This window comes from Bifidobacterium xylocopae (genome assembly GCF_003315615.1).
GTDB lineage: Bacteria > Actinomycetota > Actinomycetes > Actinomycetales > Bifidobacteriaceae > Bombiscardovia > Bombiscardovia xylocopae.
The window spans coordinates 57414-114205 of record NZ_PDCH01000002.1; the positions used below are offsets into that span (position 1 = coordinate 57414).

The 56792-nt window shown below is 64.6% G+C and carries 51 protein-coding genes, 4 tRNA genes and 2 pseudogenes (2 of these 57 cut by a window edge); 34 read left to right on the forward strand and 23 right to left on the reverse strand.

Going from position 1 to position 56792, the window contains the following annotated elements; all coding sequences use genetic code 11:
• On the reverse strand, positions 1-1118 hold the 5' portion of the coding sequence (gene pgm / locus CRD59_RS01585) for a phosphoglucomutase (alpha-D-glucose-1,6-bisphosphate-dependent) (RefSeq protein ID WP_113852855.1). The gene continues 559 nt to the left of window position 1, outside the view; only the first 1118 of its 1677 coding nucleotides appear in the window; the start codon lies at positions 1116-1118; the stop codon falls past the left edge of the window.
• Positions 1119-1227: 109 nt separating this feature from the next.
• Positions 1228-2313 carry a diacylglycerol/lipid kinase family protein gene (locus CRD59_RS01590; RefSeq protein WP_113852856.1) on the reverse strand — a complete coding sequence of 362 codons (1086 nt, stop codon included), beginning with the start codon at positions 2311-2313 and terminating at the stop codon, positions 1228-1230.
• 331 nt (positions 2314-2644) lie between these two features.
• Here CRD59_RS01590 and sdaAB point away from each other — a divergent pair, with 331 nt between their 5' ends.
• From sdaAB to CRD59_RS01645, 11 genes are all read left to right on the forward strand, one after another.
• A complete protein-coding gene (gene sdaAB / locus CRD59_RS01595; protein ID WP_113852857.1) occupies positions 2645-3325 on the forward strand; it encodes an L-serine ammonia-lyase, iron-sulfur-dependent subunit beta in 681 nt (226 codons plus the stop codon).
• A gap of 13 nt (positions 3326-3338) precedes the next feature.
• Positions 3339-4214: an L-serine ammonia-lyase, iron-sulfur-dependent, subunit alpha gene (gene sdaAA / locus CRD59_RS01600; RefSeq protein WP_113852858.1), complete on the forward strand. Its 876-nt coding sequence runs from the start codon at positions 3339-3341 to the stop codon at positions 4212-4214.
• A gap of 95 nt (positions 4215-4309) precedes the next feature.
• Positions 4310-5635 carry an aromatic amino acid transport family protein gene (locus tag CRD59_RS01605; protein ID WP_113852859.1) on the forward strand — a complete coding sequence of 442 codons (1326 nt, stop codon included), beginning with the start codon at positions 4310-4312 and terminating at the stop codon, positions 5633-5635.
• 209 nt (positions 5636-5844) lie between these two features.
• Positions 5845-7131, forward strand: coding sequence for a serine--tRNA ligase (serS, locus tag CRD59_RS01610; protein ID WP_113852860.1), 1287 nt, complete (start codon positions 5845-5847; stop codon positions 7129-7131).
• A gap of 247 nt (positions 7132-7378) precedes the next feature.
• The gene (locus CRD59_RS01615; protein ID WP_113852861.1) at positions 7379-8002 is read left to right on the forward strand and encodes an MptD family putative ECF transporter S component; all 624 of its coding nucleotides are present in this window, start codon (positions 7379-7381) and stop codon (positions 8000-8002) included.
• On the forward strand, positions 7999-8682 hold the full coding sequence (locus tag CRD59_RS01620) for an energy-coupling factor transporter transmembrane component T (RefSeq protein WP_113852862.1): 684 nt from the start codon (positions 7999-8001) through the stop codon (positions 8680-8682). The genes CRD59_RS01615 and CRD59_RS01620 overlap by 4 nt, the downstream gene beginning before the upstream one ends.
• Entirely contained in the window at positions 8675-10192 is a 1518-nt protein-coding gene (locus CRD59_RS01625; RefSeq protein ID WP_113852863.1) for an ABC transporter ATP-binding protein, read from the forward strand. Before CRD59_RS01620 ends, CRD59_RS01625 begins: the two co-directional genes overlap by 8 nt.
• 56 nt (positions 10193-10248) lie before the next feature.
• A tRNA-Ser gene (locus CRD59_RS01630) sits at positions 10249-10331 on the forward strand.
• 119 nt (positions 10332-10450) lie between these two features.
• Complete coding sequence (locus CRD59_RS01635) at positions 10451-12652, forward strand: hypothetical protein (protein ID WP_113852864.1); 2202 nt, start codon at positions 10451-10453, stop codon at positions 12650-12652.
• Positions 12653-12806: 154 nt separating this feature from the next.
• Positions 12807-13319, forward strand: coding sequence for a Panacea domain-containing protein (locus tag CRD59_RS01640; protein WP_161522249.1), 513 nt, complete (start codon positions 12807-12809; stop codon positions 13317-13319).
• Positions 13312-13800 carry a type II toxin-antitoxin system death-on-curing family toxin gene (locus CRD59_RS01645; protein ID WP_113852866.1) on the forward strand — a complete coding sequence of 163 codons (489 nt, stop codon included), beginning with the start codon at positions 13312-13314 and terminating at the stop codon, positions 13798-13800. Before CRD59_RS01640 ends, CRD59_RS01645 begins: the two co-directional genes overlap by 8 nt.
• A gap of 52 nt (positions 13801-13852) precedes the next feature.
• Here CRD59_RS01645 and CRD59_RS01650 read toward each other — a convergent pair whose 3' ends face one another.
• Both CRD59_RS01650 and CRD59_RS01655 read right to left on the reverse strand, forming a co-directional pair.
• Positions 13853-14671 (reverse strand): aldo/keto reductase, encoded by an 819-nt coding sequence (locus tag CRD59_RS01650; protein ID WP_113852984.1) that lies wholly within the window; start codon positions 14669-14671, stop codon positions 13853-13855.
• Positions 14672-14685: 14 nt separating this feature from the next.
• Positions 14686-15771, reverse strand: a complete 1086-nt coding sequence (locus CRD59_RS01655) for a glycerol dehydrogenase (RefSeq protein WP_113852867.1) — start codon at positions 15769-15771, stop codon at positions 14686-14688.
• 207 nt (positions 15772-15978) lie between these two features.
• Between CRD59_RS01655 and CRD59_RS01660 the strand changes: the two genes are divergently transcribed.
• Positions 15979-16617 (forward strand): HAD family hydrolase, encoded by a 639-nt coding sequence (locus CRD59_RS01660; RefSeq protein ID WP_113852868.1) that lies wholly within the window; start codon positions 15979-15981, stop codon positions 16615-16617.
• Positions 16618-16692: 75 nt separating this feature from the next.
• Here the strand turns inward: CRD59_RS01660 and CRD59_RS01665 are convergent, their stop codons facing one another.
• Both CRD59_RS01665 and CRD59_RS01670 read right to left on the reverse strand, forming a co-directional pair.
• On the reverse strand, positions 16693-17424 hold the full coding sequence (locus CRD59_RS01665; RefSeq protein ID WP_113852869.1) for a LuxR C-terminal-related transcriptional regulator: 732 nt from the start codon (positions 17422-17424) through the stop codon (positions 16693-16695).
• Positions 17425-17426: 2 nt separating this feature from the next.
• Entirely contained in the window at positions 17427-18743 is a 1317-nt protein-coding gene (locus tag CRD59_RS01670; RefSeq protein WP_113852985.1) for an ATP-binding protein, read from the reverse strand.
• Between the two features lie 344 nt (positions 18744-19087).
• Here CRD59_RS01670 and CRD59_RS01675 point away from each other — a divergent pair, with 344 nt between their 5' ends.
• Together CRD59_RS01675 and CRD59_RS01680 are read left to right on the forward strand one after the other, a co-directional pair.
• Positions 19088-21025, forward strand: a complete 1938-nt coding sequence (locus CRD59_RS01675; protein WP_113852870.1) for a PspC domain-containing protein — start codon at positions 19088-19090, stop codon at positions 21023-21025.
• Positions 21015-21680, forward strand: a complete 666-nt coding sequence (locus CRD59_RS01680; RefSeq protein ID WP_113852871.1) for a hypothetical protein — start codon at positions 21015-21017, stop codon at positions 21678-21680. The genes CRD59_RS01675 and CRD59_RS01680 overlap by 11 nt, the downstream gene beginning before the upstream one ends.
• Before the next feature lie 79 nt (positions 21681-21759).
• Here CRD59_RS01680 and CRD59_RS01685 read toward each other — a convergent pair whose 3' ends face one another.
• From CRD59_RS01685 to CRD59_RS01700, 4 genes are all read right to left on the reverse strand, one after another.
• Positions 21760-23403, reverse strand: a complete 1644-nt coding sequence (locus CRD59_RS01685) for an alpha/beta hydrolase family protein (protein ID WP_113852872.1) — start codon at positions 23401-23403, stop codon at positions 21760-21762.
• 75 nt (positions 23404-23478) lie between these two features.
• A complete protein-coding gene (locus CRD59_RS01690; protein WP_113852986.1) occupies positions 23479-24135 on the reverse strand; it encodes a DUF4125 family protein in 657 nt (218 codons plus the stop codon).
• A gap of 77 nt (positions 24136-24212) precedes the next feature.
• A complete protein-coding gene (locus CRD59_RS01695) occupies positions 24213-26261 on the reverse strand; it encodes a DUF4037 domain-containing protein (RefSeq protein ID WP_113852873.1) in 2049 nt (682 codons plus the stop codon).
• A gap of 14 nt (positions 26262-26275) precedes the next feature.
• Positions 26276-27463, reverse strand: a complete 1188-nt coding sequence (locus tag CRD59_RS01700) for an MFS transporter (RefSeq protein ID WP_113852874.1) — start codon at positions 27461-27463, stop codon at positions 26276-26278.
• Between the two features lie 450 nt (positions 27464-27913).
• On the opposite strand from CRD59_RS01700, the gene CRD59_RS01705 reads away from it, so the two are divergent.
• Entirely contained in the window at positions 27914-28741 is an 828-nt protein-coding gene (locus tag CRD59_RS01705; RefSeq protein ID WP_236632662.1) for a DUF3152 domain-containing protein, read from the forward strand.
• A gap of 54 nt (positions 28742-28795) precedes the next feature.
• On the opposite strand, the gene CRD59_RS01710 is transcribed toward CRD59_RS01705, so the two are convergent.
• The 5 genes and pseudogenes from CRD59_RS01710 to CRD59_RS01730 all read right to left on the reverse strand — a co-directional run bounded on the left by CRD59_RS01710 (position 28796) and on the right by CRD59_RS01730 (position 33044).
• The gene (locus CRD59_RS01710; protein ID WP_113852876.1) at positions 28796-29542 is read right to left on the reverse strand and encodes an SDR family oxidoreductase; all 747 of its coding nucleotides are present in this window, start codon (positions 29540-29542) and stop codon (positions 28796-28798) included.
• A gap of 337 nt (positions 29543-29879) precedes the next feature.
• A complete protein-coding gene (locus tag CRD59_RS01715; protein WP_113852877.1) occupies positions 29880-30995 on the reverse strand; it encodes a zinc-binding dehydrogenase in 1116 nt (371 codons plus the stop codon).
• A gap of 648 nt (positions 30996-31643) precedes the next feature.
• Positions 31644-32171: a VOC family protein gene (locus CRD59_RS01720; protein ID WP_113852878.1), complete on the reverse strand. Its 528-nt coding sequence runs from the start codon at positions 32169-32171 to the stop codon at positions 31644-31646.
• A gap of 60 nt (positions 32172-32231) precedes the next feature.
• Positions 32232-32543: pseudogene (locus CRD59_RS01725) on the reverse strand (TipAS antibiotic-recognition domain-containing protein); the annotation flags it as partial.
• Between the two features lie 18 nt (positions 32544-32561).
• A complete protein-coding gene (locus CRD59_RS01730) occupies positions 32562-33044 on the reverse strand; it encodes a MerR family transcriptional regulator (RefSeq protein WP_113852880.1) in 483 nt (160 codons plus the stop codon).
• A gap of 294 nt (positions 33045-33338) precedes the next feature.
• Here CRD59_RS01730 and CRD59_RS01735 point away from each other — a divergent pair, with 294 nt between their 5' ends.
• A complete protein-coding gene (locus tag CRD59_RS01735) occupies positions 33339-34079 on the forward strand; it encodes a DUF4391 domain-containing protein (RefSeq protein ID WP_113852881.1) in 741 nt (246 codons plus the stop codon).
• A 178-nt stretch (positions 34080-34257) separates the two neighbouring features.
• A complete protein-coding gene (locus CRD59_RS01740) occupies positions 34258-34947 on the forward strand; it encodes a hypothetical protein (protein ID WP_113852882.1) in 690 nt (229 codons plus the stop codon).
• 131 nt (positions 34948-35078) lie between these two features.
• On the opposite strand, the gene CRD59_RS01745 is transcribed toward CRD59_RS01740, so the two are convergent.
• Positions 35079-35152 (reverse strand) — tRNA-Pro (locus CRD59_RS01745).
• A 125-nt stretch (positions 35153-35277) separates the two neighbouring features.
• Between CRD59_RS01745 and lysS the strand changes: the two genes are divergently transcribed.
• From lysS to CRD59_RS01760, 3 genes are all read left to right on the forward strand, one after another.
• Positions 35278-36936 carry a lysine--tRNA ligase gene (gene lysS, locus CRD59_RS01750; protein ID WP_113852883.1) on the forward strand — a complete coding sequence of 553 codons (1659 nt, stop codon included), beginning with the start codon at positions 35278-35280 and terminating at the stop codon, positions 36934-36936.
• 135 nt (positions 36937-37071) lie between these two features.
• On the forward strand, positions 37072-38070 hold the full coding sequence (gene menA, locus CRD59_RS01755; RefSeq protein WP_113852884.1) for a 1,4-dihydroxy-2-naphthoate octaprenyltransferase: 999 nt from the start codon (positions 37072-37074) through the stop codon (positions 38068-38070).
• Between the two features lie 66 nt (positions 38071-38136).
• Positions 38137-38877, forward strand: coding sequence for a phosphoglyceromutase (locus CRD59_RS01760; RefSeq protein ID WP_113852885.1), 741 nt, complete (start codon positions 38137-38139; stop codon positions 38875-38877).
• A gap of 104 nt (positions 38878-38981) precedes the next feature.
• On the opposite strand, the gene phoU is transcribed toward CRD59_RS01760, so the two are convergent.
• Complete coding sequence (gene phoU / locus CRD59_RS01765) at positions 38982-39656, reverse strand: phosphate signaling complex protein PhoU (protein ID WP_113852886.1); 675 nt, start codon at positions 39654-39656, stop codon at positions 38982-38984.
• A 118-nt stretch (positions 39657-39774) separates the two neighbouring features.
• Between phoU and CRD59_RS01770 the strand changes: the two genes are divergently transcribed.
• Entirely contained in the window at positions 39775-41004 is a 1230-nt protein-coding gene (locus tag CRD59_RS01770) for a sensor histidine kinase (protein ID WP_113852887.1), read from the forward strand.
• A gap of 126 nt (positions 41005-41130) precedes the next feature.
• On the opposite strand, the gene CRD59_RS01775 is transcribed toward CRD59_RS01770, so the two are convergent.
• Positions 41131-41385: a DUF2530 domain-containing protein gene (locus tag CRD59_RS01775; RefSeq protein WP_113852888.1), complete on the reverse strand. Its 255-nt coding sequence runs from the start codon at positions 41383-41385 to the stop codon at positions 41131-41133.
• Between the two features lie 102 nt (positions 41386-41487).
• Here CRD59_RS01775 and manA point away from each other — a divergent pair, with 102 nt between their 5' ends.
• The 4 genes from manA (at position 41488) to CRD59_RS01795 (ending at position 46235) form a co-directional block, all read left to right on the forward strand.
• A complete protein-coding gene (gene manA / locus CRD59_RS01780) occupies positions 41488-42912 on the forward strand; it encodes a mannose-6-phosphate isomerase, class I (RefSeq protein ID WP_113852889.1) in 1425 nt (474 codons plus the stop codon).
• Between the two features lie 286 nt (positions 42913-43198).
• Positions 43199-44164 (forward strand): CHAP domain-containing protein, encoded by a 966-nt coding sequence (locus CRD59_RS01785; RefSeq protein WP_113852890.1) that lies wholly within the window; start codon positions 43199-43201, stop codon positions 44162-44164.
• A 60-nt stretch (positions 44165-44224) separates the two neighbouring features.
• On the forward strand, positions 44225-44974 hold the full coding sequence (locus tag CRD59_RS01790; protein WP_113852891.1) for a C40 family peptidase: 750 nt from the start codon (positions 44225-44227) through the stop codon (positions 44972-44974).
• Between the two features lie 205 nt (positions 44975-45179).
• Positions 45180-46235 (forward strand): universal stress protein, encoded by a 1056-nt coding sequence (locus CRD59_RS01795; protein ID WP_113852892.1) that lies wholly within the window; start codon positions 45180-45182, stop codon positions 46233-46235.
• Positions 46236-46325: 90 nt separating this feature from the next.
• On the opposite strand, the gene CRD59_RS01800 is transcribed toward CRD59_RS01795, so the two are convergent.
• Entirely contained in the window at positions 46326-46739 is a 414-nt protein-coding gene (locus CRD59_RS01800; protein ID WP_113852893.1) for an OsmC family protein, read from the reverse strand.
• A gap of 182 nt (positions 46740-46921) precedes the next feature.
• On the opposite strand from CRD59_RS01800, the gene CRD59_RS01805 reads away from it, so the two are divergent.
• Genes CRD59_RS01805 through CRD59_RS01815 form a run of 3 tightly spaced genes read left to right on the forward strand, consistent with a single transcriptional unit; the run spans position 46922 to position 49054 of the window.
• Positions 46922-47797 (forward strand): thymidylate synthase, encoded by an 876-nt coding sequence (locus CRD59_RS01805; protein WP_113852894.1) that lies wholly within the window; start codon positions 46922-46924, stop codon positions 47795-47797.
• A gap of 53 nt (positions 47798-47850) precedes the next feature.
• On the forward strand, positions 47851-48519 hold the full coding sequence (locus tag CRD59_RS01810; protein ID WP_113852895.1) for a dihydrofolate reductase: 669 nt from the start codon (positions 47851-47853) through the stop codon (positions 48517-48519).
• A gap of 16 nt (positions 48520-48535) precedes the next feature.
• Positions 48536-49054, forward strand: coding sequence for a low molecular weight protein-tyrosine-phosphatase (locus CRD59_RS01815; protein WP_113852896.1), 519 nt, complete (start codon positions 48536-48538; stop codon positions 49052-49054).
• Positions 49055-49193: 139 nt separating this feature from the next.
• Here CRD59_RS01815 and CRD59_RS01820 read toward each other — a convergent pair.
• The 4 genes from CRD59_RS01820 to galE all read right to left on the reverse strand — a co-directional run bounded on the left by CRD59_RS01820 (position 49194) and on the right by galE (position 51080).
• Positions 49194-49269, reverse strand: a tRNA-Phe gene (locus tag CRD59_RS01820).
• Positions 49270-49317: 48 nt separating this feature from the next.
• Positions 49318-49391: transfer RNA gene (locus CRD59_RS01825), tRNA-Asp, on the reverse strand.
• 99 nt (positions 49392-49490) lie between these two features.
• Positions 49491-49979 (reverse strand): DUF4190 domain-containing protein, encoded by a 489-nt coding sequence (locus CRD59_RS01830; protein ID WP_113852897.1) that lies wholly within the window; start codon positions 49977-49979, stop codon positions 49491-49493.
• A 90-nt stretch (positions 49980-50069) separates the two neighbouring features.
• Positions 50070-51080, reverse strand: a complete 1011-nt coding sequence (gene galE, locus CRD59_RS01835) for a UDP-glucose 4-epimerase GalE (RefSeq protein WP_113852898.1) — start codon at positions 51078-51080, stop codon at positions 50070-50072.
• Positions 51081-51228: 148 nt separating this feature from the next.
• Here galE and trmB point away from each other — a divergent pair, with 148 nt between their 5' ends.
• The 6 genes and pseudogenes from trmB to CRD59_RS01865 form a co-directional block, all read left to right on the forward strand.
• Positions 51229-52095 carry a tRNA (guanine(46)-N(7))-methyltransferase TrmB gene (gene trmB / locus CRD59_RS01840; protein ID WP_236632663.1) on the forward strand — a complete coding sequence of 289 codons (867 nt, stop codon included), beginning with the start codon at positions 51229-51231 and terminating at the stop codon, positions 52093-52095.
• Between the two features lie 89 nt (positions 52096-52184).
• Entirely contained in the window at positions 52185-53114 is a 930-nt protein-coding gene (locus tag CRD59_RS01845; protein ID WP_201736515.1) for a prenyltransferase, read from the forward strand.
• A gap of 131 nt (positions 53115-53245) precedes the next feature.
• Positions 53246-53899, forward strand: a complete 654-nt coding sequence (lepB, locus tag CRD59_RS01850) for a signal peptidase I (RefSeq protein WP_113852901.1) — start codon at positions 53246-53248, stop codon at positions 53897-53899.
• A pseudogene (locus CRD59_RS01855) lies at positions 53896-55877 on the forward strand (GTP-binding protein). The gene lepB and the pseudogene CRD59_RS01855 overlap by 4 nt, the downstream one beginning before the upstream one ends.
• 207 nt (positions 55878-56084) lie before the next feature.
• Positions 56085-56456: a MarR family winged helix-turn-helix transcriptional regulator gene (locus CRD59_RS01860; protein WP_161522250.1), complete on the forward strand. Its 372-nt coding sequence runs from the start codon at positions 56085-56087 to the stop codon at positions 56454-56456.
• Positions 56453-56792, forward strand: the 5' portion of a protein-coding gene (locus CRD59_RS01865) for a rhodanese-like domain-containing protein (RefSeq protein WP_201736516.1). It continues 38 nt past the right edge of the window; the window shows 340 of its 378 coding nt (coding positions 1-340); the start codon lies at positions 56453-56455; the stop codon falls past the right edge of the window. Before CRD59_RS01860 ends, CRD59_RS01865 begins: the two co-directional genes overlap by 4 nt.

Here is a 56792-nt window from a genome sequence, read left to right on the forward strand (position 1 = left end):
GCGGCCACGCGGTCGATCAGGGATGAGGAGACCAGGGTCTTGCCCACACCGGCGCCCGCTGGCCAGCCGGGACGGTGACCGGAGAAGAGGTATTCCACGCATACCGCGATGTAGTGGTTGGGGTTCATCACGCCCGAGCCGGGGCAGACGATCCCGTGGCGGTCGGCGTCCGGATCGGTGCCGCCCACCAGGTCGTAGGAATCCCATGCGCCGGCGTTCAGCCGGTCCACCAGACCTTTCATCGCGTAGGGCGATGACGGGTCCATGCGGATCCTGCCGTCGTGGTCGACGGTCATGAAGGGCCAGGCAGGGTCCACTGTCTCGTTCAGGACCCCGATGTCCAGGCCATACTTCTCGTTGATCAGCGGCCAGTAGTTGACCGAGGCGCCCCCCAGGGGGTCGATGCCCAGGCGCACTCCGGATGAGCGGATCGCCGCGAAGTCGATGACCTGGTCCAGGTCGTCCACGTAGTGCCCGCGGTAGTCGAAACGCTCGACCAGCTCGGACCTGATCGCCTGCTCGAAGGGAATGCGCTTGACCAGACGGAAGCCCCCCAGCAGCTCGTTGGCACGGTCCGCGATGGCCCTGGTGGTTGATTCGGGCGCGGGACCGCCGGTGGGCGGGTCGTACTTAAAGCCGCCATCGGAGGGAGGGTTGTGGGATGGGGTGACTACGATGCCGTCGGCCAGATCGTCGCCTGAAAAGCGCTGGGAACCGTCGTCGGCCCTATTGTGGGTCAGGATGGCCTGCGAGACGGTGGGGGTGGGCGTGTAGTCGTCGCGCGAGTCGATCCGCACGCGCACGCCGTTGGCGATCAGCACTTCGATGGCGGTCTTCCAGGCGGGCAGGGAGAGGGCGTGGGTGTCGCGGCCCAGATACAGGGGGCCGGTCACGCCCTCCTTGGCCCGCTGCTCGGCTATCGCCTGGGTGATGGCGACGATGTGGGCCTCGTTGAAGGAGGTCTTCAGGGAGGAACCCCGGTGGCCGGAAGTGCCGAAGGAGACTCGCTGTGCGGTCTCGGCCGGGTCCGGTACCAGGTCGTAGTATTTGCCGACGACTTCGTCGACATCGATCAGATCGGCTTGTGTGGCGGGCATTCCCGCATTGTTGGCAACCATGCCTCCATTATCGCATGCGCGGGAGGCCATATACGCACAAAAAGCAACGAATTCGAACAAGAATGCACAAATAAGTGACTGAGACTCCGGCGCAGCCCGCTGCCGCTCCTCAGGCGACCGGCACCCGTACGCACAGGGCCTGATGGTCCACGGTCAGCTCGATGTGCCGGGTCTCTCCAAGTATGTCGCCGTCCACCTGGGCCAATGCCGGCTTGCGCAGCCTGATCTCGGCGCTGGCCCCCTGCACCTGCACGATCGAGGAATTGGTGGATAAGGGGCTTTGGCTGGCCTTCCGGGTGATGGTCTGGTGCATCACGTCGCCGAACAGGTTGGCCCATCCGATCAGTCCACCGGAGGTGTCTATCAGCTCGAAGTCCAGGATGCCGTCGTCGAAGGAGGCGTCGGGCATCAGCGAGAAACCTGGAATTTCACCGCAGTTGCCGGCCATGAAGGTGCGGAACTCCACATTCATGTTGGTCTGCGAGCGGCCGTCCTGCTGCCGAATCGTCATGTCACCCCGGTACTTGTCCGCAAACAGGTGTTTGGCGCCGGAGATGAAATAGGCCAGCCAGGAGAGGTTCCTTTTCAGGTTGGGGTCGGTGTCGTCGATCATCAAGGCGTCGAAGCCGATGCCGGCGATGATCAGAAAAGCGTGTCGGGCATCCGGGTCCGGGGAGTCGAGGATCCGCATCCTGCCCACGTCGACCAGCCGGGAGCCGTGGGAGGTGGCCACGGCCAGCGCCGCCTCGGGGTCGCCCACCGGAATGCCCAGGTTGCGGGCGAAGAGGTTGCCGGTGCCGATGGGGATGATGCCCAGGGTGTGCCCGCTGCCGGCGACCGCGCTCGCGACCGTACGCACCGTGCCGTCGCCGCCGACCGCCACCACGACGTCGGCGCCCTCCTTCAGGGCCTGTCGGGCGCAGGCCTTGCCGTCCTTGTCCAGCTGGGTGTCGTAGAAGCGGGCCCCTTGCAGGCCGTTTGCGGTGCATTGCTCCTTGATGAGGGAGCGTATATGATCGGCCTGCGGCTTGGAGGGGTTGATGATGAAGGCATAGGATACCTGGTCTGCGTGCCTGGCACGCAGACGGGCCTCCAGCCGCCGTCGGGCGCGGGCTCGGAGCCAGAACGCGAGGCTAGCCAGGGCAATGATGACGCAGAGGGCCCCTGCGAGGAGGATCACCGCTGATGATGGCATGGCCCCTATTCTCCCGCGGCTGCGGCCCCGGTGGATGCCGGTGGTCGCGGATATCGACGATTCCTGCACGCGACACGCCGTCACGACGCTCCGTCGCGTCGAAGAAACGCCGACGGTTACGCTCAGAGTGTGGCGTAGGTCTCATGATAGTGTGATAACCGTCACGGTCTCCGATGGCGTAGGCCGATGGAAGCGGAGTGGCGGGTGGCACCGCCACTCAGCGTGCGATGTTCGGTTTTCGCCCTTCGGGGGAGGGAGCTGCGTGTGGGGGCATGCAAACGGTGTGTGTGGTAAACGATGTGGATGTGACGAGACATTGAAAGGACGTACGATGTCGCAGAACTACAAAAGTGTGTTCGACATCATCGGCCCGGTGATGATAGGGCCTTCGAGCTCGCATACCGCGGGCGCGGTGGCGATTGGCAGGGCCGCCAACAGCATCGTCGGGGGAGCGCCGGATGCGGCGGTGATCAGATACTATGATTCGTTCGCCCAGACCCACAAGGGCCACGGCACCGACTATGCGATCGTGAGCGGTCTGCTCGGCTTCGAACCGGACGACAGCCGGGTGCCCGAAGCGGTCAGCATCGCCCGGGAGCAGGGTATCGGCATCGAATTCGTCGAGGAGGAGGGCGACAGTCCCATCGGCCATCCGAACACGGCCATTCTTGAAATGGACAAGGACGGGCGCAAAATCACGGTCTCCGGTTGTTCGATCGGCGGTGGCACCATCGAGGTCCGCCGCATCCAGATGGATGGGTATGACATCAGGCCCGGCGGCCTGCTGCCCATCCTGCTGGTGGAGGAGCCGGGGCAGGGCCAGGTGTGTGAGGACGAGGTCAAGCCGATAGCCGACATGCTTGAGCAGGCGGGCGTGCTCGGCGGTCGGAACGAGAGTCGTAATGAGCAGAAGGGAACAACCATGTATGCCTTTGATTTGGAAAAGCCGTTGACGCAGGAAGCCCTTGAGGGGATAGCCCGTCACTCGTCCCAGATCTCGTACATCAGTTAGGAGCTTGGGGAAGATGTTCAACTCGATCAAGGAATTGGTGGAAGCCTCCGAGCGCGACGGCATGCCCGTGTCGGAGATCATGATCCGCGAGGAGATGGACCGCTACGGTGAGACCAGGGAAGCGGTCTGGGGCCGGATGGAGAAGAACCTGGACACCATGGACGCCGCGGTCGAAAAAGGCTCGACCGGGGACGGTGTGTTCTCGCAAACGGGGTTGACCGGCGGGGAGGCGGCCCTGCTCAGGGATTACCGGAAAAACAAGGTGAGCTTGTCCGGCGACGTGATGCTGGAGGCGGTGCAGGCCGCCATAGCGACCAATGAGGTCAACGCCTCCATGGGAGTCATCTGCGCCACGCCCACCGCTGGATCATCGGGGACCCTGCCGGGGGTGCTGACGGCTTTGAAGCGGCGACTGGACCTGTCCGGGGAGGGTCAGGTCCGGTTCCTGTTCACGGCGGGTGCATTCGGCATGGTCACGGCCAACAATGCAATGATCGCCGGGGCCACCGGCGGCTGCCAGGCCGAGGTCGGCTCGGCCTCCGCCATGGGTGCCGCCGCCGCGGTCGAAGCGGCCGGCGGCGATGCCCGGACCTCGGCCGAAGCCTTCGCGATCGCCATGAGCAACCTCCTGGGTCTGGTGTGCGATCCCGTGGCAGGCCTGGTCGAGCTGCCCTGTGTCAAGCGCAACGCCATCGGTGCGGGCAACGCCCTGATCGCGGCGGACATCGCCCTGGCCGGCGGCACGAACAAGATCCCTGCCGACGAGGTCGTGGAAGCCATGAGGAAGGTGGGCAGCAACCTGCCCGTCTCCCTGCGCGAAACCGGCATCGGCGGTCTGGCGGGCACGCCGACCGGCCAGGGTTTCAGAAAGACCATATTCGGCAAGTAGAGAGACGACGGGCCGTCCCGGACAGCCAGCTGCGGCGGGACAGGGACGGCAGCCTGCGGAATTCGTTCCGTGCGTTACAGAAGGGAATGACACAAATGGAAAACAAGGCAGCGGTCTCACCCCAGGGTGCGGCTGAGGTGAAGGGCACCAAGGAATACGCCCTCAAATGGCACAGCGGGGACACGACGTGGATGCTGAGCCTGTTCGGCACCGCCATCGGTGCCGGCGTGCTCTTCCTGCCCATCGATGCAGGCTCTGCGGGGATCATCGGCTTGGTCTTCATGGCCATCATCGCCTTCCCGACCACCTTCTTCGCCCACCGGGCCATGAGCAGGTTCGTGCTCTCGGCCAAGAACCCGGGCGATGACATCACCGATGTGGTGGAGCAGCATTGGGGCTGGAACTTCGGTCTGGTCTTCACCATCATCTACTTCCTGTCGATCTTCCCGATCCTGCTGGTCTACAGCATCTCGATCACCAACACGACCGAGAGTTTCATCGTCAACCAGATGCATATGGCCGCCCCGCCGCGCTGGCTGCTCTCCCTGGTCCTGGTCGTGGTTCTGATGCTGATCGTCCGACTGGGCACCACGGTGACGACCAAGGTCATGTCCATCCTGGTCTACCCGTTCGTCGTCGTGCTGGTGCTGTTCTCCCTTTACCTGATCCCCCACTGGAACACCGCGATCTTCACTTCCTTCCCGAAGGGCGCCTCGGGCGGCTTCTCGGTCGTGGGACTGCTCCAGGGCCTGTGGCTCCTGATCCCGGTCATGGTGTTCGCCTTCAACCACTCGCCCATCATCTCCTCCTTCTCGGTCGCCGAGCGTGAGGAGTACGGCGAGCAGTACGTCGATGGGAAGGTCACCAAGATCCTGCAGCGCGCCGAGCTGTTGATGGTGTGCGTGGTCATGTTCTTCGTCTTCTCCTGCGTGCTGTGCCTGGGTCCCGACCAGCTGGCGCAGGCCAAGGCCCAGAACATCTCGATCCTGTCCTACATCGCCAACCAGTTCAACAATCCGCTGATCTCGATCGTGGCGCCGTTGATCTCCTTCATAGCCATCGCAAAGTCCTTCCTGGGCCACTACCTGGGCACGAGTGAGGGCCTGTCCGGCATCATCCGCAAGATCGCCAAGAAGTCCGGCAAGGAGGTCTCCAACAAGGGCATGACCATCGCCGTCGAGGCCGTCATCCTGGTGAGCGCCTGGCTCGTGGCCTGGGCCAACTTCTCGGTCATGAACATGATCGAGACCATGATCGGCCCGATCATCGCCTTCGTGCTCTTCCTGATGCCTATGTATGCCATCCACACGGTGCCTTCGCTCAAGAAGTACTCGGGCAAGGCCAGCAATGTGTTCGTGGTGGTCATCGGCCTCATCGCCGTGAGCGCCATCTTCTACAACATCGTCATGCTCTTCCACTGAGGGCCTGGCCCATCCGCCGGATCCGCCGCGCCCCCTCCATGCGGGCAGGGTGCACCCAACGGGTCCGGCGGGTGTCTAGTATGGAAGTGCAAGGCGTGCATAACCTGTACGAACACAGCAGTTGGAACGGCAGTCGGTGAGGACTGGGCCCGCCAGCGTCGGGGGCCTGTTTCAAGCCGTGTGTCCCCTTACGGGAGTAGGATTGAACCATGTTAGATATACAATTCATCCGCGACCATGCGGACATCGTCAGGGAATCTCAGCGCAAGCGCGGGGAGTCCGTGGAACTGGTCGACGAAGTGCTGCGCGCAGACTCCGAGCGTCGTGAGGCTCTTCAGTCTTACGAGAGCGCCCGGGCCGAGCAGAAGGAGCTGGGCAAGCGAATCGCCTCGGCTTCCGCGGATGAGAAGTCCTCGCTCCTGGAACGGACCAAGAAGCTCTCCGATCAGGTGGGCGGATACAAGTCCAAGGCCGACGCGGCCAACGAGGCATACACCACTGCCATGTGGAAGTTCAGCAATGTGGTGGAGCCCGAGGCGCCGGCCGGCGGCGAGGATGACTACACCGTCGTCAAGAAGGTCGGCACCCCCCGTGACTTCCAGGCGGAGGGTTTCGAGCCCAAGGACCACCTGACACTGGGGCAGGGTGTGGCCGGCATCGACATGCGCCGCGGCGTCAAGATCTCCGGCTCCCGGTTCTACTTCCTGCGTGGCGATTTGGCGCGCATGGAGATCGCCATGTTGACCATGGCGGTGGACCAGGCGATGGAGCATGGCTTCATCCCTACGATTACCCCGACCCTGGTGCGGCCCGAGGTCATGGCCGGCACGGGATTCCTGGACTCACACGCGGATGAGATCTACCGCCTGCGTGAGCCTGACGAGCAGTACCTGGTCGGCACCTCCGAGGTGGCCCTGGCCGGCATGCACGAGGATGAGATCCTGGACCTGGAGTCCGGCCCCATGCGCTACTGCGGTTGGTCCTCCTGCTACCGGCGCGAGGCCGGGGCGGCCGGCAAGGATACGTCCGGCATCATCCGCGTACACCAGTTCGACAAAGTCGAGATGTTCGTCTACTGCAAGCAGGAGGACTCCCGCGAGCAGCACCAGAAGCTCCTGGCCATGGAGCAGGAGATGCTGGCCAAGGTGGAGGTGCCCTACCGCATCATCGACACGGCCGCCGGCGACCTGGGCTCATCGGCCGCCCGCAAGTTCGACTGCGAGGCCTGGGTGCCGACCCAGGGCCGCTACCGTGAGCTGACCTCCACCTCCAACTGCACCGAGTTCCAGGCCCGGCGCCTGAACATCCGCGAGCGCACAGCCGACGGCGGCACCCGTCCGGTCTCCACCCTGAACGGCACCCTGGCCACAACCCGCTGGCTGGTCGCCATCCTGGAGAACCACCAGAACGAGGACGGTTCCGTTACCATCCCCAAGGCCTTCCGGTCCTACATGGGCGGCAAGGAGGTTCTCGAACCGACAAAGTGGGAGGCCTGAGCCTTTCCTTGGTGCTTCGGTCCCCTCTGGATCATCCCGTGCCCCGCGCCCGGCTTTGGCCGGGTCCGGACGCGGGATGATTGCGTTTACGGGCATCGCCGCCCGGTAGATGCGGAAATTGACCCTTGCCAGCCCGTCTCCCGTCTCTTAGGCTGGTAGGGAGCGAGGCCTGCGGGGAATATCAGCAGTGCCTGGCGCAGTGGAGGTGCACGGATGGGTGCGGCTTGATGCGGGCGGGAGCAGGACGATGGGCGGGTTCAAAGCTTTGCGGACCAAGGATTTGGTCAATGTCGGCATATACAGCGCACTCTATTTCATCTGCATGGGCATCGCCGAAGGGGCGACCACTTTGCTGACAGGCCTGCTGCTGCCGGGCTTCACCTCGATCTTCGTGCCTTGCGTCGTGGGTCTGCTGGCCGGGCCGGTCTATATGCTCCTGTGCCGAAAGGTGCCGCGTTTCGGCGCACTGACCATCATGGGCGTCCTCATGGGGCTTTTCTTTCTGGTCTCCGGCCACTTCGCCCTGGCTTTCATCCCCTACGCGCTCTGCGGCCTGCTTGCCGATCTTGTTGAGACGGTGTTGGCGGCAGCGGATCCTGGCAGGCGGGTTCTGCGCGATGTGAGCTACGTGGTCTTCACCTTCGGCTCCCTGGGCCCGGTGCTGCCCCTGTGGTTCATGAAGAACGCCTACGTGGCCAGCCTCCTCAAGCGTGGCAAGAGCCAGGACTATATCGACACGCTTTTCTCCCACATCTCGGCACCGACCCTGCTTGCCTGCGTGGCTCTTACCTTGTTGGGCGCTCTGGCCGGGGCCCTGATAGGCGATCGCATCGTTGCCAGGCACTTCTCCGGGCAGGCCGGGCGCGGATGAGGCCGGCCTCGATTTTCACCAAGTTCTTCCTGGTGGCCTTCGCCAACGCGCTTCTGTTCTTCGACCTGTCGCCTATCGCGCAGCTGGCTTCCTGCAGCTACCTGATCACCTTCTTCCTGATTGCGCGACGCTGGCGGCAGGCCGCTCTGTGGCTGGCCTTGAGCGCAGTGTTCCTGGCCGGCAGTGCGTCGGTCCTGCTGTTTCCCGACAACTTGCTGGGTCACTACCTGCTTTTCCTCGTCTCGGGCCTGGGAAAGATGCTGCCGGTTGTGATCGTGGCGGCCCTGGTGTTCTCCACCACCCGCGTCTCCGAACTGGTCCACGGCCTGCGCTCACTCCATCTGCCCCAATGGGTTATCGTGCCCTTGAGTGTGCTTTTCCGCTTCTTCCCCACCGTCCGCCATGACTACCGCCAGATACGCGACGCCATGCGATTCCGGGGCATCGCGGTGTCCGGCATCGCCCTGGTCCTCCACCCGATGCGGACCTTGGAGTTCATCTACGTCCCCCTGCTCAACAACGCCTCCATGGTGGCCTCGGACCTGACCGCCTCCGCCCTGACCCGTGGGTTGGCGGCGCCCGGCCGTAAGACCTCCCTGGCCAGGGTCACCTGGTCGTTGACCGATCCGCTGGCGCTGCTCCTAGGACTGGCCCTCATGGCATGGGTGATTCATGCTTGAGCTGACCGACCTGTCTTTCACATACGCCGACCGACCCGAACCGGCGGTTCAGGACGTATCCATGACCGCCCGGCCGGGACGGCTGCTGGTCCTGACCGGCAAGTCCGGCTGCGGCAAGACGACGATCTCCCGCGTGGTCGACGGCCTGATCCCGGAGCTCTACGAAGGGCGGTTGGAAGGCGGGCGCCGGCTGGACGGCAGGGACCTGGGGGAGCTGACCATATCCGAGATCTCCCGGAAGGTAGGCTCGGTCTTCCAAAACCCCAAGACCCAGTTCTTCACGACCGATGTGACCAGCGAACTGGCCTTTCCGCTGGAAAATCTGGGTGTGGAGCGCGTACGGATCAGTGACCGGGTGGAGCTGGTGGCCGACCGGTTCGGCATACGGCCCCTGCTGGGGCGCAGCATGTTCGCCCTATCCGGCGGCGAAAAGCAGCTGGTGGCGATCGCCTCGGCCTGCATGGGTGCCCCTGGCCTCCTGGTGCTGGACGAGCCTTCTGCCAACTTGGATGCCCAGGCCATCGAGGGTCTGTCCCGTGTCCTGGGCCGGCTCAAAGCCGATGGCATGACCCTCCTGGTGATCGAGCATAGACTGTACTACCTGCGCGGCTTGGCCGACCGCTTCCTGGTCATGGACCAGGGGAGGCTGACTCATGGGTTCACCCCCCGGCAGATGGCCGCGTTGGACGGGGACGAGCGGGAACGGTTGGGGCTGAGGGCCTTGGTCCTGCCCGCCGGTGCCGGTGCACGAAAGTCCGAAAGGCGGCCTGGGGCGACGGCGGTTGGCGGGGGTGTCGGGGCGGCGATGGCGGTTGGCGGGCTTCGTGTACAGGACTTGGTCTGCCGCTACAAGGGGCTCGATCGTCCGGCCTTGCAGGTGGATGACCTGCTCCTTGAACCTGGACGGGCCACCGGTATCGTGGGACGTAACGGGGCCGGTAAATCAACCTTCGCCAAGGCGCTGACCGGTCTGCTCAAACCAGGCAAGGAGGCACGGGTGAGCCTGGGCGGACGGGACCTTGACCGGCGCGGGCTGACCAGGCAATCCTTTCTGGTCTTCCAGGATGTCAACTATCAGCTGTTCAGTGAGTCGGTGGCCAAGGAACTCCTGCTGGGGGCGCCGGAGGGGGACCGCGGCCGCCTCAGGGAGGTGGCGGACCGGCTGGGCCTGGCGGACCTGCTGGAGCGCAGCCCCGGCAGCCTGTCCGGCGGCCAGAAGCAGCGGGTGGCGATCGGCTGCGCGGTCCTGTCCGGCAAGCGGGTCATCATCATGGACGAGCCAACCTCCGGTCTCGACCTGGCCCACATGAACCAGGTGGCCGGGGCTATTGGGTACCTACGGGGCCAGGGGATCATCGTGCTGGTCATCTCCCACGACCGTGAATTCCTGCTCAAGACCTGCGACCGCTTCATCGGCTTCGAAAAGGGAAGGGTGGTCTCCGACGGTGCCCTGCCGCCTTCGTCCCTACCTGACGGGCCAACGGTAGCATGTGCGGCGCGGGGTGTTTGAAGATGTAAGTGCCGACCGCTAAACTTGAACGTGCACTCAGTTGGTCTGGGTGCGTTGGACAGGTGTCTGAGCGGTCGAAAGAGACGGTCTTGAAAACCGTTGAACGCAAGTTCCGCGGGTTCGAATCCCGCCCTGTCCGCCCTATGCGGCCGGTTTCCGGGGATGGTTTCCGGACCGGCCGAGAACCGTTCCGCATTGTCTGCCCGCAGGTGCCCGCCCGGAGTGGGGCGGTTCATGAGGCTCGGTAGGATATGCCCTATGCGGATACAACGGACCGGGTGCGCCCCCGATGGGCCGGGAAAAGGTGCCCGCCTGCCCTTGCGGCTGGGTGCCGCCCCGATTGTCATCCTCCTGATTGCGGCATGTTTCGAGATCTTCCTCGTCAACATGCCCTACTGGTGCAGCCTCGATGCTTCGCCGCAGGCCGGACGGTCCACGCTCGGACCGGGACTGGCCGCCCAGGGGGACCACACGGCCAAGGTCGTGGACCCAAAGAGCGCATGGAGGGACATCTCCAGCACGCGGCCCATCGATTACCTGCATTTCAATCCGGCTCCCGACCTCCTGTCGCAGACGGTGGCGGCATCCAGCCCGGACCTGTCCTGGACGATTTCGACCCGTAGACCCACGGACGGAGGCTGGTATGATGCCAGCGCCATCCACCGCTATTCCATCCGCGTCGAACGAACGCGCTATATGCATGTGGGTGACGGCGCGCACAAGGTGCGGCTGCATTACCGGGTGCGCGCCGGCGATGTCATTGCCCTGGATGAGGTGACCGTCAATCCCAGGGTGCCCTTCCATGTAGATGGTCTGCGCCTGCTCATGGAGGTTCTGCTGGTGCTGATCGTCCTCGCTTTCAGGCCGGGCGGACGCCTGTATCGCAGGACCTTCACCGCCGGCAGCATCCGTTCACTGCTGCCGCTGGCCCTGCTCTTCGCCGTCGAAGCGGCCGGCATCATCGGCGAGTGGCTGGTCTTCGGCAGGAACTCGGTCATCACCGCGCCTCATAGGATGGGGAGCGGGATGTTCTTCGATCCGAACCAATACGCCGACCTGGCCGACTCGCTGCTGCACGGCCGCTTCGACCTGGACCTGCCGGTCAACGCCGACCTGGCCGCCATGGACAACCCCTACGACACCGCCTCCCGCCTGCGTCTGGCGCGGGCCGGTTCGGATACCACGCCAATCTTCTTCGATGTGGCGTTCAAATCGGGTAGGTACTATTGCTATTTCGGCCTGCTGCCGGCGGTTGTGGCCTTCATGCCATACAAGCTGCTGACCGGCCACGATCTGCCTGCGTCCACCGCCGTGCTGGCGTTCGCCCTCCTGTTGGCCCTATGCTCGATCCTGCTGACCGTCCAGCTGGCCCGCTGGTTTTCGCGCAGGGGAGGGAGCGTGAGCCTGGGCTGCGTACTGCTGGCCGCCAGCGGCTGGTTGTTCGTTACGCCAATCCTCTACACCCTGCATAGCCAGGTCTTCTACCAGTTGCCCCAAACGCTGGCAATCAGCCTCACCCTGCTGGCCCTCTCCTGCTGGATCGAGGCGAAGATGCGAGCCTTGGGCAGGGGCTGGCTGCTGGCCGGGTCCACCTGCCTGGCGCTCACCTTGGGTTGTCGGCCGCAGTTCATGCTGGCCGCCGTCCTCGCCCTGCCCCTCTTCCGGACCGAGATCCACGACCTGTGGCGGCGGGGGCTGTCCTCCCGCTCCGGCCTACGCGATGAGGCGCTGACCTGGTTGTGTGCACTCGGTCCGTTCATACTGCTGTCCATCCCAATCCTGGCTTATAATGCGGCCCGTTTCGGCAGCCCCATCGACTTCGGTGCCGACTACAACCTGACTGCCTACGACATGCCCAACAGCCGTCCGCCCCTCTCCAGGCTGCTGCCGCTGTCCCTGCTCTATTTCTTCCAGCCGCCGAACGTGGGGACCGGTTTCCCCTTCCTGCTGCCCACCAACCAGGACATTTCGCCATGGATGCCCGAGCAGGCCAGCTACGGTGGCCTCTTCACCCTGATGGCGCCATTCACATTGATCGTCTTCGGGATATGGTCCTACCGAAGGCGGCTGCGGGGCCGCCGGGCTGCGGCTTTCTGCTGGGCGGCCGCCGCCACCGGGATCGTCATCTTCGCCTTCACCACGCACATCGCCGGCTACAGCCCACGGTACGTATTGGATTTCGGGTGGACGCTCGGCCTGATCTACACCTGCTGCATCCTGGCCGTCGACGGCCGGCGTGCGTCGCAGGGGCAGGTGGAAGCCTCCTCCTCCGTGGGCGGCGGGCGGGCTCGCCCTGCCCGGCTGGCACCCCTGTCCGATCCAGCGCGAATGGTGTTCGGCACGGCCGCCGCCGGCATGGTCCTGGCGGTCATCGCCGCCTTCCTGTACGTCTTCGTCAGTCATAGCCTTGACAACGACCTGCTCTGGTGGGATGTGTACTCCTGGTTCCTCTTCCTGTGATCGTCCGCCGGTAGCTCGGGGGCCGGACGCACTGCTCGGACTACGGTTCATGGGGGTGTACCGGTGGAACGGTAGGCTGGTGGTCTGGCCATGGGATCCGCCGCGTGTGCACGGAGCCCGTCACCAGCAGGCGGATCAGGGAGGTGAGGGGCCGGTGAGCGCTTTGGATATGGCCAACCTCCTGATAGACCGGCATGGCTACGACATCATCCTCAACAACGTGCGTCTGAACACCCTGGTCTACTGGGTTCAGGTGACCTCGCTGCGCGAACACGGCCGGCCCGCCTTCGACGACCCGATCGAGGCCTGGGGGATGGGCCCCACTGAAGTTGAGGTCTTCCAGGCGTTCAAAGGCTACGATAGGCGGCGGATTGCACTGCCCCGTGGCGCGGTGCCCTCCGACCGGATATCGCTGTCCCTGGTCTCGCAGGTGATTGACGAATATGGTTTCCTGACCACGTATGACCTGGTATGTTTCACCCAACGGGAGGGTTCGGCCTGGCGCAAGGCCTATGGGAAGGGCGCCGAGACACCGATGGGAGACGGGCTGATCCTGGCTTCGCGCGACGGCTTGGACCGGCCAGGCAAGGCGGGTACGCTGGCTTCGGCTATCGAAACGGTCAACAGGACCTGGCCCAACACTTTCGAGCTTTTGCAACATGCTTGAGCATGATCGGCCCCTCGATTGGCGGAAGACGGCCCCGCCCCTGGAATTCGATGACCAGCCGGACTTCCTGGCGTTCGTCCAGACCGTACTGGACGCCCATATGGCCGAGATGACCCGTCATGGCGGTTACGCCATCGAGAAGGGGGATGAGGGGCCACGTGTCCAGTCGGTCGTGGCGGCGATTTTCCTGGCGAGCTTCGGCCAGGCGCCCGCCGACCGCTTCATCGACATCTTCGAACAGGCCGCTGCGTTCGCCTACTATCTGGTGCGCGACCATCCCTTCGGTGACGGCAACAAGCGCACCGCCATCCGCATGGCCCTGGCCATGGTCGCCCTGCGCGGCGTGGCACTGGACATCGCCGACCCGCCGAACCCCTGGGAGAACGAACTCTACCAGTGGGTGGAGGGTCTGATTTCCGGCACGGTCAGCAAGGAGGCCCTGGCCGCCGACCTGCGCACCCGTGCCCGTCTGCAGGGCTGAGTGCGGCGTCGAATGGCGGCCAGGGCCGGGATGCAAACGCTGCGGTCCTAGCTCAATACTGCTCTTGCAGCATGTCGGACGGCCAGTTCTCGACCGATTCGGCCCGGTCCAGCCGCCGTACCCGGTCCAGCTCCGCTTCGTCGAGGGTGAAGTCGAAGATGTCGAGGTTCTCGCGGATATGGGCGGGATTGGTGGAGCGCGGCAGGACGATGACGTCCTCCTGGGTCAGGAATCGCAGGACCACCTGGGCCACGGACTTGTGGTGGTGGTCGGCTATCGCCTGCAGGGCTGGCTCCTCGAGCACCCGGCTGCGGCCTTCCCCCAAGGGAGACCAGGATTCATGCAGGATGTGCCGGCCTTGCAGGAAGGGGTGCATCTTACGCTGCTGCCAGTAGACGCTGGTTTCGATCTGGTCGATCATCGGCGCCACGTCCGCCTGTTCGCACAGCTCCCCGATCTGGTCGCTATTGAAATTGCTGACGCCGATGGCCCGGAGGAGCCCGGCCTGATAGGCCTCTTCCAGCGCCCGGTAAGTGCCGGCATGGTCGGAATTCGGCCAGTGCACCAGCATCAGGTCGAAGTGGTCCAGTCCCGCCCGCTCCAGGGAGCGTTCAATGCCTTCCCGGGTGGGCTTGTAGCCTTCCGTCATGGTCTTGGATGTGATGAACAGATCGGCGCGGTCGATTCCGCTGGCGGCGACGGCCTGCCCCACCTCCCGCTCGTTGCGGTAGAGCTGGGCGGTGTCGATGCTGCGATAGCCCATGGAGAGGGCCTGGCTTACGGCCTCCCGGGTATCCTTCGGGTCGATCCGGTAGGTGCCGAAACCAATGACCGGCATGCGCCTGCCATTGGGCAGTTCCGCGTAGTGCATGGCCTCGTGCGGCATCAGAATGCGCGGCCCAGCTCGTCGGCGGCGCGCATGGCGTGCGCCACGTCGACCGGGGTGACTTCGAAGGGCATGTTCCCCATGGTCTCATCAGGGCCGCAGGCATGCTCGCCCACCTTGAGCAGGTCCTCGTCGGTGGCTTCGGCGATGCCGATCTGGGCCAGGGACGTGGGCAGGCCCACCTGGCGGAAGTATGCGTATACCTCTTCCATCTCCTCCAAGGAGCGGTCCTCCAGCACCAGCTGGGCCAACGTGCCGTAGGCCACCTTCTCGCCGTGCAGCATCTTGTGGGTGCCTTCAAGGGCGGTCATGCCGTCGTGGATGGAGTGGGCGGCCGCCAGGCCGCTGGATTCGAATCCCAGTCCCGACAGGAGGGTGTTGGCCTCGATGATGTTTTCCAGGGCCGGTGTCCGTACGCCTGCCTTGACGGAGGCGATGGCCTTGACGCTGTCCTCCAGCAGGGTGTCGTGGCAGAGCTCGGCCAGGGCGAAGGCGGCGTTGGTGGCGTGCCCGCCCGTCATGGTGATGGCCGAGGACTGCACGCAGGCCGCGGCCTCATAGTATGTGGCGAACGCGTCTCCGAGCCCGGCGATCAGGAAGCGTACGGGTGCCTTGGCGATGATGTCCGTGTCCATGATGACCGCGTTGGGGTTGGCGGGAAGGTTCAGGTAGCGGTCGAAGACACCCTCCGGCGTATAGAGCACGGACAGGCGTGAGCATGGGGCGTCCGATGAGGCAGCGGTCGGCACGATGATGACGGGCAGTTTGGCATAGTATGCGACAGCCTTGGCTGTGTCGAGGGTCTTGCCGCCGCCGATGCCGATCACGGCGTCGGCGTCCCCCAGATGCCCGCGGTGGTGGTCGATCTCCTGCATGGAGCATTCGCCGCCGAAGACCATCAGCTCGTAGGGCACATGGTCATGGTCGAAGGATGAAACGATCCGGTCGTGGTAGAGCTTGTCGATCGTAGGATCGACGATGACATGGGCGCCCCTGGAGCCGATGGCCGCGTACTCCTTGGCCAACTGGCCCATGGCGCCTTCCTGCTGGATGTAGGTCCCCGGTGAGCACAGAACTTTACGCATATGGAATGCCTTTCCTCGTATGGTCCGCGGCTTCCGCATCCTTGGGCGCCGCAGCAGGTGGGCCCATCCCTCGGACCCTGCCCTCATTGTATCGGTTCACTCATGCTGCTTCCGCGCGTTTCCATGGGTCCGGCGGAGTCCGTATGCCGGTTGGGTGCGCTGGTTGCAACCGGGGCACGCGGGTGCGTCTCGATTTAGACTGTAGGCATGAGCGAGTTGGACGGGGCGAACGGCGTGGAGAACGTGATCTTCGGTTTCGGCGGGGTATTGGTGGACTGGGAGCCACGGTCGGCGCTGGAGGGGTTGTATCCGGCCGGTGTCATAGACATGGTGCTCGACCGGGGTGACAAGTGGGGGTTCTGGCGGTTCAACGAGCTAGCCGATGCCGGATGGAGCCAGGAGCGGATCCTGGCCGACTATGAGAGCGACCACGGTCCTGCGGTGGCCTGGGTCCTGCGCACCTACTTTGAGCATATCGACCGTTCCCTGAAAGCCATGATCCCCGGCATGGGGCATCTGCTTGATGACCTGGCCGGGCAGGGGGCGCACACGTGGGGGCTGGCCAACGCGTCCCGGTCCATGGTCGATGCCGCCTTCGGCAAGTTCGCCCCCATGCGTCGGCTGGAGGGCATCGTGGTATCGGCCGAGGAGGGACTGCGCAAGCCGGACCCGCTGATCTACCAGGTCTTGCTCCGCCGCTGGCGGTTGGAGGCCGGGAGGTCCGTGTTCGTGGACGATAGGCGGGAAAACGTGGACGTGGCGCAGCGGCTGGGTATGCGCGGGTTGCTGTTTACCGATGCCCGGCAACTGCGGGAGGACCTGCGGGGGCTTGGCCTGCGCCTGTAGCGGGCATATGCTGCGGCGGTTGCGACGGTGATCCGTACGGTGCCTCGATCGTGTGTCGTCCACCCGTGAGTCAGCCTATACGATGCGGCGGTCGGCCGCCCACCGCGTCAGTTCCGAACGGTTGGACAGCTGGAGCTTGCGCAATACCGAAGAGACATGGGTCTCGACTGTCTTGATTGAGATGAAAAGTTCACCGGCCACCTCACGGTAGGTATAGCCGCGGGCGATCAGGCGCATGACCTCCTGCTCCCGGGATGATAGCCGGTCCAGCTCGTCGTCGTGGACGGGTCCGTCTTCGCCGCCGCCCTCCTGGAAGGCCGAGAGGACGAAACCGGCCAGCTTGGGCGAGAAGACCGCGTAGCCCTCATGCACCTGGCGGATGGAGGAGACCAGATCGGCCGCGGAGATGGTCTTCGTCACATAGCCTTGCGCGCCCGCCCGGATGACGGATCCCACATCGCGTGGGGAGTCCGAGACCGACAGGGCCAGGAATACGGACTGGGGGGCCAAGGCCTGCGACCGGGCCAGGATCTCGGCGCCTCCGCCCCCTTGGCCGCCGGGCACATGCACGTCCAACAGGACCACATCCGGCTGCGTACGGTCGATCATGGCCACTGACCCGTCCACGTCCGCCGCCTGCCCGACGATGGCGAAATGGGGCTGCAGGGTGGCGATGACGCCTGCGCGGAACATCTCATGGTCATCCACCACCCCGATGCGGATGGGGGAGGGGTTCACGTCCTCCGCCGCCGGCTGCTTGGCGGTTGTTGCCGGCCTTGGCTCCCCGTCCCGTCGTGTGTGTTGCATGCTCATTTCGTTTTCGTGCCCCTCCCTGCCGTCTGGCCGTCCTGGGCGCGTTTGCGCTGGCCTTTCTGAGAGGATTGCATGGCGTTACCCTGGTCGCTGGTCGCGGATATGGGCATGTGCATGCGTACCTCGGTGCCCCATCGGGGGCGGGAGACGATTTCCACTGTACCGCCACGACGTTCGATGCGTCCGATGATCGACTGGCGGATGCCCAGCCGGTCGGGTGGGATGGACTCGGGATCAAAGCCGTCTCCATGGTCACGCACGAAGACCTCCACCTTGCCCTTGCCTGTCTCGCAGTATGCTGAAATGGGTTCACCGCCATGGGTCACCGCATTGACCAGGGCCTGCCGGGTGGCATTCAGAAGTGCGTCGGTCTGTGCGGAAGGTAAGGCGTCACCGACGGTGACCACATCAATCGGTTTGCCGTGGGCATCCTCGACTTCAGCCGCAATCTCCTTCAAACCGGAACTGACCGACCGTTCCGTGGGTGCGCGCTCCTGATAGAGCCAGTTGCGCAGGTCCCGTTCCTGGCCGCGCGCCAGGGTGAACACGGTCTGGGGATCGTCGGCGTTCAGTTGGATAAGCGCCAGCGTCTGCAGGACCCCGTCGTGAAGGTGGGCCGCCATGTCGGCGCGCTCCTCCTGGCGCTCCTTGCCGGCTTGCTCAGAGCTTAGCCTCAGCAGGAGGGCGTGGGCCCAGGGTGTCAGCATCACGGCCACCGCTGCCAGGACGGCCAAGGCCAGAGCCATCATCTGCCAGGCCTCCCGGGAGGGGAATGTGGGGAAGACGTAGGAAGCCAGGGCCGCAAGGATCAGCCCCGCAGCCAGGGCCAGGGTCGAGGCATGACGGGCGCCGTCGTCGAAGCGCAGCCAGGCCACCGCCAGACCCGCACCCAGCAATATGGCCGGCGCTATCAGGTGGCTAGGCAACCCCCGCGCCATCAGGATGAGCGCGATTGTAAGGAGGAGGGAGCCGGCGGCGATGAGCAGCGCCGGTTTGGAGGCCGAGCGGAACACGTCGGTCAGGTCTTCAGCCCCGAACGCAGGGCCAGGCACCCCGGCTTCGCCATCGTCGGTGACCGGCGCGTTCCCACGGGCCAGGGGCTGACGGCCACCGGGGGACATTGCGGCCTGGACGGCGGCCATGGGATCGCCTGCGGGGACGGAGATCCACAGCAGGACATACGCAATCGCACCGATGCCGAATGCAGGCAGGAGGGCCAGCATGAGCAGCCGGATCCAGGTCACCCTGATCCCCAGGTGGAGGCTGATGCCCCTGCAGACCCCGCAAAGGACCCGACCGTGGCGGGGTCGCATCAGAGGCAGTCGGGCCGGCAGGAGGGGAGGCGGCACCGGCGGTTGCGGTGACTCATCGCCGGCGGGGGCAGGTGCATAGGCATACCCGGGGCCGAAGGCGTCGCCGGTGTCGGGCGCGTACCAGTGGCCATCAGCGGCTGTGGTACGGCCCGTGGGTGGTCCGCAACCAGCGGGCATGACGGGCGAAGGCCGCCGGGGCCGTTGACGGCGGTCCTTGCGTGAGGGGAACATACTGTCATTATTGCCTATCGTGCGCCCCTGAAGTGCTCTGAGGGCCGAAAATCAGGGGCGAATCAGGGTGTTCCCGGATAGGACGGCCGCCTTGTGGCTGCTGTAATGGTGGCATGAACGATTTCAATCAGCGGGCGGACCCCTACCAAGGTCCGGCAAGCCAGGGCGCTCCTGGTCGGTCGTATGGACAGGGGGGGCAGGCCGGTCCGTTCCCGGATCACGACCAGGACCCGAACATGGGTGGGGGTTACGGTCCGCCCTACGGTCCCCGTCGTCCTGTGGGAGGCCGGACCATGGACCGCTTCTTCCGCTGGGTGCGAGGGTCGTACCTGCGGCGGTCGGATAATCGCTGGGTTGGTGGCATCTGCGCGGGAATAGCCGAACGCCTGGGCTGGTCGACGGCCCTGGTCAGGGTCATCATGTTCGTGGCCGGGCTGTCCTTCGGTGCCGGCCTGGCCTTCTACGGCTTCGCCTGGTTCATCCTGCCGGACAAGCGCAACACCATCATCGCCGAGGATCTGCTGGCCGGAAGCTGGCGGGGTGCGATGGTGGGGATCATCCTGTTTTGGCTGCTTTCGATAGGTTCCGGTGCCATCGTGGTCTCGCCGTTCATCGGGGCCGTGCTCGTGTGGGCCTTCCTGGCCTGGAGCGGGGAGCAGGCCCGCCGCTACGGCTGGGGCTACGGCCAGGTGGCGTCGGGTGGTGGCCCGGGCCCTTTCGCTGATGCCGGTGGACCGGGTACGGCACCCGCCGGACCGGCATACACCGCCCAGGGTGCGGTCCCGCCCTCCGACGGTCAGGGATGGAGTGGACCGGCCCCCGGACCGGTCCATGGTCAGGCGAAGGACGGGACGGCCGGTTCCCCGGCTGATTCCGCCCCTGATGCCTCCGGTCCCCGGCCGGGCGGTCCCGTTCCGTCCGACGATTCACAGGCCGATGCATCCGGGTGGTCGCCTGGCCGGGCCTCGTCGACCCCCGCTTCAGCGCAAGGGACTGGAGCGCGGCCTGGGGCCGCTTGGCAGCCCGACCCCTATCGGTCATATGGTCCGCATGGGTCTTATGGCGCCGGTCCTGGCCCAACCGCCTATGTGGCTCCGATGCCTCCCCCGTCGCCGGCCCGGCCCCGTGTGCGTCGGATGCGTCGTAAGCCCGCCGGGCCCGTCGTCGTCCTGGTCGCCCTGGGTGTCATGCTCCTGAGTGGACTGGCGGTCTGGGGGCTGAAGGACCATCCGGATCGGATGATATCCTCCTCCACCTTGCGGGCCGGCTTGATCTGGGCTGGTTGTCTGGCTCTTGCAATGGGGGTCCTGTTGGTCGTCCTCGGTGCTATGGGCCGGCGTTCAGGGGGGCTGATCCCGGTGGCCGCCCTCACCATGCTGGCCGTGGTGGGCGTAGGAGCGGTCGCGGTCGGATCAAGCGTCAACCGCAACGGCTTGCGCCATGAGCTCCAAGGGTATGAGACGGTTAATCTGGGTGCGCATGAGCATCTGGAACTGGATGCGGCACCCCGGCAGATGAACCGCTACCACCGGGGCGTCTTCCTGGTCGGAGACCGCTCGGCCCCGGCCACAGTGACCGTCGATCTGAGTGATTATGAAGAGAACAACGGCTGGCACCGGGTCCTGATGGACGACGATTCCAGACAGGATTCCGGCTGTCCCACAGGCTCCTTGCGGCTCGCTTCCTCCGCTGCGGATGTGGAGCTGATACTGCCCAAGGGCTGCTCATATGCGCTGGTCAGGCAGGAGGTCGTGAACGATCTGCCTACCGGCGGCGGGCATGAGGACGACTTCCGCGACTGGATCGACCATCGTGTGCGTCTCGGTCTGGGGCGGGACTATGACGGCGATGACGGCGGCGGCGTGGATGGGCACCAGGGGCATGTATCCAATCCCGAACTTGATGTGAGGTTCACCTACGCCTCCGGTTCCGATCTGAGCGTGCGCAGGGAGGGGGAGGCCACCCTGCCCCGGAGTGGGGGAAGCCAGCCCAAGGATGGCTTCGGCAGGCATCACAGCCATGACAGGGAGGATGAGGACGATGACGATTGAGCGGAACGACGCGTTGACCAGTCATGACGGTGATCAGAGTGAGGGCGCTCCTACCGAGGAGATGGGGGCCCTTGACGGATCGGCCCGACACCGCGACGGGTCGGTGGACCCGAAGGGGCGGGAGGCCGGGGATATGCATGAGCCGCTGGGACCGTGCCAAGGGGCGTCTTCCCCGGCGAGGCGGTCTTCGGAGGCGGCGGGCGGACCATCCATGACGGACGATGAAACCTTCGGTGAAGGCCCGGGGCGCACAGCCACAGCGGGGGCAATCCCCGCGGCCGAGGCGCCGACGGAAGGGGGCAGACCGGGGGGACCGCCTCAGGACCACCGGACGGGTTGGCGGTCAGGGTCGGCCGGAGGCCCACCGACCTATGTCTCCACACCGCCGCCATATGAGGCGGCCTACTTCCGGCAGCCGGTCCAATTGGTGCGTCCCAGCGGCCCGAATGCGCCGACCATCATCTTCGGCCTCTTCCTGGCCGTCATCGGCCTGGCCAGCCTGCTGGCTGGGATATTCTTCGGCTGGTTCGATTTCGATGCCGGTCTGTTCGCCACGGTCTGCTGCGGTGTGCTGGGCGCTTTTCTCCTGCTGGCGGGTTTGGTCTGGGGTCTGGTCTCGTGGATGAACAAGCACGGCCGTGGTTCGCGACAGTGAACAGGTGGACCGGTGGGTTCGGATGCGTCGCGGGCCCCGACGAAGCGTGATGTGCGTTCCTGGTGCCCAACGGCCCGGTTCAGAGGCTGAACAGGCCCCAGAAGGCCAGGGAGAGCAGGCAGGCCAGTGTGCCTGCCCAGGCGAGGATCAGGACCAGCCAATGCCCCCACCCCCGGGCCAGGATCGGTTCCGGGTCGAGCGGCGAAGCCGACTGCGGCCGGACATGGCCGGCACCGGCCAGGATGGCGTCGGACCTGGAGGAATGCCTGGACAGTCGCGCCAGGAGGACGTGCCCCGGCATGATGGCGCAGACGAGGGTCAGCAGCAATGCCAGGACCTTGAGGGCGATCCACAGGCTGTTCTGCACCCGGGATAGCGGGTTGAGACCCAACGCGTGTACGACGACGACGGTGACATAGCCCAGGGTCCCACCCAGCAGAAGGAGCCCGCCTACGGCCCCGGCCCAAAGGCAGGGGGATACGCCGCTAGCGAAGCGTGGATCCTTGTCCCTGTTCCTTTGGCGATGTCTTCGTGTCGTGCGGGCCAGAAGTAGGACCAGGGCACCAAGGGCGGCCAGCAGCAGCAAGGCGGGCCCGGCGGCCAGCAACCCGATCAGAACGCCGAGCGAGCTGACCAGGCCCGGACTGGTGGCGTTCGGCGCGGCGTACAGCTGGTCTGGTCTGCTACCGGCCACCTGCGGTGTGGACCAGTCGCCGGTCTTGGTGCCGGCGGCCACCGCATTGATCCAATCCTCCAGGTTCCGTGTGTAATGCGGCTCGAGCGGCAACCCCGCCTTGGCCAGGCGGCTGCCCACCCGCATCTGGTGGTTGGTCGGGTAGTAGCGGACGGTCACGTTCCGGTTTCCGGCGGCCCGCGCCCGGTCCATGACTTCCTGCGCACCCTGTTCGATGGGCATGGAGGGGTCGTCCACGCCGAAGTTGATCAGAGTCGGCTGAATCAGGCGATTCCACTGGGCCAGAGCGTCGAAGTCCGCGTACTCCAGGCCCAAGGGCGCGAAATCCATGCCCAGCAGCTTGGTGACATCGGAGCGTATGCCGTCCGGTGCTCCGATGGAGTACAGGTAGGTGCTGGCGGCCATGGCCATCTGATCGCGCCCGGGGTAGACCGGCGGCGAGGTCAGGATCGAAAAGGCCAGGGAGGGGTCGCGCCCAGTCATGACCGAAGAGACCCAGCTCCCCTCGGATTCAGCGTACAGGCCGGTCTTCGCTGGGTCCACGCCTGGCCAGGAACGCAGGATCTTGAGGGATTTGCCGTAGTCGTCGGCCATGGCGGCGTAGTCGCGGTGGAAGGTCGTATAGGTGTCCAGGCGTTTGTCGGGCACCAGTGTGGTGATGCCTGCCGAAGCCAGGGCCTGTGCCAGATCTCCATAGACGTTGGCCGCCGAGCCGGTGCCGGCGCCATGGATGAAGAGGCAGGCCGGGCGGCCTGTCGGGGCATCCACCGGCTCGCGGACAATCGCATGGACCGAGACATCAGGGGACAGCCGTACCTTGATCCCGCTTTCCTTGACCCTGTAGCTTCCCTGCGGGACGGTCGGCCCCAGCTTGGAGACGATGGCTGTGTCGGCGGTCGCCGGTCTCAGATGCCCATGGTATGGCTCCACTTTCCAGGGGGGCGTCATCAGGTACCCGACACCGGTCAGCGCACACAGGAGGACGGCGAAGGCGGCCAGCAGGGCCGCCAGGCGTTTCAGGATTCGCACGGGGACAACTGTGGCACAAGGGGTGGCCCTGTACAGGTCCGCTGCCGGTGCTGCCGGTGGTGGCGCCGGCAGCCTTCAGTCCTGTGACAGCGGGTCCTTCTGTGCGGCTTCAGCCTCCTCCAGGTTCCCATAGCCGGCCAGCCTGACCGTGGCCAGCAGGGTCTCCTCGGTCAGGTTCCGCCGCTGGGTGGCCAGTACCAGCACCAACGTCTCATACAGTCCCAGGGTTTTGGGCGAATATGTTGACAGTTCGCCCCGCAGATAGGTCTCGAAGGAGGTGTCCTGGGCGGTGTCGTCCGCCGTGCGCAGGATACGCATCTCCTGGCCCAGTCTGGGGTAGCGCTCGCGGAAGTCCTTGGCCCAGGCCACCTGCTGGCGGATGATCCGTTCCTGCCGCTCCTGGCGTTCCAGGCCCAACCTGGGCATGTAGGGGGCGATGTCGCGCCGGTAGACCTCGGGCGCGGTGGACTCCATCATCCGTCCGTACTTCTCGGTCAGCAGGTTCCGCCCCGCACGGTCGGCTGCGTCCAGGTCATCCGCATAGGAGGCCAGCAGGTCGTGCGGCCATACGGAGAACTGGCTGAACCGCATGTGATGGAAGGTGGGCCAGTTGCCTTGGCAGTTGGCCCGGCCGCCCTCGTTGTCCACCTGCTGGAACTGGTCCCATTCGTGCTTGACGATCCGCTCACGCAGTTCGTCATCCGCTTTCGTCGCCGCTATCGGTCCGTTCATCATGTACCTTCTCTTTCGTCCGAGGATGCTCCGGGGGTACCGGGGCAGGGTCCGTCTCCCCGTTCGGATCCCCTTCTTCAAATACTGTGCAGGACCGGGTCCTGGCTGACGATATGCGCCTCGATGTAGGGGCGCTGCCATTCGAGGAAGCCTTCCTGGCTCGTGGTCAGACCTTCCGCCTGCAGCTCTTCCAGGATCTGCGCACAGACCATTTCCACGCTTTTGATCAGTTTTTCGGCTGCCGGAGCTGCGCCCTTGCCGCCCTCGCCGAAACCTGCGCCACCGAAGCAGGCCGCCGAGGACAGGCGCAGGATGGATTCCAGCTCGCCTGCCACCGGGCCCAAACGGGTGGCCAGCCGGGTGCTGATGGAACGCAGTGCGGCGAAGGACCACTTGTAGTAGGGCAGGTAACCTACGGTCAGGGGGTTGTTGACCAGGAAGACCAGGGAGGCCACGGCCCTGGCGAATTCATCGACTGCCAGCCAGGCGGCGGCGCCGTCCGCACGTTTGAGACTGCGCGGCAGATTGTACTGGCCTGCCTGGCTGATCATCCCCAGCCGGCGTGAGATCAAAGCGAAGCGCACATCATCCGGTATGGCTTTGAATCCTTGCCGTGTCTGGAGGAAGGCGCCCAGTGGGTCGGCGAATACCTCGCCGTTGGTGGCTGCGGCCAGGGTGGCCTCGTCCAGGAGCAGCCACTCATGGGGTTTGTCTTCACCAGGTGCCTGCCGATAGCCTGTGATGGATTCGAAGAAATCACCGATCTCGAAGACCCCCACGCGCCTGGACTCCCCACGTGCCCGCACACTGCGCTCCCGGGGGCCGTATCCCATGAAAACCTGGGGCATTGCCTCATAGTCAGCCTGGAGGCGGTCACCGATGGCTTCGTAATCCTCATGTGTCAGCCACAGGCAGAAGCCCGGGCCGAAGTCATGGTCCTGGGAGAGTTCGTCGTCGAAGCCGTAGCATTCCGAACCGTGGCCCACCAGGCCTGCCGCGATCCTACCCGCATACTCGGGATACCTGGCTTCGATCATGGGTCTGCCGCACTGCTCCCAGTAAGCACGGGCCAGTCGCAGACCACTCAGACGGTGACGATGCGCTTGGGCCGCTGGGGGAAGTCCGGATTTGCCGGATTCCCCTTCGTGTCGGTTCCCGGCTGTTCCACCTTGCCCGCCCCCCGGCTCTTCTTCTTTCTGCCCGGCCCGGTGCGCGGCCTCCAGGGCCTGCTCCAGATTATCCCGGGTGATCTGATAGGAGTCACTGGCCTGTCCGTAGTCACGGGTGATGATGCCCAGGGCCTTCCGGTAGGCGCCGGCCGCCCGGCCGAAACGGCCCGACGTGAAGCAGACCTGCCCGTAGCCGGCCAAGGCCGATGCGAAGTGGGGGTTGGCCTGCAAGTGGCCGGCTTCGTAAATTTCCAAGGCCTTGGAGGCATGCCCCATGGCCTGGTCAGTTCGGGCCTCGCGTGTGTCGGCGTCCCCGCCCTCGGCCGGCAGGCCCAGAAGGGCTAGTGCCAGGTTGGTGTGGGTGGAGGCCACGTCCAGGTCTGTGCCCGGGTCCGGGGAGGAGGCTGTCAGGAGGTCCAGTGCCTTCCCGAGCTCTTTGACGGCCTGTCTGGCCCTTCCGGTCTCCGAATAGAGCATGGAGAGGTTGTTGTGCAGGGCGGCCAGCCGCCGGTCGCCGGGGCGCAGGGTCCGTTCTGCAGAAGCCAGAGCCTGCAGGTAGAGGGCCTCGGCACGCTCATAGCGACCTGCCGCCCGCATGCCGGTGGCGGCGTTGATCAACGTGGTGGTCCACGCTTCGGAATCCTCAAGTCCCATTTCGGCAGCCAGTTTCAGGGACCGCTCGATCATGGGCAGGTTGTCCTCGTGCCGCCCGCGTGAACGGTAGTAGCCGATCAGCTCGTTGAGCACGGTCAGCTGGCCGCCGTCATCGCCCGCATCCTGGGCGTCCGCCAGTGCGCGCAGCATATAGCCTTCGGCTTCGTCATTGGATTCGTCCGAATCGAAGATCGCGTCCAGGCCATGTAGGAAGCGCTCGCCGTCGAAAGAGCCGTCCGGGCGCAGATGGTCGCCCGCCCCATGGTGTGCATTACCCTTGCCGTCATTGCCCAAGTCTGCCATGAGGCAAGCTTAGCTCAAACCTCGATCACTTGCAGGCGGTCGATCGCATCGGTATGGGTCTCAAGCCGTATGGAGTATACGACCAGCAGGACCACGGCCAGCAGTGCCAGCGGGGCCCCGGCCAGCGCGGGGAAGCGATAGTCCATGCCGGAGGCGGCCAGGGCTGCGCCGCCCAATATGGATCCGACGGCATTGCCTAGGTTGAAAGCGATCTGAATCGTCGCGCCGCCTATGAGTTCGCCTCCGCCCTGACCGGCCTCCACCATGAGCACCTGCTGGGGGGTGGAGATGAAGAATAGTCCGAATGCCACCCAGAAGGTGAGGATGGCGGTGGAGAGCCGGGAGCCGGGAACCAGGAAGATCATGAGCAGTCCCAGGCAGGAGACCAGCTGGCCCAGGGCCGCGGACCCGGCATGCCGCCAACGGTCGCACAAGGCGCCGCCCGCCAGACCGCCGACCACCATACCGAAGCCGGCCAGCATCATCAGGGCCGAGACGGAGCCTGCCGACCAGCCGCCCCGTTGGGTCAGCCAGGGGGATACGTAGGACCACCAGCAGAAGATGCCTGCGTTGCCGGTGAACACGGCCAGCAGGATGACCCAGGGGCCACGGCGCCTGAGGAAACGGAACTGTCCACGGATGCCGGTGTCCGGGACCGGATCCAGATCGGGGATCCAACGAAGAACCAGCAGGACGGTGGCCGCTCCCCACAAGGCCAGGAGGGCGAAGGCCATTCTCCAGGAGAGGTATTCGGCCAGCAGGGTGCCACCCGGCACTCCCAACATGTTGGCCACGGTCTGGCCGGTTATGGTGACGGACACCGCTTGCGCCCCCTTGCCCGGGTCGGCGAGGGATTTGGCGATATAGACGGCTGTGCCGAAGAAGGCTCCGTGGGGGAGGCCGGCGATGAAGCGGGAGATGATGAGCAGGGGGGCGGAAGTGGATAGGGCCGAACAGGCGTTGCCGACAACGATCAGGGCCATGAAGAGCAGGACCAGTCGTTTGGGTGGCACTCTGCGTCCGAAGACCAGCATCAGGGTGCCCGCGCACACCCCTATCGCATATGCTGAGATGAAATTCCCTGCCTGTGGGATGGAGACGCCCATGGCCTTGGCCGTCTGCGGCAGGATGCCCATCATCACGAATTCGGCGGCCCCCAGGGCGAAGGCGCCCGAGGCCAAGGCGATCAGACTCTTCTTCATGCTTGTGCTCTTCCGAGGATGTGTGGGACTGCGTTCATGGACCGACGGCGCCGGTGTGCAGTCTCCATGCAGGGTCACCAGCGATGGTACGCGCCGGGGTTCCCGGTAGGGCCGGGCGCGAAGGGCTTGGCGGGTCGCCGAAGGGACACGGTGTCCGTCTTGGACCGTTGCTCAGGTGAACTCCGCCCATCGCAATGGCTTGGTTCCGTGGATAGGGGGTTCGGTGCCGCAGGCCATGGCGGTTATAATCGGCCTGGAGGCGGTCAAGGAGACCACGCCATTGCATTGCGGCCGCCGGTACCGGTTGGAGGAGTCATGGGAAAAAGGCCCGGCTGGTTGTCGCCGAACGATCAGCCATCCCGGCACCGGACCAAAACACACGGAAAGCCGGCCGTACTTGTATTCTGCCGTATGCTGCTGGCGGCGCTGATGCCGGGGAGTGCGGAAAGTGTGTCCCCAAGACAGGCCGACAGGATATTCCGGGTCCGCCGGTTCGTGGTGGCCTTCCTGGCGGTGATCGTTGTCGTCTGCCTGCTGACAGCCATGGCTGTTTCCGGGCACCGTCGTTCCGCGTCGGCCGGTGCCGTCGCTTCGGCATCCGGCGCCGACCATCCGGGCAGCGTCGAGCATGAACGAGGACCGGCGGGTGGCCGGGCGAGACGTCCGGCCGCCGGGGACTTGACCAAGGCGCCTGTGCCCAGGTCTGAGCAGGCGCAGCCGGCCACCCTGACCGAGCGTGAACGCTCCGAAATCCTGGCCCAGGCCCAGGCGACGGCAGCGGCCTCGGGCAGACCCCGGCATGATTTCACCTATTGCGTGGCCGGCAGGGGGAACGTCGGGAACACCACGGTCTTCGAGCAGACCGTCTTTCGCACCCTGAACGATCCCAGGGGCTGGCCGCGGGCGGGAGCAAGCTTTACGCGGTGGAGCGGGGGCGCGTGCGACATGGTGTTGGTGCTGGCCGAACCCCAGTACATGCGCACCTTCTCCCCGGCCTGCTCGCCGGAGTACAGCTGCCGGGTGGGCAACCAGGTGATCGTCAACAAGGTCCGCTGGGACGGCGGCACTGATTACTGGCTGGGTGCCGGCGGCGACATGGGACGTTACCGGGTCATGGTCATCAACCACGAGGTGGGCCACCGGCTGGGTCATATGGATAATGAGCAGACATGCGCCGGTGCCGGCCAGAGCGCCCCCTTGATGCAGGAGCAGTCCATGGGGCTCAAAGGCTGCAAGCCCAACGAATGGCCCATGGATTCGGAGCTATGGATCAGATAGCGGCGAATCGGGCGTCGGGGTGTGTCACCGGTGTGGTGCGGGGCAATCCCCGGATCACCATGGCTGGATGGTGGGTCCGATGGTGAATTCGGAGACGTTCGTGTCCTCCGGCTGGTCGATGGCGAAAGCGACCACGGAGGCCACACGGTCAGGCGTGATCTGGTAGCTGTCGTAGGTCCTGTTCATGTCTTCAAGCGCGGCCGGATCGGTGATCGTGCTGAGCAACTCGGTCTGTATGGCCGCCGGGTAGATGGTGGCCGTGCGGATGTGGGTGCCTTCCATGGCGGACTCCATGCGTAGCACTTCCATCAGGTCGCGCACCGCCCACTTGGTGGCCCCATAGACCGCGCCGTTGGGGTAGGCCTTGAGACCGGCCACGGAGGAGGTGGTGATGAACTGCCCCGATTTCTGCCCGGTGAATTCAGGCAGGGCGGCGGCAATGCCGTTGAGCACGCCCTTCAGGTTCACGTCCACCATCCTGTCCCACTCATCGGTCTTCAGGGCCGAAAGCGGCGATGAGGGCATGAGCCCTGCGTTCAGGAACATAACATCCACCTGCCCGAAGCGATCCTTGGCGTAGGCTACGAAATCCTTGTTCCGCTGCGGGTCGGTCACGTCCAGGGGGCGGTAGGCCGCCTGTCCGCCAGCCGCGATGATGTCGTCCGCAATTGCCTTGAGCTTCTCCTCCCGTCGGGCTCCCAGGACGACTTTCGCCCCGCGCGAGGCCAAGAGCCGGGCGCTCGCCTCGCCGATGCCGGAAGATGCGCCGGTGATCAGTACGACCTTGTTCTCGATTGTCATGTGATATCCGCCTTTCCATGCCTTGTGCGTGCATGCTCTTCATATGCTAGGACTTCAAGCCACTTGAGGTGCAAGCCGGTACCAGTGGGTTGCCATGCGGCAGGAGAGGGATGATGCTTGGATGTCCTGCCTGAGGTGCTTCCCGCGAAGTGGTATATGGGCTATGGGCGTGGCGCGGCCTTGTCAGGTCCGGGAGCGTGACCGCTTTGGCGGGCGCACGGGTTCTGGCGAGGCTATTGCTGCGGATGGCCCACATTGCATGCCGTTGGGCCCCACACCCGGGACAGAGGTGTGGGGCCCAACGGCACGACCAGGCAGGGCAGTGCCTGCGAGCTGGTCAGAATTCCGTGATGACGGAACGGATGACCTTGCCGGCGACGAGCTGCTTGTAGGCCTCGTCGATCTGGCTCAGGTTGATGTGCTGGGAGACGATGTCCTTCATGTTCAGGCGGCCGTCCACAGCCAGGTCCGCGTACATGGGGATGTCGTGCTTGATGTTGGTGGAGCCCATCCACACACCCTTGAAGCCGCGCTGGTGTACCAGCAGGTCCGCCGGGTTGATCTCCAGTTCGACGGTCGCGTCAGGCTTGGTGAGGCCGATCGGGTAGGCGGTGCCGCCGACCCCCAGCATGTCCCAGGCCTGCTTCATCGTCGACTTCAGGCCGATGGCCTCGAAGGCCTGGTCCACACCGCCGTCGGTGAGCTCGCGCACCCTGGCGACCGGATCCTCGTTCTTGGAGTTGATCACGTCGGTGGCGCCGAACTTCTTGGCGAACTCCAGCTTGTTGTCCAGCAGGTCAATCGCGATGATCCTCTTCGCACCGCAGATGCGGGCGCCGGAGATGATGTTGAGCCCGATGCCGCCGGTGCCGATCACGGCCACGGTGTCGCCGGGGCGTACATGCGCGGTGTTGATGACGGCGCCGGCACCCGTGATGGTGGCGCAGCCGATGCAGGCGGCCTGGTCCCACGCCACCTCGTTGTTGACGACAGCCAGCTGGTTCTCATGGATCAGCGCCTTCTCGGCGAAGCCGCCGGTGCCGAAGGCCTGCGTGATGGGCCGTCCGTCGGGGAAGGACAGGCGGGGGGTGTCGCCCTCGGCGCGCACGCACTCATGCTGTTGCAGGCAGGACTGGGGTTGGCCCTTGAGGCAGTTGGCGCAATGGCCGCACACCTGTTCAAGGGAGGCCACGACGTGGTCGCCCACCTTGATGCCGCTGACCTCGGGCCCCACGGCCTCGACGATGCCCGCCACCTCATGGCCGATGACGGCGGGGAAGGGGAAGAACTGGTCGTCGTCCTCCACCAAGTGCAGATCCGAATGGCACAGGCCTGAGGCCTTCACCTCCACCAGCACCTCGGCGCCCTTGGGGTCGTCGATGATGATCTCCTCAGGCTGGGCGAAGCCCTTGCCGATGCCGTAGGCAATCGAAGCCTTGATCTTCTGAGGCATTTTTGCTCCTTTGCTGAGTGTCGCGGACACAGTTGTCGACCGTGCCCACCTTCTTCGCCGGTCCGGTCCTCACAGCGCCGGACTTTGTGAATCACCTCTCATTCTAGCGGACCGCTTCCCTGAAACACGCAGCTGTATATCAGCGATCACAACCCAGTGAAGAGAGGGTTTCGCGGGGGGAGTGAAGACAATGGCGCGTTGGCTATACATGTTCCCCCCCCCCCCCCAGGCGATCCAAGATGCGCTCGTCGCCATCCGGATGTCAATCGGTCCCCAGGGTGTGCAGGCGCTCCCCCCCCCCCCGGTCCAGTACAACAGTTTCGGGCAGACAAGCCTGCCGCGGCCTTGCCTTGAGAGAGGTTGCGCTGGGGATGGGTGGCGACGAGTCTCTCTGGCCGGGCGTAATCACGTTGCCGACCGTGTGCGGGTAGCATTCGCTGGCCGTGGGGGAGGACAGACCGTCAATGGTCCGCTGCATCCGATAGGGCAGGCCGTCCGATTCATTGGCCGAATGCAGGGGGCTTTGGGGGGGGGGGGTCGCGCTCCCCGAGTCGGCTCAGTCATGCCCTCCCCAGGGTCTCGTCCGCAGTCGGTGCGGCCGTATGGCTGACATCGTATCCTGGGCCCGGGCGCGTATGTGCGGTTTTCTCACCTCCCATGGCCGCGCAGGTAGGCCTCGGCTTGGGCGGTGTCGACGGGGAGTGCGGCGGTCAGGGTCAGGGTCAGTCCCTCCGGGGTGGCCACCCGCGCTTCCATGGAGTTCCACGGCTTGCGGACGGCGGGCACGGTGGAGCCGGGACGCAGTCGTTCGCAGGCGGCGACCATGTCCGCTATCTGGGATTCGGCTACGGCCAGGCTGAGGCTGCCGGCCGTGCCCGCCACCGGTTGCGACTGATTCGCCCCTGGCCGGCTTGCGTGGATCAGTATGTCCTGGAAGGCCCAGCGGCGCAGGTGAATCATCGTGCCGGGCATGGCGTACAGGCTGATGAAGCCCAGGCCCTCGGTCCAGAAGCGCTCGGATTCCCCCAGGTCGGCGCTGGTCAGGGTCATGAACATGGGCATGGGGTAGATGCCCCTGTAGGGCTCCGGCGGCGCGGTTTGGCTGCCGGGCCGGGGCACTGGGCTGATGCGGGCGGCGTCGTAGGTGGGTGCCGCGTCTGTTTCCTGATTGGTCATGATTGGTCTTTCGCTATATCGAATTGATGGATAAAAGTAAGTGATTGAGCTGCGGCTGGTCTATTCCCAACGGGCGGTGGCGGGGTCGATGCCTCGGGCGCGGGCGGCGGCTTCGATGGCGGTGAGCATCCATTCGGCCAGGCCGGGCTCCAGCTGTTCGTAATGGCGCCTGAAGCGAGGGTCGGCCACGTACATGCGGCCCAGTATCAGGTGCATGGACGGGGTCACATGGAACCAGGTCAGGGCCTGTTGCTGCTCTTCAACCAGGGCGAGTGCCTGGATGCCGGTCGGGTCGAACCCGGCGCGCTTGGCCCGGGCTAGCTTGGTTTCCACCTCCTTCAGGTGGGCCATGTCCCGCTCCTGCTGCTCCTTGCTGCGCGAGGCCTTGCGTTAGGCATACTCCATCCACTGTTGGCTGGTCCCCCAACGTTCCTGGGCCTCCTTGAGCTGGCTGCGATCGGTTTCACCGGTGGTTGTCATCGGTTCTCCTGGTTCTTCCCGGCCTTCGGCTATGGCGATGAGACGGTCCAATGTGCCCAAAGCGGCCTCGAGCCGGTGGATCTTTTCTTTGATTTGTGAGCGCTGGCCTTGCAATTCCTCCAGGGCCAGGGGCGTGGGGGAGTCCAGCAGTTCCCGGATCCGCCGGGTCTTCAGCCCCAGCTCCCGGTAGATCAGCACCCGTTCCAAACGCGCGATGTCACCCTGTGCATAGCGCCGGTAGCCCGACCAGTTGCGCTCGGGCGAGACCAGGCCGACCGAATCCCAGTGGCGCAGCATGCGCTCGCTGACCTCCATCAGGGCGGCCGTCTCGCCGATGCTCAGTCCCGTTTCCCAGGCTGCGCCACCATGTACATTGTCCTTATCTCGCGTCATGCCCAGACCCTAAACCCTTCCACCATGTCAGGGTCAAATCGCCGATGTTCACTGTCATTCAGACGCTGTCGCTGCTGCGGAAGATTGCTTGCAGCTTTGGTGCATGGCTTTTAGGGCGTTCCTTTAGGGCAAGCAGGCAGAATGTCCTCAAAAAGTAAGTCCTCACATGGGAGACTGGGAGCGGGCAAAACCGATCGGCCTTCGGACGGACGGTAGGATGGGGGGTACTTTTCCTTGCGGGGACGGGCTGGCGGGGATGGTCCGGAATCCGCGCGAACCGACGAAAGGCCGAATATGAGCGCTCAAGGATGTGGCTCGGTATCCGCGATCAGCCTGGGGCTGCCGCCGGCGACCGCCGTGCCAGAGGGCAGGGGCGAGCTGCCCAGGCAGATCTTCTACGCCAAGCGTCCGGTGTCGGCAAGGCTCAGGCAGCGCTTTGCCAATGACCTGGCAGCTGTGGACATGCTGGCCCTCCTGCGCCCCGCCAATACCGGGCTGGCCGAGGGGCAGGCGACCAAGGAGATCCTGGTCATGGGGCTCAAGCTGACCTGCCAGGACCCGCCGCTGGAGATAGTGGACCACATCGCCGCCATGCGCTCCTCGGGCATCATCTTCGTCTGCGTCCGTCCGGCATTGGACAAGGAGGGCGGGCCCACTGGAGGCGAGGAGTGTGCGCTGGCGGTGCGTCGGCCCCTGCCCGCCAAGCCCGGCCATGAGCGGATATACCGCGATTTCGCCAGCCCCTGGAGGCCGGCGGGCAAGACCCGGCTGACCCTGGCGGGTGACGACCTGGACCAGGCTTGGGAGGGCCTGAACGCACAGGTGATCCTGGACAGCAGCGACGGGTCCGACGTGGACGGGCGCATCGCCAGGCGGGCCCAGGTCGCCGATCTGGTGGCGCAGGAGGCCAAGCTGGCCAAGGACCATGCGCGCGCCAAGGACGCGACCCAGCGCAACCAGGCCTACGCCAAGCTCCACAAGGTGCGTACCCAGCTCAAGGAACTGGGTGCATTGGATGGTCTGGACGAGGCCTGACGACTGGTTTCGCGGTCGTGCCCGAAGTGGCGTGAATCACGTCTGGCCTGGTTGGGACGTTCAGCGTCGCCTGCGGGAAACTTCGTCCTGATGCAGAGGCGCTGGTGCACATGATGACGAAGATGGAGCTGCCGCTGACCATGGCCATCGGCGTCTTCGTCACCCTCTGGGTGGGCTGGTGCTGATCAAGATCACATTCGCACTGCTGGCTTCCAGGCTCTATGGGGGTCTCGTCAGGGTGTGGACCGGGCTCCTGCCCCCGCGGGTGGCTTCCTGGTCGGTGGCCAGGAGGCAGACGGTCTCACGCATCGGGCGCTCCAGTTCAGTCCTGGCTCCGCTCATGGTCTGCGTCGGTCTGATCATGGGACTGGGTACGCCCTTGCGGATATTCAACGATTCGCTGATGAAGGTGGCGGGATACCCCACACTCCCCGGCACCACCTCCACCGGTATGGCCGGGGTTTTGGGGGCGATAGGCCCTGCCGCCGCAATCGCCCTGGGAGGGACCTTGGCCGGCTTCTGCATGATCTCGCGCGAGCGGTCCCTTGATCAGGCCTTGCTCGGCATAGCGGGCGCCGAACCCCGGCAGCTGCTCATGTCGTCCGGGCTGGAAGGTGCCATCATCATGCTCACCGCTATGCCGGCCGCCTTCCTGGCCGCCGTCCCGGCCACAATCTGCGCCTATCTCGGCTTTCGTGCCATCCTCGGCACAGCCGTCCTCTCCGTGCCTTGGGCGCAATGGGCTTGGATGATCTTTGGGGTGGTGGTCCTCGGGTCCGGGGTCTTTTTGCGGCATCCACACGTTCCCTGGGGGTCCCGTTTGTGCTGGCCCTCAGATTATGGACCGAGTAGGTGGATTCCTTTGTGACGGAAGAAGTTCGCAGGTGGGGGAGCCGATGAATGTGTTGCTGCTGCAAAGTGCGCTCAAAACCGGTTTCGTCTGCTGCGTGCGATGCTGGAAAAGTTGAAATTCCGGCCCTGATCGGGCCGGAATGATTGTCGGGGTAGGGGGATTTGAACCCCCGGCCTCTTCGTCCCGAACGAAGCGCGCTACCAAGCTGCGCTATACCCCGCGACAACGTTCACCATAGTACACTGACCGGCGACCAAGCGCCAGCACTCGCGCGGCGGGTTGGGTCGGTGGGGCCGGGCAGGACAGGCGGCAGTAAGTACCGGCACTTGCGTACACTGTACAGCTATGACAGACCTGAATGAGAACGCCGACCGGAGCAAGGAAACGCCGGAGACCGAAACCGCCATGTCCACCGTGGAGCGGGCCCAGATGCTGTTCGACCAGGACCAGGCCATCGCGTCCCGGGTGAAGCAGGGTGCCGAGCTGGAGGAGGCCATCGACCCGTCCAACCACGAGTTCGGACCGACGGCCCACCCGGAGCAGGTGCAGATGCGCGTGGCCAAACGGGCGCTCATGATCAAGGAAGGCGTTCCCCCCTACCCGGTCCATTTGAATGTGACCGACCGGATCGAAGATGTTCGCGCCAAGTACGAGGGCCAGCTGGAGCCGGGCCAGGAGACCGAGGATGTGGTCGGCATCGCAGGCCGTGTGCTCTTCCTGCGCAACGGCGGGGGCCTGTGCTTCGTGCAGCTCTCGGCTGGCGACGGCACCAGGATTCAGGGCATGGTCTCGAAGAAGGAGATCGGCGCCGATTCCCTCAAGTCCTTCAAGAAGCTGGTTGATCTTGGAGACCAGCTATACATCCGAGGCAGGGTCATCGCCTCCAAGACCGGCGAACTCTCGGTCTTCGCGACGGAATGGGCCATCGCCGCCAAAGCCCTGCAGCCCCTGCCAGCCCTGCACAAGGGACTTTCCGACGAGCAACGAACCCGCAAGCCCTACTTGGCCATGATCGCTGATGAGGACACGCGCAAGATGGTTCGTGATCGCTCCAAAGTGGTCTCCTCCCTGCGTCGCACCTTTGAATCCGAGGATTTCCTGGAGGTGGAGACCCCCATGCTCCAGACCGTGCATGGGGGGGCGGCGGCCCGCCCCTTCACCACGCACATGAACGCCTTCGACATCGACCTCTACTTACGCATCGCTCCTGAGCTTTTCCTCAAGCGCTGCCTGGTGGGTGGCATCGAGCGGGTCTTCGAAATCAACCGCGACTTCCGCAACGAGGGTGTGGACGCCACCCATGCCCCTGAGTTCACGATGCTGGAGGCCTACCAGGCATACGGCACCTACGACACGATCGGCGACCTGACCAAGCGTCTGGTGCAGCAGTCGGCCATCGATGCCTTCGGGTCGACCAAGGTCACGCTCATGGGCGGTGAAGAGTACGACTTTGGCGGCGAGTGGAGAACCATGACCATGTACGGTTCCCTGTCCGAGGCCCTGGGGGAGGAAATCACGCCTGAGACCTCCGTGGAACATCTGGGCGCCATCGCGGACAAGCTGGGCGTGGAGCGGGACGAGGTGGAGAACCACGGCAAGCTGGTCGAGCATCTCTGGGAGCATTTCTATGAGGACAAGCTCTACGAGCCCACCTTCGTGCGCGACTTCCCGGTCGAGACCAGCCCCCTGGTCAAGGCCCACCGGTCCAAGCCGGGCATGGTCGAGAAGTGGGACCTGTATGTGCGCGGCTTTGAGTTGGCCACCGGCTACTCCGAGCTCAATGACCCGGTCGTGCAGCGCGAGCGTTTCATCCAGCAGGCCAAGGACGCGGCGGCGGGTGACGTGGAGGCCACCGACATCGACGAGGACTTCCTGGAGGCCCTGGGTGTGGGCATGCCCCCCACCGGTGGCATGGGTATGGGCATCGACCGTCTGCTGATTGCCCTGACCGGCGCAACCATCCGTGAGACCATCACCTTCCCCCTGGTCAAGCCGCTGAACTGACCCCCATTCCCATGTGGAGCGAGCCCGGCTGGCCTGACGCAAGGCTGGACCGGGCTCGAACCGTGTTGGGGTCTGGAAGTCTGTGAGTGCGGAAGCACTTCATCCTGTTAACACGCGCGCAATGGAGGTGCCGATATGAATGTCAAGCTGTGGATCAACGGGATGCGTCCGAAGACACTGCCCGCATCTGTCGCCCCGGTCTGTGTGGGGGCGGCCGCGGCCCTGGTACACAGGTCGAAGACGGCGGTTCCCTGCGCCTCCACCTGCGCGGCTGATGCACCTATTCAACCCACGGCCCAGGGGGCTGCCGCCCAGGTCGGTGCCGGTCAGCTGTGGACGGTTTTCATTCTCCTTGTCCTCCTGGCCCTCTTCATGCAGGTAGCAGCCAACTTCGCCAACGACTACTCCGACGGCATCCGCGGCACCGACGCCAAGCGCGGCGACGAGGAGGAGGTCTCGGGCAAACCCCGCCGCCTGGTGGCCTCGGGCGTGGCCCCGCGCAAGGTCTTCGCGGCGATGACGGTCTCGGTTCTCATCACCGCCCTGCTTGGTCTGGCTGCGGTCGCGATCACGGGCCACTGGTGGATGATCGCGGCCGGTCTGGCCTGCTTCGCAGCGGGATGGTTCTACACCGGGGGCAAGCATCCATACGGTTACTACGGGCTGGGCGAGGTCTTCGTTTTCATCTTCTTCGGCCTGGTGGCCACCCTGGGAACCGAGTACTTCATGGTGGGCGCGCTCAGCGGCGACGGCTGGGCCGGCGCCTGCGCCGCAGGGCTGAACGCGGTGGGCCTGCTCATGCTCAACAACTACCGGGACATCGAATCCGACAGGCGCTCCGGCAAGCACACCTACGCCACCCTGGTGGGTGACCATGCGGCCCGGGTCTCCATCTACGTGGTCTACGCGGTCAGCCTGCTGCTGGCGGTCATGGAATTTGGTGGTGTCTTCTGGCGTTTCGGGTCCATGAACGTGCCCGCCGTCATCGTCGTCGTCCCGATCGCGGTCTGTTTCGGCTTCATCTTCCGCTTCTTCGCCCGGCACAACCAACCAAAGGCCTTCGTGCTCTCCGGGCAGGGGACTCTGATTTCAGCCCTATGCTGGACTGTCGGCCTCCTGATGGAGCTGGTCTGAGCCCAGCCAGAAAGCGAGCGTAAATCAGGTGAAGGCTGGTCTGCCTGGGCGTTTAGAATGTGGGCTATGACATACAAACTAGTACTGCTCCGGCATGGCCAGAGCGCATGGAACAACACGAACCAGTTCACCGGGTGGGTGGACGTCCCGCTGACCGAGAAGGGTGAGGAGGAGGCCCGGAAGGGCGGCAAGCTCCTGAAGGATAAGGGTGTCCTCCCCGATATCGTCTTCACTTCCCTCCTGCGCCGTGCGATCAACACCGCCAACATCTCCCTGGATGTGGCCGATCGCCTCTGGATTCCGGTCAGGCGCGACTGGAGGCTCAACGAGCGCCACTATGGTGCCCTGCAGGGCAAGAACAAGACCGAGATTCGCGAGAAGTACGGCGATGAGAAGTTCATGCTCTGGCGCCGCTCCTACGCCACCCCGCCGCCCGAGATCGACCCGGACGACGAGTTCTCCCAGTCCCATGACGCCCAGTATGCGGGCATCGACGTGCCCCGGCACGAGGCGCTGGCGAACGTGGTCGAGCGCGTGACTCCCTACTGGCAGTCCGACATCATCCCCGAGCTCAAGACCGGCAAGACCGTCATGATCGCGGCCCACGGCAACTCCCTGCGTGCCATCGTGAAGATGCTCGACGGCCTGTCGGAGGAGGAGATCGCCAAGGTCAACATCCCAACGGCCATCCCCCTGCTCTACGAGCTGGACGAGGATTTCAAGCCCGTCAAGCCGCGCGGCGAATACCTGGATCCGGAGGCCGCCGCCGCTGGTGCCGCCGCTGTCGCCGCCCAGGGCCAGAAGTGACCTGCGGCCGCTGAAAGCGGTCTGTGCACTGCAAGATACAGAACCGGCCCGCGCATCCACTGGGGTGTGCGGGCCGATTCATATCGTAGCGGACCGGGCAGAGGTCAGTCGATGTCCTCCAGGTCCTTGGGGTCCTTGGAGGGGTCGAAGCCGGAGACGATGTAGACCACGCGGCGGGCGGCCGAGACGCCGTGGTCGCCGATCCGTTCCATGAACCGGGCCAGGAGCACCAGGTCGATCATCTGCTGCTTGGAGCCGGTCCACTCGTCGGACAGGGCCAGCTGGAAGGTCTGCTGGTGGAGGCAGTCCAGCTGGTCGTCGTCCACGATGATCCGCTCGGCCACTTTCGTGTCCCGGTCGGCGAGCATGGCCACCAGCCGGTCGGCCATGTCGTTGAGGAAGTCCTGCATCTTTCCGAAGAGCTCCCTGGCCTCGGGGGGCAGGGGGGAGTCGGGGTAGGAGCGGCGCACGGCTTCGGCGATATGCCGGGAGAGATCGCCCATGCGCTCGAAAGTGGCCGCCAGGCGCAGGGTGGAGACGACGATGCGCAGGTCGGTGGCCACCGGGCTCTGCTTGGCCAGGAGCTGGATACACTGGTCGATGACCGAGGACTCCAGCCGGTCGATCGCCTGGTCGCCATCGATGACATCCTGGGCGGCCTCCACGTCCGGTCCGAGCAGGGCCCTGCCGGCGGTCCTGATAGCGGTGCTGACCGCGCTGGCCATCCGGTCCATGTCGTCGGCCACCTGCCGCATCTCCTCGTTGAAGATCACGCGCATACCCGCTGCCCTCCTGTAGCCTGCGATAATGAAGTATGACAACAGTGTACGGCCTGGCGCTAACGACTGCCGATTGTCGACGGCGGGCATGGTGCCGGACGGCTGATGGAGGATGCGTATGGGCGGCTGGCTTGAGCGCGTGAGATCCCGTTTCTCACCCGTTTCGCACGAGGATGATGCTAAGGCCGACGACCTGGATGAGACCGGGCAGGCCATCCTCTCCCTCCTTGGTTCGGTGTGCGTGCTGGTGGACCGGGAGGATCGGGTCGTCCGTTCCAGCCCCGAGGCTTATGGGCTGGCCATAGTGAACCATGACAGGGTCGTGGATGAACGTATCCAGGAGGCGGTACGCCAGGCTTGGCGGAAGGGGGAGGTATCGCGTTTCCGTCTGGTCACGGACACCCCGGCCGCCTATGCCGGTATGCCGGCATCCAACGCCCGGGCGGGCGGGGGTACCCTGGATCCGCTGGCTGAAGGTGGTGCCGCGGCTGTCTCCCGGCCCAACTGGCTCAAGGTCGCGGTCGGTCCGATCGGCCCGGACCTGGTGCTCATTCTGGTAGATGATGTGAGCGAGGCCGTGCGCTTCGAACGAACCCGGCAGTCCTTCGTCGAGCATGTCTCCCGGCAGCTGCTGAAACCGGTGGATGCACTCGGCTCCCTGGCCGACGATTTGAGAGCCATGACCCAGGATCCTCCCGAGGACAAGGGTGGAATCCAGGAGCGCATGACCGCGATGGGGCGTCAGGCGCACAGGGTCCGCGACTATTCCACCTATCTGGAGCACACCCTCAACGACCTGCTTTTGCTCATCCGCGCCCAGGAGTCGGTGCGTCCGTCCCGGAACAACCTGCTGGACCTGGCCGACCAGGCCCGACAGGCCCTGGAACAGGTGCGTGCCCAGGCTGCAGAAGCGGCCGTCAGCCTGACATGCCGGATGGACGACGCTTTGGTCGTGCATGGGGACGGTGAACAGATAAGGACCGCCATCGTCAAACTCCTGGAGAACGCCATCCGATACTCGCCGGCCGGGTCCACGGTCAGCCTGGCGGCCGGGCCCTCCCCGGACGGCCGCTTTGTCCTGGTACGTGTGATCGACCGGGGTTTGGGTATCGCGAAAGAGGAGCAGAACCGTGTGTTCGAACGGTTCTACCGGGGTGGTGGGCAGACGGAGGCCAGCGCTGTGGGCATCGGCCTGGGGCTCGCCATCGTCAAGCATGTCGCGCTGACCCACCATGGCTCGGTCTCCCTGTGGAGCGCTCCCGGCCAGGGCTCGACCTTTACCTTGGCCCTGCCCCGGGTGAAGGGGCCTGGCAGGGAAGATGAGGATGCAATCGCGCAAGGGCGTTAGGCGCGCTGGTGCGCGTCATGGTGTTTGCTCAACGCGTGCAGGACCAGCGCAAGGAGGGATTTGATTGGAGGATCGCCAGTGGCTGAGCGGCTGCGTGGAGCCGTCCACGAGATGCCAGGACTGGAACTATTGCGCCAGCCTCCGGTAATCCCACCGGTTGAAATGCTCCCAGACCAGCAGGAGAAGACCTACGGCCACGCCGGCCGCCGAGACGATCAGAGGTTTCATTGAGTCCAGTCCGCACAGCAGGAGGATGAAACAGACGACCATCGCCAGCGCCCAGGCCGCTGTGCCGACAGTGAAGATGCGCCGCAGGTCCACCTGGACAGGCTTCGGCGACGGCCGACGCGCATCCGGGTCGAAAATCGGTGCGAGCTTCATAGGGAATACTCTATTACAGGCTCTGACATACCCTGGCATACTATGGAGCCTGGCTGCTGACCTGGGCCGTCGGCGGAACCGAGCCTTGCGGAGGGAGCGCGCGTGTACCCGATATTGCCTGTTCAGAAGCGATATGCCTGGGGGTCGCATACCCGTCTGCAGGCCATGTTCGGTTTGCCCGAAGGGCCTGGCGTGGATGCGGATGGTGTCAGGTCCGACACCCTGGCCGAGATGTGGTTCTCCGGGCACGCACAGTCCGCCTCCACCATTCTCCTGCCTGACGGTGCGCAGCGGTCCCTGACCCAGGCCATCCGATCAGACCCCATGGGGATGGTGGGCGCCGAGGATTCACAGACCTTCGGGCCGGTCCTGCCGTATCTGTTCAAGATCATCTCGGCACGTATCCCGCTCTCCCTCCAGGTTCATCCCCTGGATTTCGAGGCACGGGCCGGATACAACCGGGAGAACGCCGCCGGACTGTCTATAGGCGACCCGGAACGTTCCTTCAAGGATACGTTGGCCAAGAACGAGATGGTCGTGGCCTTGGAGCCGTTCACGGCCTCGGTAGGCTTCGCCCCGATTTCGACTCAGTTGCAGATTCTGCGGGTGGTGGATCACCCGGTTGCCCAGCGGATGGCCGATGCGCTGCTGGCCCGTAGCTTCCATAGGAGTGTGACGCCCGAGGGCTTCGAGCGGGCGGATGCGATGATGCCCGTCTCCGCCTTGGCATGGCCTGACTCAAGGCGGCGGGTATTCCGTGCTTTCCACACCGCGATCACGGCACCGCCCGTCGACCCCGACGAGCTCACCCCGGCCCTGCTGGATGCCGACCGGCGGATCAGCTCGCGCAAGGCGCATGACGCCATGGCCAACGCACTCCAGGCCGCGCAGGCTTTTCCCGGTGATCCGGCAGTCCTGGCACTGCTGATGCTGAACGCGGTCTGCCTGGAGGAGGGTGAGTCGGTCTACATCCCCACCGGCACCCCCCACGCATACATCCACGGTGCCGCAGCGGAGATAATGACCAATTCGGACAATGTGCTGCGTGCCGGCATGACACCCAAGCACAAGGACCTCGCCAACTTCCTGCGGAGTCTGGACTGCCAGCCGGCCAGCCCGATCGACCCTTCCAGCTCCATGATCGCCACGCTGGCCATGCACAACATGGTCACCTACAGGCCTCATATCAGCGAATACATGTTGGTCTACGGGCGGGTCGAGCCCGGCTCGGCGGCCTGGCCGTTGATGGGTCGGATCGCCCACCGGTACGGGGATCTGGTCCAGCGGTTCGGCCCCCGCCGCCTGCTGGTGCCCCAGGGAGGACCGCGCATCCTGGTATGCACCGAGGGCAGTGTCTGTGCTCGCTGCCAGAAGCAGGAGATGACCCTGAATCACGGTCAGGCCCTCTTCATCCGTTCCGACGATGGGCCGGTCGATGTCCTCCGGGCCGAGCCCGGCTCTACGGCCTTGGACGGGCTTCCCGCTGTGGGGTATGGGTCCTTCCTGCTGGCCTCCACCCCCCGTTGAGCCGGGAATTCACGATTTCCGCCGGCCCCCCTCGCTCTGGGCGAGATGACACGCCGGGGGCAGGTGTGGGTCGCACCGGGTGGAGGCAGCCTGCATACCGGCCCGCACAGCCCCAGGAATACTGGCTTCGTGTCGGAAGCGTCCGTTGCCGGTGGGCCGTGAGTGGGTCCCTCTGGACAAAATCCTCAGTTAGACGACGGAGTCTGAATTGTTGTACAGTGCTATACGTGATGATTGTGTGACGCTGCGGTGTCAGGATTGTAAACCGATACAGGAGTGGTCGTATATGAGATTTGCTGCGGACAAGGCGAAGGCCGTCCGGGGCGCGCATATCACAAGAGCGCGCGTCCAGGGGAGCCGGGCCGACGTCGGGCATGGCAGTAAGCTCGTGAACGTATCCCAGGTGTTCGCCGCCCAATCCCAGCGTCTCCACCGGGAAAACGCGGTGGAGGAAGCCCTGGCCAAGCGGTTGAACCAGGTGGCGCCTGAGACCCGTCGCTCCCGCAGGATGGCGGCCAAGGCTGCGGTCCGCAGGAACCATATCGTGACTGGGTCGGCCATGGCCGCCTTGATGGGTGCCGCCGCCGGCGCGATTGCCGTAGTGGCACCAAAGGGCCCTCTGAAGGCCCCACTGGCCGCCGGGGACGCTTCCTCCCAGGTGACCCCCGCCGGATATACGGCAGCGGGTTCCGGCCGTGACGGCGCCGTTTCCCGCTCCGAGGCACGTAAGCCCGAGGGCGCGGACCAGCAGACCAGCAACCAGGGCAAGTGGAAGATGGACGAGTCCGGACTTGATGTGTCCAACATGTTCAAGTCGCTGGCAGACAATCCGGTGGTGGCTGCGCTGATGGACCGGAACCGGCCCGTCCTGCCGCCTGCGTTCAATCCCAACCACGCCACTGGCGACGCAGGCAATGCCTACGAGTTCAGCCAGTGCACCTGGTGGGCTTATGTGCGACGTCATCAGCTGGGTCTGCCGGTCGGTTCGCATATGGGCAACGGCTGCCAGTGGGCCGCATCCGCCCGTTCCCTTGGATATTGGGTCGACAACACCCCCCGTAATGTAGGGGACGTAATGGTCTTCAATGCGGGGCAGGAGGGAACTGATCCCCAATACGGGCATGTGGCGATTGTGGAAAGCATCAACCCCGACGGCTCGATTACGACCTCCGAATGCGGTGTATCCAAAGCAGGCAAAACATACTCACATACCTATACCAACATCCATGATTTCCAGTTCATCCATTACTGACCAGGCGGTGGTCGGCACAGCAGCCGACATCTCCCGGCCCTGTGCTAGCCTGAGGAAACAATGAGCATACAACGAAAAACCTGGACCATTGCGGCCACCTCGGTGCTGGCCGGCTCCACGCTGTTCGCCGGCATCCCGGCTGTAGCATACGCCAGCAGCAGCAATGATGCCGCTGTGACGTCATCGCGCTCTTTCAAACCCACCGACCGAGTCCGGAGGAACCTCCTGGCCGAGTCCACCTCGACCTCTGTTGACAAGAACAGCAACTGGGGTGGTGTGGAGAGCCTGAATGTGCCACTGACCAGGTCCCAGGCGGAGAAGGATCAAGAGGCCGCCGCAGCCGCCAAAGCGAAGGCGGAAGCGAATGCAGCCCAGGCCCAGCGTGAGGCCGCCGCCTCCCGTTCGGCTTCCCGCCCCGCCGTTCGTTCGGAATCCTTCACCGCCACCCCTCCCGATGGGGCGACTGCCGATGCCCTTGTGCGTTTCGCCACCCAATTCGCAGGTCGTGTGCCCTATGTAGGTGGCGGCAAAACACCTGCTGGCTGGGATTGCTCCGGGATGGTCCAATACGTATTTGCACAGTTCGGTATTTCCGCACCCGCTCCGTCCGGTACACAGGCCACGCTTGGCCGCGCGGTCCCGAGCCTGGCTCAGGCGATGCCTGGCGATATCATCGCGAACCAGGAGCATGTGGCGATTTACATCGGTGGGGGCATGGTGGTCAATGCCCTGAATCCGTCACAAGGCACGCAGGTGACTCCGGTGTCCGTGTCGTTCGGAAGCCCATACTCAATTCGTAGATTGTTGTAAACGCCTTAGCCGTACGTGCCAAGGTGCGATATCGTATGCGTCGGACGCCCTGTTCTGGGGCGTCCGACGCATATCGGGGGGGGGGGTGGACTGCGAAACGCCATGTGCAAGGGGCCGCTTATGCCAGCCTGCACGGTGCGATATTCTGGTCCTGGACAAGGGGCGGGCCTACCGGTCCGACCCCACGAGTCATGAGGAGGTCGTTATGATCAACGACAAGGCGATCCTGGTTGGCGTCGATGGATCGGATGCCAGCTACAAGGCCACCTGGTGGGCCGCCAACTATGCCAAGCACGCCGGTCTGACCCTGCAGATCGTATGCGCGTATTCACTGCCCTCATACGCGGCGGTGTCCTTCGATGCGACATACACGACCATGGGTGACGACGTGGCCGCCCACTCGGACGCGCAGGAGATCCTGTCCAAGGCCAAAGCCATAGCGGACGAGCAAGGTGTTGAAGCCGTCACGCTGATCGTGACCGGTGACCCGTCCTCGGTCTTCGTGGAGCTGAGCCGCAACTACAACCTGATAGTGATTGGCAACCGCGGCAAGGGCGGGCTGGCCGAGCGCCTGCTGGGCACCACTTCCTCCTCGCTGCCGGCATATGCCTACTGCCCGATCGTGGTGGTCCCCTACACCGACGATGATGGCAAGCAGATGCACTTGAACAACCGGATCGAGCGGGTGGCCGTCGGTTCGGATGAATCCAAGTGGGGCTTGAAAGCCTTGGAGATCGCCGCCGAGTTCGCCAACACCTGGGGTGCGACCCTGGATGTGATATCCGCGGTGCCGAACATCTCGGGTCTGACCGGTAGCGGCTCCGCTGAGGAGCAGAGCGTGATGGACTCCTACATGGAGGACCTGGATGGGCGCATCAAGCCTCTGCAGGAGGATTATCCGGAGCTGGAGGTGGACAAGCAGGTGGTGCCGGGTTCGGCGGTCGAGGCGCTGACCCAGGCCAGCAAGGACCACGACGTGGTCGTCGTCGGTTCCCGTGGCCGCGGTGGGTTCACCGGTCTCCTGCTGGGCTCGACGAGCCAGGGGCTGCTCCAACATGCTGTTTCGCCGGTCTATGTGGTGCCCCGCAAGTATGTGGAGGCGACCGAGTCCGGGCTCAAGCAGGCCGCTTCCGGTCCGGGTAGCGGCTCGGCCACTGCCCTGGAGGACATCACCGGTGTCCAGCAGGTCTCTGTCGACAAGGCCGACCAGGTGGAGGACATCGAGTCCGCCATAGACCCCCTGCACGGTGACCGGGGCTGAGCGGGTCGTTCGGCGCGGCATATGAAGGACCGCCGGTCCGGGACGATGTTTCCCGGACCGGCGGTCCTTGGTGTATGGCGGGGCTGTGGCTCAGTGGCGCACTTTCACGTTCATACGGACGGGCGTCTCGCGCACATAGGTGTGCTTGACGGTGCAGTTCTTGTCGATGTGGCGTGTGATTCGGTCTTCCAGCTTGGCCGCGTCCTCGTCGCTCATGTGAGCGTCGGTGGCATCCACGCTCACCTGCTCATCGAAGCTCAGGAAGGCATCATCATCGTCGCTGTAGCGGGCGCTGACGACGATCTTGGCGCCCTTGCCCTCGCCCAGGGTGTTCTCGACGGCGAACTGACTGGACATGCCGGCGCAGGCAGCCAGGGCGATCTGAGCCAGGTCCCCGGGCGTGAACAGGCCCTCGCCCCTGCCGAACTTGATCATCGCACCGTCGTCGGAGCGCGCCTCCCAGGTTCCGTCGGCTCCGCGCTCGACCCAAAGTCTCCGTGACATAACAACCTCCCATAGGTTTGTCTGCTGTATCTCTACCAATGTAACCCCGAACGCTGCCCAAATATGCCCACCGTGTCTGTGGATTGAGCTGGCGGACGAACATGGTGTTCATTAGTGGTCCAGCCGTGGGCTTCGCCTCCGGCCCCTGGTCATGCCGGTGCCCGCTTGCTAGACTTGGCCCCATGGCTTTGACATCCGAGCAATTGGCAGACATCCGCAGACGTGTCCCGGAGCGTCCGCACAGCGAGGTCCCAACCCCCTATGAGGACCTGGTGCGCAAGATCGTACGCGAGGGGACACTCAAGTCGGACCGCACGGGGACCGGTACGATCTCCCTGTTCGGTCAGCAGATGCGTTTCGACCTGGCTGACAGCTTTCCCCTGCTGACCACCAAGACGGTCTTTTTCAAGGGTATCGCCTACGAGCTGCTCTGGTTCCTCAAGGGTTCCTCGAATGTCCGCTGGCTCCAGGAGCACAATGTGCATATCTGGGACGAATGGGCCGATCCTGAAACGGGGGAGCTGGGTCCTGTCTATGGGGTCCAGTGGCGTTCCTGGCCGGCCCCCACGCCTGAGGATCCGGGGCATACCATCGACCAGATCCAGCGGGCCCTGGACCTGATTCGTGACCATCCTGACTCCCGGCGCATCATTGTGACCGCCTGGAATCCGGCCGAGATCGACCGGATGGCCCTGCCGCCCTGCCATGCCCTCTTCCAGTTCTATGTAGCCGACGGCAAGCTGTCATGTCAGCTCTATCAACGTTCCTGCGACATGTTCCTGGGAGTGCCTTTCAACATCGCTTCATATTCGCTGCTGACCCTGATGATGGCCCAGCAGACGGGGCTGGAGCCCGGCCAGTTCGTCTGGACCGGCGGCGACTGCCACATCTACGACAACCACATCGACCAGATCCTTGAGCAGCTCTCCCGTAAGCCCTACCCGTATCCGAATATCAGGATACGGAAGGCGGATTCCATCTTCGACTATGAGTATGAGGATTTCGAGATCGTAGGATATCGGCATCATCCGGCCATCAAGGCCCCGGTGGCGGTCTGAACTCACCGGTATTATACTGTTGCAAATCCATTACCGAGGAGCATACGCACATCATGGAGCATGACAGTAGCAGCCGAAGCGGCTATCACGAACCCGAGCCCGGTCATGCCGGGCTGCTGGGGGATCAAGGCAGGGAATTCGAGGAGGATGAGCTTTCCGAGCCCTGTTCGATCAATCTGATATGGGCACAGGCCCAGGCCAAGGATGGCCGGAGGGGAGCCATCGGCTACCAGGGGGGGATGCCTTGGCGTCTGAGGGAGGACATGCGCCGGTTCAAGGAGCTGACGATCTCCCACCCCGTGATCATGGGCCGCAGGACCTGGGAATCCATGGGGGCCAAGCCCCTGCAAGGGCGCGACAACATCGTCGTCTCGGGCACACCGGAGTTCACGGCGCCGGGGGCCACGGTCGTCACAGGTCTGCAGGACGCAGTGGAGCTTGCCCGGCAGGAGGCCATCCCCGATGATGGCATCGACCGTTCCGAGATCTGGATCATCGGGGGGTCACGGATTTTCGAGGAGTCGCTTCCGGAGGCTGACTGCGCCTATGTGACCGAACTGGACGCACAAGTGGAGGCCGATACCTTCGCTCCGGACATGGATGCGCTGGTAGACCGCCATTTTTGGCGTGTGGGCAGGCGGGGGGATTGGCGGGAGGCCGATGACCCGCGCGACCAGGGTGTGCACCGCTTCCGGTACGTCACATATGAGAAGGTCGACTGAGGGAGGCTGTTCGGATATGCAAGGGGAGAGCAAGCCCTACGTGGTGATGACCGTATGCACCGGCAACATCTGCCGGTCGCCGATGGCGGAGATCATCCTGCGCAGGTTCTTCGAGGACCGGGGGGTCGAAGCAGGACAGGTGCGTGTGGAGTCGTCCGGCGTCAGTGATGAGGAGTTCGGCAATCCCATCGATCGTCGGGCCCAGAAGGTACTGAAGGAGCGGGGCTATCAGGTTCCTCAGGACCATTTCGCGCATCGGATCAGTAAAGAGGAAGCGGCACAGGCCGATTTACTGCTGCCGATGACCGCCGACCACATGCGCGCACTGCTGCGTATCCTGCCAGCCGGCAAACGCCCGGCGGTTCATCTCTACCGATCCTTCGATCCGGACCTGCCACAGCCGTCACCAGGCCGAGAGTCCGATCTGGACTTGGTGGATCCGTGGTACGGAGGCCCCCGCGAATTCGAGGTGGCCATTGACCAGATCGAACAAACGGCCCCCTACATCGTCGATTGGGTGCTCAAACAGCTCTGATTCCGGCCTGATGTATTTCGGCCCGGCCCGCTTCTTTGACCTGCCGCGCTGTTTGCGATTGGCTGCTGGGCGTCCGGTTCACGGTTCTCAATGACGGGAACAGCCTCGCATCCCATGGGGAGCGGGGCTGTTCAATGTATGGTGGCTCCGAGCGGGATCGAACCGTTGACCTAGCGATTTTCAGTCGCTCGCTCTACCAACTGAGCTACAGAGCCATATGTTTGAATTGTTGGGTCCAGCATGTAAGAAGGCTGCAATCCCAGCGACTCCGGCCGGACTTGAACCGGTGACCTCCGCCGTGACAGGGCGGCGCTCTAACCAACTGAGCTACGGAGCCGTAGCTGTTTGAACAGCCAAGTGACTAGCTTACCGGATGTCGCCGAGTATGCAAACCTCCGGCGCGTCGTGGGGCGCAGTGGCGGCCATCGGTCCGCAGTCAGTGCAGGAGCCGGGGAAGGATGGCGCAGGCTATGGCGCTGATGCCGTCGTCTGGGCGGTGATCCACTTGATACTCGGAGAGGTATGCCCCAAAGTGGAGGATGCACATGATGATGAAGGCACGCAAGGCCAGGTTGATGATTGAGATGATGATGCCGGCTGTGGAAAGGGCGGTCTTTTCGTAAGGGGAGCGTTTGGCTTTGTCCCTGGCGATGACCGATAGGACCAGGCCCACGATGGGCGTGAAGAAGGAAAGGATGAAACCGATGACGGATAGGCCGCTCGTCTGCTCGACCGGCGGTTGGATGTGCCAGTCGGTTGTTCGGGGATCCTGGTAAGGGCTGCGGGCAGGGTATGGTGCCACACCCTGATTCCGTTGGGGATGATCGTATGGCAGCCGGTATCTACTGTCCTGTCCGTATGGGTCGTACTGGGGGTTCGGGGTCTGTTGGGGCCCCTGGGGCCGCTCCTGCCGATTGTCGCTCATGCTCCCAGACTAGGCCCAGGTCGGTAAAACCCCCGTAGGCGGGATGGTTCCGCACATCGGGGGTTCTGACTGCTAGTCCCAGTGGTGGCTTCAGTCGGCCTGCTTCCAGGAGTCGGTGTCGATGTGATGGTCGGGGTTGGCCTGCCAGGCTTTCCAGGCGGACTCGACGATGTCGCGCACGTCGTACTTGGCGTGCCATCCCATCTCCTCGTTGATGCGCTTGGGCGAGCCAATCAGCTTGGCGGGGTCGCCGGCGCGGCGGGCGGCGATGGTCTCGCTGAAGGGCAGGCCTGTGACTTTCTTGACTTCGTCCACGATTTGGCGGACCGAGGTGCCCTTGCCTGTGCCGACGTTGAAGACGTCGTACTTGCGCTCCGGGCGGTCCAGGTAGTCCAGGGCGGCGATGTGGGCGTCCGCCAGGTCCGAGATGTGGATGTAGTCGCGGATGCAGGTGCCGTCCTCGGTGGGGTAGTCGGCCCCGAAGATTGCGGGGGCCTTGCCCTGTTTGAGGCGGTCGAAGATCATGGGGATCAGGTTGAGGATGGCCGGGTCCTCCAGCTCGACCGGGCCGCATCCGGCCACATTGAAGTAGCGAAGGCCGCAGAACCTGATGCCGAAGGGCTCTTCACAGGCCCGGGCCATCCACTCGCCGAAGAGCTTGGTCTGCCCGTAAGGGTTGATCGGGACCATGGGCTGTACGTCCTCGGGTACGACCGAGACGGGGGGCTCGCCGTATGTGGAGGCGGAGGAGGAGAAGACCAGCTTCTTGGCGTCGGTCACGGACATGGCCTTGAGCACGTTGAGCATCGAGCCCAGGTTCTGCTGGTAGTACCACAGCGGTTTGGCGACGGATTCGCCCACCTGCTTGCGCGCGGCGAAGTGGATGACCGAGTCCACGGCATTGTCACGAATGATCTGTGCCAGACGGTCGTCGGCTCCCGGTGTGGCGATGTCCGCTCCGTAGAGGCGGGCCCCTTCGATGCGGGAGGCCTTGCCGTAGCTCAGGTCGTCGACCACCACCACTTCCTGGCCTGCCTGATGGAGGGCATGGACCACGTGGGCTCCGATATAGCCGCAGCCTCCTGTGACAAGGACGGACATGTCAGCCACCTTCCTGCGCAAGGTCGGCGAACACCGGATGTTCGGTTTTTGCGCATTTATGTTTATATTTGTTCCCTATTGAGTGTATCATGCCATCCGTGCGAAACGGCCCCCCGGTTATACCTTCCTTCGGATATAAATGATAGCGATGAGTACTGCAAAGCATGTCCAGGATGAAGCCTCCCATCGTCCGCCCCCCAAGGAATCCGGCGGGCGCGAACGGCGGGCGAGGCGAAGCGTCGTCTCCTTCACGCGGCGTTCGGGCAAGCTGGATCCACGTCTGGGACGTGCCTGGAACGAGTACGCCGGCAGCTACCTGCTGAGCCTGCATCCTGATACGGATGCACTGGGCGTTGACCCGGGGGTGGTGGTGGACCGCGCCTTCCTGGAGCGTGTCTTCGGCCGCAAGGCCCCGCTGACGGTTGAAATCGGCAGCGGGCAGGGGGAGAACATCGTTGCCGCCGCTGCCGGTCACCCCGACCGGGATTACCTGGCCCTGGAGGTCTACGAACCCGGGCTGGCCCACACCATGCTCCTGGCCGGCAAGCACGGGCTGCCCAACCTGCGTCTGGCCAGGACCAATGCGCCCGAGTTCGTGGCCGCGGCATCGCCGGGGCTGCTGGATGAGGTCTGGACCTTCTTCCCCGACCCTTGGCCTAAGATGAGGCACCACAAGCGGCGTCTGGTCCAGCCAGCCCTGGCCGCCGACCTGGCCAAGGCCATGGCGCCCGGCGGCCTGTGGAGGATCGCCACCGACATCGACGATTACGCCCTGCATGTGCACGAGGTCCTGGACAGGGACCCGGCCTGGCGGAACGTTGGCGGGCGACGGGTGAGCCTGCCCACCGGACATGTGGGGAAGGGTACCGCCGACCGGGCGGCCGGTATGCCCCATGCTGAATTCGTCGAGTCCGAACGTTTCGAGGGGCGGGTTCTGACCAACTTCGAGCGCAAGGGCCTGGCCGCCGGCCGCACCATCCACGACCTCGCATACCGTAGTGTCGCGAGGCCCTGAGCCCAACGCCATACGTCGGAGCGATTTGCCAGGGTTTCGGGGCCTGGGCACTGCACACCGGGATTGCGCACCGGTAGAAAGGACCGTGTTTGCGACCGGCACATATGCGTGGGTGGCTCACCTGGCGCTCTTTCGTGGCCCTTACCGAGGTGTACACGGCGCCGCTCAATCTGGCCTGGCTCCTGATGGGGGCGTCGATCGCCCAATACCACTACGGACAGGTGAATTGGGCCAACCTGGCGCTTTTTCTGGCCACCATCATCCTGTTCGACCTGGCGGTCAACATCACCGACAACTACTACGACTACATGCATGCGCGTGATCGCGAAGGCTATGCCAGGCATACGAACGTGATCGGCCGACTGGGGCTGCCTCTGCGCGGCGTATGGCTGCTGGGCCTGAGCCTGTACATACTCTCCCTGGTTCCGGCCTTCATCCTGCTGGCCCGCACCGGATGGCCGCTGGCCGTCCTGGGGGTGGTCGGATACGGTGTCGGCATCTTCTATGCCGCCGGTCCTTCCCCGATCAACGCCACGCCCCTGTGCGAGGCAGCGGTTGCGCTCTCGATCACGTATCTTGTGCAGCTGGTCGCCGTCTATCTGTGCGTCTACGGGACCCGCCCCCTGGATTGGGGCCTGGTCGGCGGGACCTTCCTGGTCTGCCTACCGGTCGGCCTGGTCTTCTTCACGATTCAGCTGGCCAACAACGTGGCCGACCTGGACGAGGACATCAGGAACGGTCGGCGGACCCTGGTCTTTTTCCTCGGGCGGGAAAGGTCGTTCATCATGATGCGGGTCATGCAGGCCCTGGGCGCAGTGACGCCCATTCTGTGCGCCGGCCTCGGTCTCGTGCCCTGGCAGACGGCACTGAGCTCTCTGCTGCTTCCGGTGATGTGGGGACTGATGCGGCCCTTCTACTCCCAGCCGGACAAGGAGCGCACCTACCTGCCGCTGGTCGGTGGGGCATCGGTCTTCTTCGTGGGGTACACGTTGTTGCTGGCCACCGGGGTCTGGTTGTAGCACGAGCTTGTGGGCGACCGTCCGGTAGGAGGGGCTGGCTACACTGGTCAGGTGTCCACTGAAGGGGTGTGGCCGCGCCCCCCTGCTGGCCGGTTTCCGGGGTGCTGGCGGCTCCACGGAAGAGGTTTCGTATGGAACATGCATGTCAACAGCGGTCGTCGGTACGAAAGCAGCGAGGGCCGAGGCGGGCGACGGCCGTTCCGGCATGGAGGCGCCGGCTCTATGACGGGCTCTGGCTGCTGGCCTGTGTCCTGGTGGTCGCACTGTTGAGAGCCTTCGTGTTCGGAGCCTACGTGATTCCCTCCGCCTCCATGGAGGGCACGCTGAATATCGGCGACCGTGTCATCGCCTCCAAAATCAAGCCAAAGGTCTCTGGTGTTCAGCGCGGCGACATCGTCATCTTCCACGATCCCGCCCATTGGCTCAACACCGGGCCGCATGACGACTTCCTGATCAAGCGTGTGATCGGAGTGGGCGGCGACAGGGTTTCCGCGGACGGCTCCGGGGCGGTCAGGGTCAATGGCCGACAGTTGAATGAGACCTCCTACATCAACCCGGGCGGCCCAGCATCAACGATTCCCTTTTCGGCTAAGGTGCGCCCGGGCTATGTTTTCGTGATGGGTGACAACCGTTCGAACTCGGCGGACTCCCGCTTCCATCAGGACGACGTCAATGGCGGACAGGTTCCCCTGGACCATGTCGAGGCCATTGCGGATTTCATATACTGGCCACTCGGCCGGCAGGGCTTCATTCACAGGCCGGACAACGTCTTCGAGGGGCTATGAGCGCCACTGGAGCCGATGACAGGCGGATCACGCTGGGCGTGCTTGCGCATGTGGACTCCGGCAAGACCACCCTGTCCGAGGCCATGCTCTACCGTGCGGGCCGCATCCGCAAGCTTGGGCGGGTGGATCACGGCGATGCCTTCCTTGACACCGACGTCCTGGAGAAGGAGCGGGGGATCACCATCTTCTCCAAGCAGGCCCTCCTTGAGCACAGAGGCCTGGCCATCACCCTGTTGGACACTCCGGGCCACGCCGATTTCTCAGCCGAGATGGAGCGGACACTGGGCGTTTTGGACTGCGCGCTCCTGGTGGTCTCCGCCTCGGATGGCGTCGAGGGCTACACCAGCACCCTCTGGCGACTCTTGGAGCGCTATCGGCTGCCGACCTTCGTCTTCGTCAACAAGATGGACGCGCCCGGTGCCGACCGCGCGGCCCTGCTGGCCCAGCTCCAGGAGCGTTGCGGAGGCGGTTGCCTGGACTGTTCGCCCGGGTCCGACCCTGAGGGCCGGGAGGAGACCGCCTTGCTGGATGATGCCGCCCTCGACGAGTATCTGGCGGATGGGCGGCTGGGACTGCCGAGGATGCGGGCGTTGGTGGCGGACCGGAGGCTCTTCCCGGTCTACTTCGGTTCGGCCCTGCGCCTGGAGGGGGTAAACGCGCTCCTGGACGGCTTGGAGCGATACGCCCCCAAGCCTGCCTATGGTCCCGACTTCGGTGCGAAGGTCTTTAAGATCTCCCATGATGGCGACGGGCGGCGTCTGACCTGGATCAAGGTCACGGGTGGTGAGCTTCCGGTCAAGACCGCCCTGTCCGAGGCCGAAGGAGAAGGTGCGGTCAGGGAGAAGGTGGACCAGATCCGCCTATACTCCGGCGCCAAATACAGCCTGACCGAGCGTGCCAGGGCGGGTGCAGTCTGCGCACTGGCCGGGCTGGATTCCACCTATCCCGGCCAGGGTTTGGGCCGTGAAAAGGCCGGTGCCCTCCCCCTGCTTGAGCCTGTCCTCGATTACACCGTCCTGCCCGGTGATGCCGACCCGCACCGGGTCATGGAGGCCTTGCGGGTTCTGGAGGACGAAGACCCCTTGCTGCGGGTGCGATGGGTGCCGCGTCTGTCCCAGATCCGCCTGCAGCTGATGGGCCAGGTCCAGCAGGAGGTGGTCCAGGAGGAACTGCGTACGCGCTTCAGACTGGAGGTGGGCTTCGGACCTGGCGATGTGCTTTATAAGGAGACCATCGCAGCTCCGGTCGAGGGCGTGGGCCATTTCGAGCCCCTGCGCCACTATGCCGAGGTCCACCTGCTGCTGGAGCCGACCGGCCCCGGTTCCGGTCTGAACTTCGCCTCGGCCTGCGATCTGGACCAGCTGGCCGGTAACTGGCAGCGCGCGATCCTGACCCACTTGAAGGAGAAGGAGCACTTGGGTGTGCTGACCGGCTCGCCGATCACCGACCTGCGCATCAGCCTGGTCGCCGGCAAAGGCCACGAGAAACACACCGAGGGCGGCGACTTCCGCCAGGCCACCTACCGGGCCGTGCGTCAGGGGCTGATGGGTGCCGATCCGTCCTCCTGGAGCCCTGGTACCGCTTCCGGCTGGAGCTTCCCCAGGACAGACTGGGACGTGCCATGGCCGATATACAGCGCATGGGTGGGTCCGTTCAGCCACCCTCCGGCGAAGGGGAGCGCGCCCTGCTGGAGGGGGAGGCGCCTGTTTCGGGCATGCGTGACTACGCCCTGGAGGTCACGGCCTACACCCACGGCGAAGGCCAGCTGAGCTGTGTGTCAGCCGGGTACCGGCCCTGCCACGACACCGATCAAGTCATCGCCTCAGCGGCCTACGACCCCGAAGCCGACCTCGAGAACACCCCCGACTCGGTCTTTTGTGCCCATGGCGCTGGCTACCCCGTCAAGTGGAACCGCGTCCCGGTCTTCATGCATCTGCCCGGCGGCCCCTACCTGTCGGGAGTGTCGGGGGCCCGGTAAAAGGGGATATTCGCGGGTTTGTGCCTTGGCGGCCCGGCTCATAGCGGGTGCGGTCAGTGCTTGGCGTCTTCCAGGTGTTCCGATGTGTGCTAGTCTATCGTTAGATAGTCAGTAATACTGATTGTCTGCTACGGTGAGCATATGGAGGCTGGAATGCGGAATCTATTCGACTCGTTGGGTTATTCGCTGGGAAAGGCGTCGCAGGCCATGGCTGAGCGGTTCGCACCTGTGCTGGAGCCGTACGGCATTGATTCTCGGCAGTTCGGAATCCTGTGCGTCATCGGCAGGAATCCCGGCATCTCGCAGAAGTCGATTGGGACGAACATGCGCGTGGATCGGACCACCATGGTCGCTCTGGTTGACGCTCTGGAATCCTTGGGATACTGCGAGCGCAGCAGAAGCCGGGAGGACCGCCGCTCATATGCCATCTATCTGACCGCCAGGGGGAAGGAGCTGACCGACGAGCTGTGGGGTGCCATGCGCGAGGTGGAGGACCTGACGCTGGACGAATTGCCCCGGGAAGTGCAGGACGCGCTGCTGGCAGTGGCGGCGACGATACAACGAAAGAGACGGACATGATGGCGAATCCGAAGCAATATGCACAGAAGGACTATCTGGAGGCCGTTTTGGCTTCCTCGATCAGCCCCATGGATTATATGCAGGCTCGGAGCCGGCAGCCGGGCGCATACGTGTTGGTGGACGTGCGCAACGCCCCACCTGAGAAGAAGCAGGTCAAGGCATCCGGGGCGGTGGAGCTGCCGTTGCAGGAGCTGAGGGGGCGGCTGGGGGAACTTCCCCGCGACAGGACCATTGTGGTCTACTGCTGGGATGTATGGTGCAACATGGGCAAGAAAGCCTCGCTGATGCTGCTGGAGGAAGGGTTCGATGTCATGGAACTCGCGGGCGGCATCGCGG

Coding starts and splice junctions, on each gene's coding strand:
- CRD59_RS01700 (WP_113852874.1), bottom strand. CDS start 27,463: ATGAAGAAGAGTCTGATCGCCTTGGCCTCGGGCGCCTTCGCCCTGGGG.
- CRD59_RS01680 (WP_113852871.1), top strand. CDS start 21,015: ATGACGATTGAGCGGAACGACGCGTTGACCAGTCATGACGGTGATCAG.
- CRD59_RS01690 (WP_113852986.1), bottom strand. CDS start 24,135: ATGAACGGACCGATAGCGGCGACGAAAGCGGATGACGAACTGCGTGAG.
- galE (WP_113852898.1), bottom strand. CDS start 51,080: ATGTCCGTCCTTGTCACAGGAGGCTGCGGCTATATCGGAGCCCACGTG.
- serS (WP_113852860.1), top strand. CDS start 5,845: ATGTTAGATATACAATTCATCCGCGACCATGCGGACATCGTCAGGGAA.
- CRD59_RS01770 (WP_113852887.1), top strand. CDS start 39,775: ATGGGCGGCTGGCTTGAGCGCGTGAGATCCCGTTTCTCACCCGTTTCG.
- CRD59_RS01735 (WP_113852881.1), top strand. CDS start 33,339: ATGAGCGCTCAAGGATGTGGCTCGGTATCCGCGATCAGCCTGGGGCTG.
- CRD59_RS01675 (WP_113852870.1), top strand. CDS start 19,088: ATGAACGATTTCAATCAGCGGGCGGACCCCTACCAAGGTCCGGCAAGC.
- CRD59_RS01800 (WP_113852893.1), bottom strand. CDS start 46,739: ATGTCACGGAGACTTTGGGTCGAGCGCGGAGCCGACGGAACCTGGGAG.
- sdaAA (WP_113852858.1), top strand. CDS start 3,339: ATGTTCAACTCGATCAAGGAATTGGTGGAAGCCTCCGAGCGCGACGGC.
- CRD59_RS01660 (WP_113852868.1), top strand. CDS start 15,979: ATGAGCGAGTTGGACGGGGCGAACGGCGTGGAGAACGTGATCTTCGGT.
- CRD59_RS01795 (WP_113852892.1), top strand. CDS start 45,180: ATGATCAACGACAAGGCGATCCTGGTTGGCGTCGATGGATCGGATGCC.
- lepB (WP_113852901.1), top strand. CDS start 53,246: ATGGAACATGCATGTCAACAGCGGTCGTCGGTACGAAAGCAGCGAGGG.
- CRD59_RS01860 (WP_161522250.1), top strand. CDS start 56,085: ATGGCTGAGCGGTTCGCACCTGTGCTGGAGCCGTACGGCATTGATTCT.
- CRD59_RS01730 (WP_113852880.1), bottom strand. CDS start 33,044: ATGACGCGAGATAAGGACAATGTACATGGTGGCGCAGCCTGGGAAACG.
- lysS (WP_113852883.1), top strand. CDS start 35,278: ATGACAGACCTGAATGAGAACGCCGACCGGAGCAAGGAAACGCCGGAG.
- CRD59_RS01785 (WP_113852890.1), top strand. CDS start 43,199: ATGAGATTTGCTGCGGACAAGGCGAAGGCCGTCCGGGGCGCGCATATC.
- CRD59_RS01605 (WP_113852859.1), top strand. CDS start 4,310: ATGGAAAACAAGGCAGCGGTCTCACCCCAGGGTGCGGCTGAGGTGAAG.
- CRD59_RS01615 (WP_113852861.1), top strand. CDS start 7,379: ATGGGCGGGTTCAAAGCTTTGCGGACCAAGGATTTGGTCAATGTCGGC.
- trmB (WP_236632663.1), top strand. CDS start 51,229: ATGAGTACTGCAAAGCATGTCCAGGATGAAGCCTCCCATCGTCCGCCC.
- CRD59_RS01715 (WP_113852877.1), bottom strand. CDS start 30,995: ATGCCTCAGAAGATCAAGGCTTCGATTGCCTACGGCATCGGCAAGGGC.
- CRD59_RS01760 (WP_113852885.1), top strand. CDS start 38,137: ATGACATACAAACTAGTACTGCTCCGGCATGGCCAGAGCGCATGGAAC.
- CRD59_RS01720 (WP_113852878.1), bottom strand. CDS start 32,171: ATGACCAATCAGGAAACAGACGCGGCACCCACCTACGACGCCGCCCGC.
- menA (WP_113852884.1), top strand. CDS start 37,072: ATGAATGTCAAGCTGTGGATCAACGGGATGCGTCCGAAGACACTGCCC.
- CRD59_RS01665 (WP_113852869.1), bottom strand. CDS start 17,424: ATGCAACACACACGACGGGACGGGGAGCCAAGGCCGGCAACAACCGCC.
- CRD59_RS01620 (WP_113852862.1), top strand. CDS start 7,999: ATGAGGCCGGCCTCGATTTTCACCAAGTTCTTCCTGGTGGCCTTCGCC.
- CRD59_RS01590 (WP_113852856.1), bottom strand. CDS start 2,313: ATGCCATCATCAGCGGTGATCCTCCTCGCAGGGGCCCTCTGCGTCATC.
- CRD59_RS01625 (WP_113852863.1), top strand. CDS start 8,675: ATGCTTGAGCTGACCGACCTGTCTTTCACATACGCCGACCGACCCGAA.
- CRD59_RS01695 (WP_113852873.1), bottom strand. CDS start 26,261: ATGGCAGACTTGGGCAATGACGGCAAGGGTAATGCACACCATGGGGCG.
- CRD59_RS01790 (WP_113852891.1), top strand. CDS start 44,225: ATGAGCATACAACGAAAAACCTGGACCATTGCGGCCACCTCGGTGCTG.
- CRD59_RS01645 (WP_113852866.1), top strand. CDS start 13,312: ATGCTTGAGCATGATCGGCCCCTCGATTGGCGGAAGACGGCCCCGCCC.
- sdaAB (WP_113852857.1), top strand. CDS start 2,645: ATGTCGCAGAACTACAAAAGTGTGTTCGACATCATCGGCCCGGTGATG.
- phoU (WP_113852886.1), bottom strand. CDS start 39,656: ATGCGCGTGATCTTCAACGAGGAGATGCGGCAGGTGGCCGACGACATG.
- CRD59_RS01830 (WP_113852897.1), bottom strand. CDS start 49,979: ATGAGCGACAATCGGCAGGAGCGGCCCCAGGGGCCCCAACAGACCCCG.
- CRD59_RS01775 (WP_113852888.1), bottom strand. CDS start 41,385: ATGAAGCTCGCACCGATTTTCGACCCGGATGCGCGTCGGCCGTCGCCG.
- CRD59_RS01670 (WP_113852985.1), bottom strand. CDS start 18,743: ATGCGACCCCGCCACGGTCGGGTCCTTTGCGGGGTCTGCAGGGGCATC.
- CRD59_RS01810 (WP_113852895.1), top strand. CDS start 47,851: ATGGAGCATGACAGTAGCAGCCGAAGCGGCTATCACGAACCCGAGCCC.
- CRD59_RS01655 (WP_113852867.1), bottom strand. CDS start 15,771: ATGCGTAAAGTTCTGTGCTCACCGGGGACCTACATCCAGCAGGAAGGC.
- CRD59_RS01805 (WP_113852894.1), top strand. CDS start 46,922: ATGGCTTTGACATCCGAGCAATTGGCAGACATCCGCAGACGTGTCCCG.
- CRD59_RS01710 (WP_113852876.1), bottom strand. CDS start 29,542: ATGACAATCGAGAACAAGGTCGTACTGATCACCGGCGCATCTTCCGGC.
- CRD59_RS01635 (WP_113852864.1), top strand. CDS start 10,451: ATGCGGATACAACGGACCGGGTGCGCCCCCGATGGGCCGGGAAAAGGT.
- CRD59_RS01650 (WP_113852984.1), bottom strand. CDS start 14,671: ATGCACTACGCGGAACTGCCCAATGGCAGGCGCATGCCGGTCATTGGT.
- CRD59_RS01815 (WP_113852896.1), top strand. CDS start 48,536: ATGCAAGGGGAGAGCAAGCCCTACGTGGTGATGACCGTATGCACCGGC.